Consider the following 57,671-nt stretch of genomic DNA (forward strand, 5'->3'; position numbering starts at 1 on the left):
CACTTAGTAAAACTCAGTCAAAATTTCAAGGTTCAGCAAATTCCTGTAAGTGACATTCAAGAGTTGAACGAAGCTTATTGGTTTCCAAAATCTGCTCCGACCACACAGCAAATTATTGAACATCTGGAATTGGTAAATGCTGCGGACTTAAGTTATCCCATTATTTTATGTGCTAGTGGTCGAGTGATGGATGGTATGCATCGAGTCGCAAAAGCATGCATAACCAGTCAGTCGCATATATTAGCCGTTCAATTTGAACAAATCCCAAAGCCTGACTTTATCAATATCGATGCAGATCTTTTAAATTATCGTGAAGAATAAAAGTTAACCTATCTTATCTAATACTGTTATCTTGAAGTAGGTTCACTTGACTCAAGTAGATCATCATGACAATGAAAAAAATAAACGTAGTCGGTACATCTGCTACAGGAAAATCAACATTTTCTAGGGCATTGGCAACAAAGCTTGGTTTGCATTACATTGAATTAGATAACTTGTTTTGGCTAGATGATTGGCAAGAATGTCCTGATGAGATCTTTTTTGCACGTATTGAAGCTGAAACTGCTAAAGCGAAAAATGGTTATGTTATTGATGGCAATTATACTCGGGCGATTCCTGTTAAATGGTCTGAAATAGATACGGTGATATGGTTAGACCTTCCGTTTCCAGTCAATTTATACCGCTCTGTAAAGCGCGCAATTTCTCGGGCTAAGTCCAAACAAGATCTTTGGCCAGATTCAAATAATCAGGAAAGTTTGTGGCGGATGTTTGGTCGAGATTCCATTGTCTGGTCGATGATTAAGACCCATAAAAAGAATCGTGAAAAATATCTACAGATGATGAATGCACCTGAATATCAACATATTCAATGGATTCGTTTAAAGTCTGCAAATGCAGTTGATGCATTTTTAGAACAATTGGACTCTTATGTTTTTGATGTTTAAGTTTTGATGTTTTATCAATAAAAAGTGCAGTTAAGTTACAGAAATAATCTTTATACCGCGCTTTGCGACATGCCTAATGTATGGATAGAAAAGAACAAAAGGAAAATAAAATGTTGGCTGAAATAGTTGGTATGGGTCAAGGTAGCATTACTGTAGAGCTCGAAATGCTTCCCCGCAAAGGTGAGGCAGTCAAAATCATGTATGGTGCAGACGCAGAGCTTGAGGGGGAAGTAGTCTCTGTCAGTCATTATATTAATCAACATGCCGATCAGCATCGCGTTCGATTAGAAATTCGTCCGTTTAATTATTTAACGACCTCATAATTTTGAAATCTTTCATACAGAAGTATGTTTATAAAAAAGCCCTTCTATGAGAAGGGCTTTTTAGTGTTGATCATATTTATACAGTTAAAGTCCGAAGTAATAAGCCAATAAGCAAATCACTACCGTAATAATAATTAAAGTAATCACTCCACCTGCACCGGGTTTATTGGTTGGATTTGGCGTGTGTGCATGTTGAGGATATGATTTTCTTTGCTCCGTTTTAAATCCATCCAGAGGAGAGCTTTCAACCACAGGAGTTAAACGTGCAGTTTTATAGTGATTGGCGACTTTTACAATAAATTTAGCCGTTAAATCTTCAGTTTTTTGAGCAAAATGGCGCAAATTTAACTGCTCTTCAGGTGTATAGATGCTGCCATCTGCATGATAGGGATGCTGAATTTTAGACTGAATATGGCGGTTTAATGCATCTAAGCGATGTAAGCTATCATGTGCAAAATCCGCTTGTGCATCCGTTGGCAAGAGTGCAAGTTTTGTAGATTCATTCGATTCGCTGCTCGGATCAGGCTGCGTACCATAATAAGGTGTGCCTAACACCTCCGGCTCAATAAAACCTTCCGCAGGTTTTTGTAAAAATAATTCTGCTTCAGTGAAGTTATGAATATCATCCCATTTTGGTAACTGCATATCTGCTTCGATGCGTTTAATGAGTTTATGGTTCAGCTCATAGCGCCAAAAGGTTTCTCGACGAATTTGCGGTTGTTGGGATGCCGGTGCTTCATAGTCATTTTCTGCGTTATACCACTCGGCAAGTTCTTTACCAAAAATCCATGCCTGCTTTTTATTTTTTTCGTGGCTTACAATAAAATGGGCAAAGGGAAGAAGTTCAACGTTAGCATTCGGATTTTGTTCATCATTCAGCAAGCTGGAGCTATGTAAACTTAAGCGTTGTACCCCTTGTTTTTTTAAGCCTTCTAGCCAAATTTGGAAATGTTGAGCCAATAAATGCTGTGATAGCAAATCACGAAAATGGAAACTGTGCTGATCAAAAATGTGGTGATTCAACCAACGTTGAAAACTCAAACCTTGGTTGAGAAATTCATTGCCATAAGTGACGAGTGTGAGCTGCTGTTTCCAGATTGGATCGAGTGCCATAAAGATTGGATCCCATTGATATTGTGTTTATCTTATACTTTTTTTAAAACTTGATACTAATGCAATTTTAACTTGTGAATGCGCTTCATCATAACGGCTAAAAACTGTTAGAATAAGGGGTTTATATTATTTTTTTTAAATTGTTGCTTTGAGAGTTACTATGTCACTGGAAGCCCTGACCACTGAAGCGCTCGCTGCGATTGCAGCAGCAGAGGACCTTGCTACACTCGACCAAGTGCGAGTGCAATTTACAGGGAAGAAAAGCCAGCTCGCGGAACAATCGAAGTCGCTCGGTAAAATGGACCCAGAAGAACGTAAAGTTTTTGGTGCTCAAATTCATGCCGTTCGTGAATCGATTACTGGCGCACTGACTGCTCGTCAAGCTGAATTACAAAAAGCTGCATTAGAACAAAAGCTTGCTAGCGAAACGATTGATATTACTTTACCCGGCCGTGGTCAAACGGTGGGTAGTATTCACCCTGTGACTCAAGTTCAAGAACGTATTTGCCAATTCTTTACCAAAGCTGGCTTTACTGTTGCGACTGGTCCAGAAGTTGAAGATGATTATCACAACTTTGAAGCATTGAACATTCCGGGTCATCACCCTGCACGTGCGATGCACGACACTTTCTATTTTGATGCGAATCATTTACTTCGTACGCATACCTCAGGCGTGCAAATTCGTACGATGGAAACTCAGCAGCCTCCAATCCGTATTGTGTGCCCTGGTCGTGTTTACCGCTGTGACTCAGATCAAACGCATTCTCCAATGTTCCATCAAATCGAAGGTTTGTATGTGGCTGAAAATACCAGCTTTGCAGAACTTAAAGGTTTGTTAGTGAACTTGCTAAATGAATTTTTTGAAAAAGATTTGAAAGTACGTTTCCGTCCATCTTATTTCCCATTCACAGAGCCAAGTGCGGAAGTGGATATCATGGATGAACGTGGTAAATGGTTGGAAGTTTTGGGCTGCGGTATGGTGCATCCAAACGTTTTACAAGCCGCTGGCATTGACCCAGAAAAATACAAAGGCTTTGCTTTCGGTTTAGGTGTAGAACGTTTTGCAATGTTGCGTTATGGCATTAATGACCTGCGTATGTTCTACCAAAATGATGTGCGTTTCTTACGCCAATTTGCTTAAACAGTTTTATACCTCTCCCTAACCTCTCCTAAAAGGAGAGGGGTTGTCCATCATGACTTAGGGTTCGTCCTTTTTCTTTAAAGGGGCGCTAGAGGGGATTAGAAATTTAGAATTAATAGGTTTTTATACAATGAAAATTAGCGAAAATTGGTTGCGTACATGGGTTAACCCAGCCATTGATAGCGATACACTTTCTGACCAACTGACCATGTTAGGTTTAGAAGTTGATGATTTATCTCCTGCTGCAAAACCATTTACTGGTGTAGTAGTCGGTGAAGTTTTAACAGTGGTTCAACATCCCGATGCTGACCGTTTACGTGTCACTACTGTAAACATCGGTTCAGGCGAGCCGTTACAAATCGTTTGTGGTGCTCCAAACGTACGTGTAGGCATGAAAGCTCCTGTAGCAACCATTGGTGCAGTACTTCCGGGCGATTTCAAAATTAAAAAAGGCAAGCTTCGTGGTGTTGAATCACAAGGCATGCTGTGCGGTGCGTCTGAAATTGATCTTGAAGACAAAATCGACGGTCTATTGGAGCTTCCTGCAGATGCTCCTGTAGGCACAAATATTCGTGAATACTTAGATCTTGATGACAATGTGATTGATATCAGCATCACGCCAAACCGTGGTGACTGCTTCAGTATTCGTGGTATTGCACGTGAAATTGGTGTGATTAACCAACTCCCTGTGACTGCACCATTGATTACAGAAGTTGCTGCAACAATTACTGATGAGAAGAAAGTTGTTGTTGAAACTGATGGTTGCCCACGCTATTTAGGTCGAGTGATCAAAAACGTTAATACCAAAGCACCAACTCCTGAGTGGATGGAGCGTGCATTAGCTCGTGCAGGCATTCGTCAGCACAGTATTTTGGTCGATATTACCAACTACGTTTTAATGGAATTGGGTCAACCTTTACATGCATTCGATGGCGGTAAAGTTGAAGGTTCTGTTCGTGTACGCCAAGCAACAGCAGCAGAAAAATTAACGTTATTGAATGAACAAGAAGTTGAATTATCTGAAAACGTGATGGTGATTGCGGATGATCAAAAAGCTTTGGCGATTGCAGGAATCATGGGTGGCCTAAGTTCAGCGGTTTCTGATGATACCACTGAAATTTTCCTTGAGTCGGCGTTCTTTGATCAACTCTATATCGCAGGTCGTGCACGTAGTTTTGGTTTGCATACTGATGCATCTCAGCGTTATGAACGCGGTGTAGACTTTGAATTGCCGATGACGGCAATGCACCGTGCTTCTCAGCTTATCGCTGATTTAGCTGGTGGTGAGTTTGGTCCAATTACTGTTGCTGAAAAAGTTGAATTATTACCAAAACGTGAAGCCATTGAACTGAACCAAGCGCAAGTCGATCAACTCCTCGGTTATAAAGTTGAATCTGCATTTATTACCGATGCTTTAACACGTTTGGGTTGCAATGTCACTGTGAAAGCAGAAGGTGAGTGGACAGTTGTACCGCCATCACACCGTTTTGACATGGCGATTTATCAAGACCTCATCGAAGAAGTGGCACGTATTCACGGTTACGACAATATTCAAATTAGCTTGCCGGTGATTGATGTCAAACTGGCGAAATACCAAGACCAATTTGAACTGGTTCAGTTACGTCAAACTGCAGTGGCTTTGGGTTATCAAGAAGCAATTAGCTTTAGCTTTGCAGATGCGAAACTAGAGAAACAATTGAATCCACAGGTTCAACCACTAGCGCTTGCAAACCCGATTTCTAGCGACCTTGCAGTGATGCGTTCAACCTTATTATCAAGTTTGATCCCATGTGTGCAATACAACGTGAACCGTCAGCAAAATCGTGTTCGTTTCTATGAGCTTGGTCTACGTTTTGATTATCAAGGTGCGAACAGCATTCATGATCTTAAACAGATCCCAACCTTTGCACTAGTTGCAACAGGTTCACGTACGACTGAATCTTGGCATGGTAAAGCACAGCCTATGGATTTCTTTGACTTTAAAGGCGATGTAGAGGAGATTTTAAATTCTGCACGTTTAAATGTTGAATATGTACGTTCAGAGCGTACGTGGTTACATCCGGGTCAATCTGCTGAAATCTTAGTCAATGGTCAATCAATTGGTTACTTTGGTCGTTTACACCCATCTTTAGAAGATGAGTTGGATTTGGCGACTACTTGGGTTGCTGAATTAGATCAATCGGCTGTTTTGCAAACTTATGTATCTAATTTTACAGAATTATCACGTTTTCCGTCGGTTCGACGTGATATTGCGCTTTTAATTAGTGATAAGATTAATGTTAGTGAAATTCAGCAACTTATCGAAAAAACCGGCGGTGAGCTTTTAGACGCAGTTTGGTTATTCGATGTGTACACTGGTCAAGGTGTCGAAGAAGGCAAGCGCTCATTGGCGTTTGCAATTCAATGGCAACATCCAACACGTACATTAGAAGATGCTGAAATCAAAACCGGTATGGATAACATACTTCAGGTGTTGGAAAACACTTACCAGGCGACATTGAGGGCTTCATGACAGCATTAACAAAAGCAGAAATGGCTGATCATTTAAGTGAGCTCACGAGTTTAAACCGTCGTGAAGCAAAACAAATGGTCGAGTTATTCTTCGATGAGATTAGCCAAGCGCTAATCTCTGGGGAACAAGTTAAACTCTCAGGTTTCGGTAACTTCGAGTTGCGTGATAAACGTCAACGCCCAGGCCGTAACCCGAAAACGGGTGAAGAAATTCCGATTTCTGCCCGTCGTGTAGTGACCTTCCGTGCGGGACAAAAATTCCGTCAACGTGTTGGAAATGAGCAGATCAATTGATCTGCTTTTTTTTTCCTTTGATTTAGGAGGTCCAGTTTTAATCATCTATCACACAAGTCATGTTGAAGAATATTCGTTTTAAAGTGAGACGATATACTTGAGTTGAGTTGAGTTGAGTTGAGTTGAGTTGAGTTGTCGTAAAGATTGATTGTGGCTTTCTTTGAGCTAAATCTTCAGTTTTTATTTTTCAATAAGCATGGGTTTAGTATTTTGAATTTTAGCTATTTTTATTAACAAAGGTTTAAAGTTTGAGGCAATAAAAAAGAGAACCAAAGGGCTCTCTTTTTGTGCTGAATAATCGGTTAGATTATTGAGCAGCAGCTTCAGAAGCAGCAGTAGTAGCTTCAGAAGCAGCAGCAGTAGCTTCAGAAGCAGCAGCAGTAGCTTCAGATGCAGCAGCAGAAGCTTCAACAGCAGCAGCGTCAGACGCAGCAACTACTTCAGAAGCAGCAGCTTCAGATGCAGCAGCAGGAGCAGCTTCTTCAGTTTTTTTAGCACAACCAACGAAAGCTAAAGTAGTAGCAACTGCAGCAGCAATAGCGATTTTTTTGAATAACATGGCATCACTCTCTAAAATATGAGATTAAAAAATAACCTGCGTTAGTCTGTTGTGTGCTTTTATTATGCCTAATTTGAATAGGTATTAAAAATGCATAGAGCAGTCTAACTGGTCTGCGTGTATGCTATCACTGAGTATTTTGAAATGCTACTAGTGACTTTGAAAAAACCGTTAAAAATAGGTGAAAAACGGCCATTTTTTAACAGAAAATAACAATTAAGAGAAAGTTTTATATTGGCTAAATAGCAAATAAACTACTAAAAAGAATAGGGTTTTTTAAAATATATTTTTTATAATCATAAACTTGAAAATAAGTTTACATGGAGATCTATCAAATGTTTCTTTGTGTAACTAAAGTCAACCAAATAAAAAGGCCATCGTTACAGATGGCCTTTTCAGTCAAACATTCAACTTAGTTGGATGCTTTACGTTTCATTTGATCGAAGAAATCATCATTGGTTTTGGTTTCTTTCATGCGATCAAGCAAGAATTCCATCGCTGCAAGTTCGTCTTGTGTATGAAGCAATTTACGTAAAATCCAAACTTTACGTAGGTTATCTTCAGACATCAAACGCTCTTCACGACGTGTACCTGATTTTTTGATGTTCATCGCAGGGAACACGCGTTTTTCAGCAATACGACGGTCTAGGGTAATTTCTTGGTTACCTGTACCTTTGAATTCTTCGTAGATCACTTCATCCATCTTACTGCCAGTTTCAATCAAGGCAGTTGAGATAATTGTCAGTGAACCACCTTCTTCGATATTACGTGCTGCACCGAAGAAACGTTTTGGACGTTCTAAAGCATGGGCATCCACACCACCAGTAAGAACTTTACCAGATGAAGGGATTACGGTGTTGTAAGCACGTGCTAAACGAGTAATTGAGTCTAGCAAAATCACCACGTCTTTTTTGTGTTCTACAAGACGTTTCGCTTTTTCGATCACCATCTCTGCAACTTGTACGTGACGAGCTGGTGATTCATCGAATGTTGAAGCAACTACTTCACCACGAACAGTACGTTCCATTTCTGTTACTTCTTCAGGACGTTCGTCAATCAGAAGGACAATCAAGAAACATTCAGGATTGTTACGAACAATCGACTGTGCGATGTTTTGTAACAACATGGTTTTACCCGCTTTTGGTGGTGCAACGATAATTGAACGTTGACCTTTACCAATCGGAGCAACCAAGTCAACCACACGCGCAGTTAAGTCTTCTGTTGTACCATTACCTAATTCCATTACCAATTGTTCGGTTGGAAATAAAGGTGTTAAGTTTTCGAAAAGAATCTTATTACGTGAGTTTTCTGGTGTGTCGTAGTTAATTTGATTAACTTTTAATAATGCAAAGTAACGTTCGCCTTCTTTAGGTGGACGAATCGTACCTGTAATAGTGTCACCAGTACGAAGGTTGAAGCGACGGATTTGTGATGGGCTCACATAGATATCGTCAGGGCCGGCTAGGTAAGAACCCGCTGCAGAGCGTAAGAAACCAAAGCCGTCCGACAGAATTTCTAGAACGCCATCACCAAAAATCTCTTCGCCGTTCATTGCGTGGCGCTTTAAGATGGCAAAAATAATATCTTGCTTACGGTTACGAGCCATTCCTTCGAGGCCCATAAACTCGGCAATCTTGATGAGTTCGCCAATCGGTTTTTTCTTGAGTTCGGTTAAGTTCATAGGTGGTCAGATAGAATCTAAAATTCTGAGGTACAGGTTGGAAAAGGGAGCAACAAATGTGCCGCGATCATGCAAGAAACGATAGCAATTGGTTTGCACAAAACAATTCAGAGATCTGATTCGTTATATGAAGAGAGATGTGAAAAACAATTCTGTTGCCGAGCGGCATTTTATGTGTTGTGTTGTAAGAAAATGACAGGATTTGAGATCCTTAATTTCTTGAGTAAACAATATAAGAGAGAACACAGCATTTGTCAATTTATCAACCAAAAAAATACGCTGTGTAAAACAGCGTATTTTCGAGTGTTTTTATCGAAAAAATATTAGATGTTTTCTTCGATGAAAGCTGTCAATTTAGATTTTGGTGCTGCACCGACTTGGGTTGCTACAACTTCGCCGTTTTTAAACATTAATAATGCAGGAATGTTACGGATGTTGTAGTTTACAGCTGTTTGTTCGCAAGAAGTTACGTCTACTTTAACGATTTTAACTTTGCCTTCAAACTCAGTTGAAAGTACTTCAAGTACAGGTGCAATGGCTTTACAAGGAGCACACCAACCTGCCCAGAAATCTACAAGTACAGGAGTATCAGACTCTAGTACATCGGCTTGGAAGTTTTCATCAGTTGTATTTACGATATTGCCAGACATGGATTTTGCTCCGGAATTAATTTTTAAGTTGACTCTATGTTTATAAGTATTACATAGCCAACTATAACAATGTAGGGGGTTATGTAAATTTTCGACCTGAATGGCGAGTTTGTCTAATGGATGATCACGATGCCGATGATCGTGTATGACTATCATTGCTTCAGATAAAAAATCGATAAGTTCCGCCCGAACTACTCATAAATGGCTTTTAAATTACATGTATGTGAATTAATCTAAGCACAATTCTGAACAGGTTTTTTTGAATAATGTCTGATTTTTTGATTGATGAAGAATTACTTGCTGCTATCGATATGGGATCGAACAGCTTCCACTTGGCTATCGCACGCGTAGACCATGGTGAAGTGAAAAAAGTTGCATCAATGTCAGAAAAAGTACAGCTTGCCGCAGGTCTAGACGAAAATAAAAATTTGACTGAAGCCGCACAGCAACGAGGATTAGCCTGCCTAGCACGTTTTGTGGGGCGTTTAAATCCTGTACAAGCTAACCGTTTACGTATTGTGGCAACTAATGCCTTGCGTCAAGCAAAAAATGGTCATGAATTTATCCAAAAAGCCGCTGAAATTTTACCAAAACCAATTGAAATCATTGCTGGTCGTGAAGAAGCCCGTCTCATTTATTTAGGGGTTTCACATACTATGGCAAATAGTGGTCGCCGCCTTGTGATTGATATCGGTGGGGGGTCAACAGAGTTGATTATTGGTGAAGAGTTTGAACCGATTCATACAGAATCTGTGCAAATGGGCTGTGTCGCTTTTACCAAAGCGTTTTTTGCTGATGGTGAAATTAACCTGAAAAGTTTTGATAAAGCGGTAAATGCTGCTCGCAAGGAAATCGCAGGCATTGCCAACACTTATAAAGCTGCGGGCTGGGATACTGTTGTCGGTTCAAGTGGCACGATCAAAGCATGTCGTCAGATTTGTGTCAATATGGGCTGGAGCAACGATCAGGAAGAACTGACACGTGACGGTTTATTTAAACTCAAAGATAAATTGCTTAAATATAAGCATGTCTATGAAATGGAATTTGATGGTCTAAAAGAAGACCGTCGAGCAGTTTTGCCAGCCGGCATTGCCATTTTGTATGCCGTCTTTGATGTGCTGAATATCGATAAATTGGTTTATTCTGATGGCGCGTTACGTGAAGGCGTGATGTACGACCTATTGGGACGTTTCCAACATGAAGATGTTCGTGACCGTTCTGTACATGCGTTGATGGGGCGCTACAACGCAGATATGAAACAAGCTGAGCGTGTGGTAAATACTGCGCAACAGCTGTTTAATGGTGTGGCGACCGCACTGAATTTGACCAGTGATGACAGTGATTTACTGCGTCGTGCAGCGTATTTGCATGAAATTGGCTTAGCGATCAGTCATAGTGGTTACCATCGTCATGGTGCCTATTTACTGCAACATTCGGATATTCCGGGTTTCTCACAAATTGATCAAAACCATTTGTCGCATTTAGTGGCGCATCATCGTCGTAAGTTACGCAGTGATGCGCGCATTGATGTGATGAAAGTCGGTGGTAACAAACTTGTTTACTTATGTCTATTGCTTCGTTTAGCAGTTTTATTAAATCATAGTCGCAGCGATGAGATGCTTCCTGCCATTGAATTAAGCGTGGACAATGCGCAACAATGGCAACTTAGTGTTTCTGGTGATGCCAAACAGTGGCCTTTGTTGGTTGCAGACTTGCATGATGAGCAAGTGCAATTTAAGCATTGGGATATTGAACTGAATATCCAGTCGGAACAATTTATCAATTAACAGACCAGTTAAGTTAGGGATAATGATCGACCTATGAAAAATAAAGCAGCTCAATCTAAAGCCTGGACTACGGTTCAGATCGCACGTCATCCTGAACGTCCGCAGTTTTTGGATTATGTTGGCGAAATTTTTACAGAGTTCGATGCTTTGCATGGTGACCGCCTATTTGGTGATGACGGCGCGATGATTGGTGGTTTGGCTCGTTTAGATGGTCAGCCTGTGATGATTGTGGGTCAGCACCGTGGTCGTAGTACACGTGAAAAATTACAACATAATTTTGGTATGAGTAACCCCGAAGGTTACCGTAAAGCACAGCGTTTATTGGATATGGCCGAGCGTTTTAATCTGCCAGTCTTTACCTTTATTGATACCATGGGTGCGTACCCAGGTGTGGGTGCAGAAGAGCGTGGTCAGGCCGAAGCGATTGCAACTAGTTTGGCTCAGCTGTCTTCACTTAAAGTGCCTGTAGTGGCAACGGTATTGGGTGAAGGTGGTTCGGGTGGTGCGCTCGGTATCGGCGTAGCTGACCGTGTGATTATGCTATCTCACAGTATTTATTCAGTGATTTCACCTGAAGGTTGTGCATCTATTTTGTGGAAAACTGCAGAAAAAGCAGAACAAGCAAGTGAAGCATTAGCATTGACGGCAGATAAATTGCAGAAGATGGGCATTGTAGAATACGTGGTGGACGAATCGGAAGGCGCACATTTAAACCCTGAAAAAGTCATGCAGGATTTGAAAGTGGTCTTGAAGCAAGCTCTAGAAGAACTGCAACCAATGGATGCAAACGAACGATGCGAAGCGCGTTATCAGCGTTTAATGAAGTTTGGCAGCGACAATTTAGGGCTGACTGCTTAAGTCAAATTCAGGCGCTGCCTGAACAAAGCCGATTTTTAATAGGATGTAGTGGTGGCATGGATTCCATGTTGCTGCTGCATCTTATGTCGTTTTTGTGCCCTGAAAAAATACGGGTGATTTATATTGATCACCAACTACAAGCGTGTAGTCACGCTTGGGGCGAATTTGTACGTGCTCAATGTAAAGCGCTGAATTTGCCATTCATCATACAAAAAGTTCAGGTTGCGCAAGGTAACCTTGAAAACCAAGCCCGCTCAGCCCGCTATCAAGCCTTTGCCCAACATTTACAAGCAGATGAAATATTGCTACTTGCGCATCATCAGCAAGATCAAGCCGAGACATTGATGTTGCGGCTACTTTCAGGTGCTGGTGTCCATGGCCTTGCTGCGATGAAAAAATTCGATGTACGTGAAGATTTTACTTTATGGCGTCCGCTATTAGATCTTTCACGTGAGCAAATTTGCCAATGGGCAGCACAGCTGCATGTGCAAAATATTCAAGACCTCACCAATTTTGATACCGACTATGACCGTGCGTGGAGTCGTGAAATTTTGTGGCCGCTACTCAGTGAGCGATTTCCTAAAATGCAGCAAGCTCTGAGTCGAACCAGTTACTTGATGCAAGATGCCGATGAAATTTTAAACGAGGTATTACAACAAGATTTAGCGGCCTGTGGTTCATCGCAAGTGTTATCTTTGGAGGCTTTACAACAGCTCAGTCTGGCACGTCAGCGTCAGTTGTTATCGCACTGGATGAAAGGTGAGGGGCAATATCGTCCAAGCTTTGAAATGGTACAGCGTTTAGTTTCAGAAGTGATTAACTCACGCGAAGACTCGCAAGCGGCACTACACTGGAATGGATTTTATTATCTGCGCTTTCAACAGCAACTTCATCGGATTGCCAAAGCGGATTATCTTCAAACTGAACCCATTCAAGAGGTTGAGGTTGTAACTTGTGTTGTAGGTCAGTGCCTCAAGTTGCCTGCCGGCCATTTTGTGATTCAACCCTCAGAGGTTGGCTTATCACCTGATTTATTGGGGCAGCAACTGCAGATTCGCCCACGTCTTGGCGGCGAAAAAATTCATTTGTATGGTCGTGTCGGAAGTTGGCCGTTGAAAAAAGCTATTCAGCAGGCGCAAATTTTTCCATGGCAGCGTCATACTATTCAAATATTAAGCCGAGATAATGTTATGCTAGGCGTCTTTACGCCTCAGGGCTTTTGGTTGGCGCAGTCTGAATTTTGTACTCAAGCTGGCTGGCAACCAACATTATCTCTTAACGCTAAATCTGCAATATCGGATCTTCAATCATGAGCGCAATTCTAAATTGTAATATCAGTTTCATTGGTGGCGGCAACATGGCACAGGCTTTAATTGGTGGCCTAATTGCACGTGGTGTCCCGACTACACGTATTACAGTTTCAGATCCCGTAGAAAAAGTACGTGAGCTTTTGGCTGAAAAAGATTTGCATGTGACCGATGATAATGTTGCGGCAATTCGAGATGCTGACATTGTTCTTTTTGCAGTTAAACCTCAGGTGTTGGCAAAAGTTTTGGCACCATTACAAGGGCTGCTAGAAGGGAAGTTGGTGATTTCAATTGTTGCAGGTGCAGAAATTGCAACGATTTCAAAATTATTAGGCACAGAGCGCATTGTTCGTGTCATGCCAAATACGCCGGCTTTAGTTCAAACCGGTGCGCATGGTTTATATGCAGGTGAAGCGGTTTCAGCTGAAGATCGTGATCTTGCAAGTCAAGTTTTGGCTTCAACTGGTTTAACACTTTGGGTAAACTCGGAAGCGCAAATTGATGCGGTAACAGCTGTTTCTGGCTCAGGTCCTGCATACTTTTTCTATATGATGGAAAGTATGATTCGTGCAGGTAAAAACATGGGCTTGGATGAAAAAGTGGCTACAGCACTAACCTTGCAAACTGCATTAGGTGCTGCACAAATGGCGATTACCAGTGCCAACAGTCCTGCGGAGTTACGTAAAAATGTAACTTCTCCAAACGGTACAACACAAGCCGCGATTGAAGTATTTGATCGTGCTCAAATTTCACAAAATATTCAGGCTGCTTTAGCCGCAGCGCAAAAGCGTAGCCAAGAGTTGGCACAAGAGTTAAGCGAAAGCACCAAATAATTCGATTTGATTTAGGAAAGTTCAAGTATGGGCTCTGCTCAAATTTTTGGAATCATTATTAACGTTGCAATTTTGCTCGTATTTTTCCGTTTTTTAATGCAGCTTGCTGCCGTGAGTCCATATAACCCTGTGGTTTTGGCAACAGCAAAAGCAACAAAAATTGTCGATATCTTTAGCCGAATTTTCCCAACTTTGGCCAAAGGTCGAGTGAATACTGCAGCATTGGTGTTGGTGGTGATTCTGTATTTGTTAAAAATGTTTGGTTTGATGTATTTGTCTGGCGTGGCGGTGAATAGTCCATTCCATTTGATCATTATGACCTTTGTGACCATGATTCAGGATTTAATCCGTTTCTGTCGTTACTTAATTTTTGCATCGATTATTTTGAGTTGGGTCGTGATGTTTAGTCAGTCACGTTCGCCTTATATTGAAGTGGTTCAAGAATTGGCAGAACCGCTACTTGCGCCATTCCGCCGTATTCTTCCAAATATGGGGATGATTGACTTGTCACCAATTTTTGCGATTTTGGCATTGTTGGTTGCGGAAACCATTATGAAGCAAGTCGCAATTGCATTATTGACTGGTCTTTAATCTGAGCTAAGACGAGTTAAATTAAAAAGGACGCCGAGGCGTCCTTTTTTGTGGCTTTAAAATGAGGTGTAAAACAAGATATTTTTACTAATTAGAAACATCTCACCTCCATCCCAACTTTCCTCCTAGAAGGAGAAAGGCGTGAATGAACGTGAATGAATTAGTGTGCTTCGTCCCAGTTATTGCCTTGACCCACTTCCACAATCAGTGGAACGGAAATTTTCAACACAGATTGCATCACTTCAGTCAGTTGGGCAGAGAGTTCATCGGCAATTGCAGCATCGACTTCAAACACTAATTCATCGTGTACTTGCAGTAACATTTTGGCTTGATCTTTCGGTAAGATTTTATCGACTGCAATCATAGCCAATTTAATAATATCTGCCGCAGAACCTTGTAGCGGCGCATTAATCGCTGCACGTTCAGCGCCTTGTTTCACCATTTTGTTGCTCGCCATAATGTCCGGTGTATACAGACGACGACCTAAAATGGTTTCCACAAAACCTTGTTCACGTGCGACTTGGCGAGTACGTTCCATATATTCCAAAACACCAGGGTAGCGTTGGAAGTATTTACCAATATAGTTACGCGACTCTTCACGAGTGAAACCCAGCTGACGAGTCAAACCAAATTCAGACATGCCATAGAGCAGACCGAAGTTCACCGCTTTTGCTTGACGACGTTGGTTGCTGGTCACTTCGTCGAGTGGAATACCCAAAACTTCTGCCGCAGTACGTTTATGTACATCTTGCCCATGATTGAAGGCATCGACCAATGCATGATCTTGCGAGAAATGCGCCATTAAACGTAATTCGATTTGCGAATAATCGGCTGCCAATAAAATGCGACCTTCAGGTGCAATAAAGGCTTTACGGATTTGACGTCCAATATCTTCACGGACAGGAATGTTTTGCAAGTTTGGATCTGTGGATGACAAACGACCTGTAGCCGTTAACGCTTGGTGGTAACTGGTATGCACACGATGTGTGTCATTATTCACTTGCTTTAACAAACCGTCGGTATAGGTGCTTTTCAGTTTAGAGAGACCACGATATTCCAAAATTAAATCAGTAATCGGATGGTCGATTTTTTCTAACACACTTTCACTGGTACTGTACTGACCTGTAGAAGTTTTCTTACCGCCTTTTAAACCTAATTTATCAAACAGAATCTCACCAACTTGTTTTGGTGAGCTGACATTGAAGCTTTGACCCGCAAGATCGGTAATTTCTGTTTCTAAATTTTGAATGGTATTGGCAAATTCCACACCGAGTTGGTCGAGGAAGTTCATATCCAATTCAATGCCGTTTTCTTCCATAGAGGTTAGAACACGAGCAACAGGCATTTCAATATTGTGCAAAATATTGATCAGCTCCGGGTGAGCTTGTAACTTCTTATCGAGTACTTCATATAGACGATAGGTCACATGGGCATCTTCTGCGGCATAATGGGCTGCCGTTTCAAGCTCAATTTGGTTAAAGGTTTTTTGTTTTGCACCTTTGCCCGCCACTTGTTCGAACGTCGTTGTGAGATGACTTAAATACAAACGTGCGACGTCATCCATCCCATGACGTGTAGCCACAGAGTTAAGGACATAAGAGGCCAACATGGTATCGAAATACCAACCTGCCAAATGAATGCCATGATTTTCTAAGACATGTGCATCATATTTGAGATGATGACCAATTTTTTGTACGTCATTATTTTCAAGTAAAGGTTTGAGTTGATTCAGGATCGTGTCGCGATCAAGTTGTTGCGGCGCACCTTCATAATCATGCGCAAGCGGCACGTAATAGGCATCCTGTGCATCTAAAGCTACTGAGAAACCCACAATCTGTGCCACGCGGTAATCGAGGCTAGTGGTTTCAGTATCAAAGGCAAAACGCTTTTCAGTACTTAGACGTTTAAATAACACATCCCAATCTTCTTGAGTCAATACCGTGTGATAACGAGCTTCACCGAGTAAATCATCAACACTGGTTTTGTCCGCTTGATCTTCAACTTCAGGTGCATTGGCAACAGTCGCCGTGGTGTTGATGGCTTTGGCTGCTTGTTTGTAAGTTGCACCATTTGGGTTGTTCGGATGATCTAATGACTGCAGTTGGTTGCGGAATTCTAGTTCAGTATATAAATCACGCAGTGCTGGAATATTTGGATCGGCAAGTTTCAGATCTTCGTATTTAAGGCCCATGTCGAGGTCACAAACAATACTCGCCAGTTGGTGATCAAGAGCAATCCCTTCGACATTGTCTTTAATGTTTTGACCGACTTTACCTTTAATACTGTCGACATTTTCTAAAATGCCGCCAATCGAGCCGTACTCGGTTAAAAGTTTCGCTGCCGTTTTTGCGCCAACACCGGGTACACCACGGATACCATCAGAGGCATCGCCCATCAGCGTGAGGTAGTCAATGATTTGATTCGGCCACACCCCAAATTTTTCAAAAACACCTTGAACGTCCATAGGTTTGTCTTTGAAGCTGTCTTCTAAAGTGACACGCTCAGTAACGAGCTGTGCCATGTCCTTGTCACCGGTGGAGATTAAAACTTGATGACCGGCTGCTTCAGCGCGTTTGGCTAAAGTTCCGATAATGTCATCGGCTTCAGCACCCGGCAACATATGCAGCGGAATCCCTAGAGCACGAATTAATGCATGAAGATATGGAATTTGTTGTGATAATTCTTCAGGCATGCTTGGACGGTCACCTTTATAAATCGGGGACAATTCATGACGGAAGGTTGGTTCAGGTGTATCGAAAATAACAGCCATATGCGTCGGTTGGATACGACGCATTAATTTTTGGATGGCAGAAATGGCACCTCGGATTGCATTGGTATGCAAACCGGTTGAAGTGGTTAATGGTGGCAGTGCATGGTAGGCACGAAATAAAAAGTATGAGCCATCGACCAAGACAAATGGTGGCATTGATAATTTCCTAATCCTAAAAACGGTTTTATTGTACGTGATTTTTTGCCCGCACGCAGAGTCTAGATTGTATATGTAACTTACCGAATCACTGATGAATAGTTTTAATCCATCCGTCAGGCTCATGTATCATCAAAACATTCAAGAAAATAACGAAGCAGGTATGCTGAAACAGAATAATGAAATCAAGATGATTTGGTTGATGACGCTGATTATGGTTGGGATCGGGGCATGGTACTTAGACCTCCGTATCCTGAGTTATATCACCGGCATTGGTTTTATGCTCAGTGTGATGAATTATGTCGATGATTTACAGCACGGCGCTGATGCACTGAGCTCATCAAAACAATCATTTCAAGTGGCATCAAAGGTTCCGTTATATATTGCATCGTTATTAACGGTCGTTGGACTGTTAACAGAATTGGGTTATTTGGTTGCGATCGGGATTAGCCTGTGGGTCTATTTTTTTCTGCGTTGGCTGAAACGATTAGAACGTCAGCTGCATCTATTGCAAGGACGTGCGCTTCAGTCGCAATCGGGTCATGTGGCTACTTCAATGTCAGCGTCGACAATAGACCGTCCTGAAAATTTTGATTCTGACAATACACCATCTGTACATCCCGCGACAGCAATTGGTACAGTTATACATCAGGCATTAGTCAATTCATCGTCTACTGATAAACCATCCAAGTCTGCGCCAAATCTATCTAGTCAAATTCAGCAATGGCTTTTCCAAGGCAATCCCGTGTTAAAAGTGGCGGTACTGGTCTTGGTGATTGGCGTGGTGCTTTTACTTAGATTTGCCACAGAGCATTGGCAACTAAGCTTGGTCATGAAACTGCTGATCGTGAGTTTGAGCAGTGCATGTGTTGTCGGACTGGGTTTTTGGCTGCAAACCAAAAATCGCAGTTTTGCCTTGGCTCTAGAAGGTCTAGGTCTTGCAGCGCTGTTGTTGACTTTATTTTTTGCCTATTATAATGCCGTCATTCCGGGCTTTGGCATAGCTTGTCTATTATATGCTGCACTTATGGCATTGACGATTTGGCTCAGTCTGAAACAACAGTCGGTAGAACTGGCAATTATGGCAATGCTGATCGCCTATCTTGCTCCATTTACCTTGCCTGTTCGTGATGCAACTGCAACGGAATTTATTGCCTATTATCTTGTGATTAATATTGCTGTTGCAGTCATGAGTACTTTAAGACCGTGGAAATATCTGAATCAAATCGCATTTTTGATGACGGTGATTATGGGGGGTGGATATGCTTTTTACCACGGATACACCACCGAACGTCAGATGATGAGCGTGCTGGTTTTAGCCCACGCTGCGATTTTTATCTGGCTCGGTTTTCGTTTTAGCCAGTTATTGGCGAAACAGGATCTTGCGCATTTTCAACTCAAACCTGCCTTGGATATTGCACTGATATTTGCTGCACCAGTGCTTGCTTATCTGGCATTGTATTTGATGTATTTTGAGGAAATGGTATGGCAGGCGGGGTATAGCCTGTTATTCGCAGCGCTTTTTGCCGCACTGTATAGCATCAGTAAACGTAGTGCTGTGATCCCACTGATTGCACAAAGTTATTTGAGTTTGACCTTAATATTCTTGGCATTGATTCCACCGATAGTATTGAAAGAGCAGTGGAGTGTGGTCGGTTGGGCAGTTGAAGGTGCGTTGATATTTATATATGCCTTATACAAGCAGTCCAATATCAGCCGTTATTTAGGCATGGCGCTCTTGGTGATGGCGGGGTGTTCAAGTCTGTACTATTTGGTTCAACTGCCACATTTCCCTGCACAGATGTATTGGGGCGTGTGTTTAAGCTATTTGGCAGCCATTATTATGACGCATGCTGTTCCTGCATTTCATAAACAGCTTTCAAGTTCGAGTATTGCCTTTCAATGTGTGCAAATGCTCTCAGCAACCACCATGTTCATCATGTTGCTCTTAGATTGGTTGCAGACTAGCTATCAATTGGCCTTGAGTCTATTGATCGTCAGTGTGGCCTATCTGTTGGTAAATGAAGGCTTGTTAAAGCGAAAAGCTTCGTGGAGTTGGTCCATCATTAAGTGGACGGGTCTAGTGCCTGTTTATGTGATGGGGCTGTACCAAGTCATTTCAGTGAGTGAGAACGGTCAGTTAATTTGGCATTCAACGATGGAGCAGATTTATTTTGCATTCGCTGGGCTGAGCTTGACGCTGCTTTGGCTACGACCATTACTCGGTGTGCGTGAAGAAAAAGAATGGGTCAGTCTCGGAATTTTGAGTAGCTTGGCGTGGACCAGTCTGACGCTGATACCCAGTATGCCGTATATCAGTGTGGTAATTTTGCCGCTGATATTTTGTGCATGGTGTTATTGGCAAGCGCAGCAACCGGCCTGGAAAATGTTTTGGCAAGCACGTAGCAGCTTGTTTTTGGCTCTAAGTTGGATCATTAGTTCGCAATTATATAGTCAGCAGGCCTTTGTGGGATATATCTTGCCGATACTGAATCCTTTTGATGCTGTGAGTTTGCTGTTGTTAGCGGCTTTTTTATGGATGTTGAATCAACAGTTAAAAGCCGGTTTAGATCGTAGCTTGGCTGCCGTGTTGAGTGTTCTAGGGCTACTTTGGTTAAGTAGTTATGTTGTGCTTCGTGCCTTACATATGTATCTGGATACACCTTATAACAGTTTAGACATTTGGAGCGATGCGACCGTTCAACTAAGTTTTACCGTGCTGTGGGTGTTATTGGCTTTGGTGAGTATGCGCTTTGCTACTCAGCGCCAATTACGTTCAGTTTGGCTACTCGGTGGCAGTATTTTGGTCTTGGTCACTTTGAAATTGGTCTTGCTGGATTTATCTCATGTCGGCACTCTCATGCGAGTGATTTCCTTTATGGCCGCAGGTTTTGCCATGCTTTTAATTGCTTATATTGCGCCCATGCCGAATGACAAGATTGAACCATGATGAAGTTCTTAAAGGTACGAGATCACGAACCCGCATAGGTCGATTCGACGGCTATAAAAAGTGGATGATAAAAAAGCCCTGCACATTTGAAGATATGCAGGGCTTTTCATATCAAGTCTATAAACTATTATTTGAGTTGAGGCTCTCGTTGAATCTCTTGTGCATTGGCATATTGATCGACGTCGGCATCGCTTGCTTGCGTAGAAAGCGGGTGGTCAACAAAACCCATTTTCGGTACAGGAATTTCAATTTTATTTTCGACAAAAGCATTTCGAATTCGTTCCTGCATTTCATCACGGACTTTCAGGAAATTCTCTCTTTGACACCAAATAGCAAAAAGCAGCTCAATGGAAGATTCACGAAAGGCAGTGACGGTCACGGCAGGTTTAGGGTCGGCCAAGACCAGTGGATATTTACTGACGGCATCTAATAGAACTTCGCGAACTTTGATGATGTCTTCATGAAAGTTAATCGCAAGAGTAATTGGAATGCGCCGTATTGGAAACTTAGACAAGTTATGTACAGGTGCCCGAATCAGTTGTTCATTCGGCAAACGGACATAGACATTGTCCTGCGTAAGTAATTTGACCGACAGTAAATCAATCGAGATCACTTCACCTTCAATAGTATGCCCACGAATCAGTGTCAATTGAATGGTATCACCAACTTCAAAAGAACCTTCACCGATCAAGAACATCCCGCTGATCAGGTTGGATGCGGACGTTTGCGATGCAAAACCCAGTGCGACCGTTAAAATACCCGCTGCACCCAAGAACACGCTGAGTTTAAAGCCGGCTTCTTTTAAACTGGCCATCACAAAGATTAAAAAGATGAAATAGAAAATCCCGCGACGCCAAACCAACTGCTGATGGGCATTGAAACGCATACCTACAGTGCGGATAAAGGCGTTTGAGATAAAACGTGCAATCAGAAAGCCGATGACTGCCAGTAAAACAGCCACCAATAATTCTGTCAGCCGATCGGTATTGAGATTGGCGACCATTCCTTTTAGGCTGCTGGTGATTTCTGTCGAAATATTTAAATCTGCCATGGCTTGCCCTTAGAAAAATGAATCAAACATATTGAACAGCACATTGGCTGACTCGCGTGGCGGATGCAGATAAATCACGTCACCTGCTTGTGGCGGTGTACGGTTTTCAATTTTAACCCGCGGCGGTTTGTCATGACCCTCATGCACGACTCGAATTTGTGAAGTCCATAAACGTCCTGTACTTTCACTATAAAATAATGGCAAAGCCGGTACAGGGACATTCATACGGTCAAAGCGAATCTGTTGATTACTCACGTTATGAAACTCAATAGGGGTTACTGCACGAAAAGCGCGAGGTTTGAGTTGTTTGAGTTCTGTACGACCATCAACTGCTGTGGCATAGCAAATTTCACCCATTCGATGGTTCGGACCAAACCAGGTATCTTTTGGTAGAATCACAGGTATATCAAACAAAGGTTCTCTAAGACCTTCGACAAAACCAGCAATCCAAAGCGGTGTGCTGATATATAGCGTTCCGCGCTGTCCGGCTGGAATATAAATCGGATCGACCGGTTTAATCACCACAGACCGATCTGCCAAACGTGGCATGATTTGAATTTTGTCATGCGTCTGGCGGAACATATAACGTTCCATTTTAATGGGTTGTGGAAAACCAAATTCGGGGTCTTGTATCGGATGCCATTGCTGCTCATAGTCAAACTGAAAGGTCGGGCGATGATATTCCATACGCCACTCTTGCATACCGCGCGTCACACGAAACAATAAAGACCCAAACTGCCAACTGCGCGGGTGATTCAGTTCAAATTGATATTCCCCCCACCATTTACGTTTTGGGGATTCCTTTTCAGTCAAATCATTTTCTAATGGCAATGCGTATATCCCTTGTCCTGATAAATCCTAAAAACAGACTTCACGCTGTCAGATGCTTAGAGTACACTCAAAACAACTTTTTTCATCATTATAATGCGTGATGCAAGTACTTAAACAATTACAAATACCATATAGTTTTGCCAAACGTCATGGCGTATTGCTTCGATATGAGGGTGATCAAGCTTTTATTGTGCGTCGTGAAAGCACGCCACTGTTGGCTTTACAAGAAGCACGTCGCTTTTTAGGGCATCCTGCACAATATCAATTATGTAGTGAGCAAGAGTTTAATCAATTACTCAGTGCAAGCTTTGCCGGAGACACCGGTGAGTCTCAACAAGTGGCAGCGGGTCTGGAAGATCATCCTGATTTACTTAGCCTTGCGGACTCTGTACCAGAAGCTGAAGATTTGATGGATCAGGAGGATGATGCGCCGATTGTACGCTTAATCAATGCCTTATTGTCGGAAGCGATCCGTGTCGGTGCTTCAGATATTCATATCGAATCTTTTGAAAAAAAGCTGTCTGTCCGCTTACGTGTCGATGGTCAGTTACGGGAAATTGTACAGCCACGTCGAGAACTTGCGCCATTGTTGGTGTCACGGATCAAAGTCATGGCCAAACTCGATATTGCAGAAAAGCGAATTCCACAAGATGGTCGTATTTCACTGCGTTTGGCGGGCCGTGAAGTCGATGTTCGTGTATCAACCTTACCTTCTTCGTATGGTGAGCGTGTAGTGATGCGTTTACTCGATAAACAAGCTGGGCGTTTAAACATGACCCATTTGGGCTTGATGCAGCATGACTATGATCGATTGAAACAACTGGTACATCGTCCGCATGGTATTATTTTGGTTACGGGACCAACGGGTTCGGGTAAAACCACAACCTTATATGCGGCATTGTCTGATCTAAATGATGGTTCAAAAAATATATTGACTGCGGAAGATCCAATTGAGTATCAACTTGAAGGGATCGGGCAGACGCAGGTCAATACCAAAGTGGATATGACCTTTGCTCGTGCATTAAAAGCCATGCTTCGACAAGACCCAGATGTGGTGATGGTCGGGGAGATTCGTGATTTAGAAACTGCTGAAATTGCAGTACAAGCGTCATTAACAGGCCATTTGGTACTTTCAACGCTGCATACCAATACAGCAATCGGTGCAGTGACCCGTCTTAAAGACATGGGGATTGAACCCTTTCTACTGTCAAGCTCATTGATCGGTGTGGTGGCGCAGCGTTTGGTTCGAACCTTGTGCCGTCACTGTGCGACTTGGCATGATGCAGATGATTTTGAAAAAGACTTATTTAAGCATCTCGATGCATCGGCCGAATTAAAATTGCCACAACCTAAAGGCTGCGAACAATGCTCGCATACTGGATTTACAGGGCGTACCGCAATTTATGAAATCGTCCCGATTGATGAGCAAACACGTCGCCTCATCCATGGTAATGCTGCTGAGTTTGAGTTAGAAAATCATGTACGTGCAAATGCGGGTTCAATTCGTGATGATGGATTGCGTAAAGTTTTGGCAGGTAAAACCACCATTGAAGAAGTGCTCAGAGTGACGAATGAAGCGGCTGAATAGTCGGTGTGAATTATAAAAAAAGCCCCGAAGCCTGTGCAAGGACTCGAGGCTTTGCTTTAGTTAATCTTTTCAAAATGAATAACAGCATCGTATGCTTTATCTGTCAGAGTGAGGTGAGTTGCATCACTGAGTTTCATTTCAATGCTATTGCTCTCTTTATATTTCAAAACATCATTATTCACTTCGGCCATACCGGATGAAGCACTAGAAGTGCGCTCAGTATTATTTTTATCGAGCCAAAATTCGTCTTTAATTTGATAGTCATCGCCTTGTTTGCTAATGGAAAGTTTGCGTAGGCTCTCCGTGTCAGGTGTTTGTTTCCATTCCCCTGAAAAATCAGGCGCAGGTGTTTGGCTACATGCGGCTAAGGCCAAGCTTAGAAAAAGCATCGAAGAGTATGTTTTCATTGTAAAGTCCTGAAAATGATTTTAATTTTTTTATGGATGTATAGTTAATTATAGTTTGAATATTAAACAATTTTTTAATTTTATTCATTAATCTTTCTATCGAATGTCTCATGATTTTTTATTTCTAATTTGAACTAAAAACAGCCCAAAAATATGGGCTGTACAGTCTTTCACTTACCACAAACTGACAATTTTCTTCATCAATTCAGCACGAATAGGCGCGGTTGGGTTACCTGCATTGCGCTGCGTTTCATTTTCATAAAACTTTTGCCAAGTTTGAACCATCTCTAAAGTGACATCTTGAGTTTTAAGCTTTTCAACGTCGGCTTTGTTGATATTGGCTAAGCGTGCTGCAGCACCTTCTGGGCCTGTACCCCAACCAATGATGCTTTGACCATAGGCAGGTAAAGACATGTTGTTTGGTGTTGGTGGTAGCGCAAGACGTTGAATATCTGGATTGACCAAGGATTTAATCTGAGGACGGACTTTTTCAGACAGGGTTAATTCGGCAAAACTCAGTGTGGATGCGCTGATTAGCAATGTACTGATAAGGAGAGGTTTAAGCATCATAGATCAACAAATAATGTAAATAAGAATCGTTATATATTTTAGCAAGGTTTTGGTAGCTGAATATGAATATTTAAATGTATTGGAAATGGATAAGATTTTATTTTGAGCTCAGCTGTAGATGTGTAGAGGTCAAAAAACTCAAAGCACTATTTTATAAGGAATTAAAACAGTGCTTTGTATAGATAGGTACAAATGGATTTAAGTCAAAACATTTAAAGTAACATTAATATTGTTTCGGGTCGCATTTGAATAGGGGCACACAATGTGCGCGGCATCGACCAATTTCTGCGCCTCGCTTGCATCCATACCTTCAAGATGAATATTAAGTGTCACTTCGATACCAAATCCTGTTGGAATAGGGCCGATACCAACATCACCCTCGACGTAGGCAGTAGGGGTAATCGAAATTTTATCTCGGTTAGACACAAATTTCATTGCACCTAAAAAACAGGCTGAATAACCAGCGGCGAAGAGTTGTTCAGGATTCGTACCATTACCTGTACCCCCCATAATTTTAGGCACAGCCAATTGAACATCTAAATGACCATCGGATGTCGTTGCACGACCATCACGACCACCAGTGGCTTTTGCATGGGCTGTATAAACTGCTTTTTCTAAAGTCATTTTTCTAATCCCTCAGATGATGGTTCAAAATCATATCGTGGGGGATTTTGTTTAAATAATATTCAGTTTTTTTGTAATTTTATACAGAGTGAAAATCAATATTGAACCAAAACACGGTGCTGCATCAGTGGCATTGATGCGCGAATCTGTTGCTGCTCGTCTAAGTCAAAAGGAACTGTGAGTAGTTGAGCGCCTTCTTCCGCGGTGATTGCTAAAATTTGACCACGGCTGTTGCTTGCTCCAGCATGACCCCAAGTTTGACGCTTTTCACCATGCCAGCCTTGTTGTGCTGCACCCAGTACAGCACATTGACTATCCATGGCACGAGCTTGCAGTAACAACTGCCAGTGCATTTCACCCGTGGTATAAGTAAAAGCTGCAGGCGCCGTTAAAATGTTTGCACCTTGGCTACGAAGTTTCAAAGCCAGTTCAGGAAAGCGCAAGTCGTAGCACACCATCAGGCCAATATTGCCAAAAGGTGTTGTTGCAACTACGGTTTCAGTACCAGGTTCAAAAAATTTTGATTCTTGATAGCCACCGACAGCGTCACCAACTTGCACATCAAATAAATGAATTTTGTCATAACGTGCTTCGGTACGTTCAGGGCTGATACACAGGCTGACAGTACGGACACGGCCATCTTGAATGATTGAACCATCTGGACGATAAGGGCATGGGAGTGTGCCCGCAACAATCCAAAGTTGATAACGATGTGCGAGTTGTTCTAGTCGCTGCTGAATACTTTCAAATTGCGCCGCGGTTTCGCGTTGTTTACCAGCGGCAAAGCAGACAAAATTTTCAGGAAATACAATGAGACTCGCACCTTGAGCCTGACTTTGTTGCATCAATGACTCGATCACTTTGAAGTTATCTTCAATGTCATTTTGAGAATTCATTTGTGCAACGGAAAGTAAAGTCATGCGAAGAGTGTCTCTGCTGTGATTAACCTAAATTAGACATTTTGCTGCTTGGGTTGCTCTAGATTGTCCTGCTCTTTTTGCAGTTGTTTGACCAAAGGCTCAAACATATTTTGGTTGCTATCATTTAGTTTCATCAGCGTTTTGTGTGCATCTAAAACCGTATTCAGCATATTGCTATGGGTAATGTGTTCTTCCATAAGTGCGCGAGTGCATACACTTGGATCACCACAATAATTCAAAATAACAAACACTTGACCTAAACCCATGCTATTGGCAAGCGTTGTGATATCAGAGTTTGTAGACAACATTACCGCTTGGATATGGTGAACTTGTTTGAGCTTCAAACCCAGTTTCGCCAAAATGCCAAGAACAGTACTATCGATAAATGTCGTTTGGGTTAAATCAACGATTGCACCGACGACATTTTGTTGCTGTTCAATTTTGTTTAATAACTTGTCTAGACTAATACAAGATTGGGCACGCACTTCGCCAATAAGCTTAAAAATATGCGTTCCGTTCAAGCTTGCATATTCAACATGACCTGTTGACATATAAATGCCATTTGCAGAGAAGGATAGTAAATTATCCCATAGGGGCACAGCTTACTCAAGTAGCCGAGTATGATCAGAAAGTCTTATTCGGTTTAAGTAGTTGATTTCGTGATTAATTGATTCGACGTAAACTTAGGATGGCAATATCATCAGCAACATGGTCTGGTGCTTGAAATGATTGATTTTGCAAGTGATAGACCAATTGACCTAGCTGTTCATTCAATCCACCGTCAAAAGGTTCAAGTGCGCCATCCGAGCAAATTACAAAGCGTGAATAACGATTTAAGGTAAATTCAAACTCTTCAACTTCTAGGTCTTCAGTTAAGCCAAGTGGAAAGCTACTGGTATTTAAAATTCGTGCGGGAAGACCGGGTTCAAATAAAATGGCCGGCGGATAATGGCCTGCACTAGACCATTTCAAGACATGCGTATCGAGATTAAGTATTCCCGCAATCATGGTAATGTGCTTTTCAATATTTTCTTGAACCAACATGCCATTGAGCTTTTTGATGAGTTCTCTCGGGGTTTTTGAACGACCGTGGAAAGCAGCCATCCAAGAGGTCAGTAAACTACTCGTCACCCCATGACCAGATACATCTGCAAGATAAAACATGATTTCTTTATCGCTGATTTTCCAGTAATCGTACCAATCACCGGATAAATAGGCTGAAGGCTGGAAGAATGTTTCAATTTTATAGTTGTGGAGTTCAATCGGGTTGGGCAGTAAACGTTTTTGCAAATCTGCAGCAGAAGGGAGATCACGGCTGTCTTGATTGCGTTTGTATTGCGCATCAATTTTAGTGAGTGCCACCTGAAGGTTGGTTGGAATATGGTCCCACACCCATCCTGCTAAAGCACCTTGTTGCCACGCTTGAGCCAATGCAGCGCCCTCATGCTCAAAAGCGAGCACAATGGTAGGAAGTGTCCATTGGTGATTTAAAAAGTCGGCAACATCAGCAATTGCAATGATCGTTGGATCATACAAGTCTAGATCTTCAATGTTAATCATTTGTACGCTAGGAAGCGCATCAAGTACCTGATCTAAATATGGAATATCACGAGTAGGTTGAATGAAATACATAAAGAATTAGATGAATCCTTCGATAGACAATAAGTGTACTATAGCAAGCTAATGATGGCTGGAGGGAAAAACCACACCAGCCAATTGAAAAATTTTATTTATTCAGTTGTTACCGTGTCGGTATCATCTGAAATGCTATCATCAATGAAATCGGTAGAATCATCAGATGAAACGTCTACTGAATTATCTTCAGATTCATCAATATCGTCATCTTCTTCATCAATAAATAGGTTTTCTTCAGCGATACCTTTTTTCTCAGAAATTGAATAATTCAGGCGTTGTAAATAGATGTCGCGAATTTGAGCATATTTATCGCCTTGTAATACACCTTCAATATCCAGTAATTGAGCGCGAGTATCGATTCCACGTAAAGTTTGCTCAGACCAATACGCCATATCATGACCATCAAGCATATATTTCTGTGGACGTCCTTGACTATCTACAGCAAGCCCCACCGTTTGGCGCAATGTGCTTGGACCAAGCACTGGTAGAACAATATAAGGACCAGAAGGAATACCGTAATAACCTAAAGTCGCGCCAAAGTTTTCATCTTCTGTTTCTAGACCTAGACGGCTTGCAGGGTCAGCAAAGCCTAAAGTTGTCAGTGTATTAACAGTAAAACGCCCCAGACTTTTTGCGGCACGTGTCGGTCGTCCTTGAATGAGTTGGTTAAATGCATTCCAAGGTTCGCCCAAATTTTTACGGAATAAACGATAAGATTCACGAATATCCTTAGGAGTTTTTGCTACATATTGCACAGCAGCAGGGCGGGCAATATGGACATCTAAATAATCATTAAATGCGTAAACTTTCCGGTTGATCGGTTGGAAAGGGTCTTTATCTTCTTCTGATTGTGCTGCATTTGCATTTACAGATAATTTTTTTGCAACTTCAGATGACTTGACCATCGCAGCATGCGCAAGTTGTTGCGTTTTTGATTTATTGGCAGCTTCTGAGTCTTGAGCAACAGGTGCTGAAGCCTCGTCATTTGCAAATACAGGTGTTGTTACGACAAGTGACAATAATCCTGCATATAAAAAAGAAGTTTGGCGCATATATAGTCCTGACGCTTTTAGCGCGGCAAAATGTTTGCCGTATAATAAGTAAAAACGTTCAAATAATCCTGATTTATTACTATTAAACCAAATTTGATCAAAATATGAATGAAAAAATGTAATTTGAGTGAAAAATGTGCGCTCAAAATAATTATTTAAAAAAAGGTGTTGCGTTGGATCAGAAATGCTGTAGAATGCACATCCATCGGCGGTGATGAAGATTAAAACTTCTGATAAAACAATGACTTGGTTGAATTGATTAAGTTGGGTTTTGTTTTTTAAGTTTAAAAATAATTTGAATTACTAGTTGACTCTTTAGAAATAAAGAGTAATATAGCCGACCTAGCTTGATGGTGACGAACCAACAAGAAGATCATTAAGAGATTATGAAGAACAACTTGTGTGGATTTTTACTGATTGATTGATCGAAATTATTTTCATTGATTAATGGTAGAAATTACTCGAAGTTTATTTGAGCAAATTTTTGTCAGTAATTGATGAGCCAAGATTGGTACACTATATGTACTATTGATTTTAAACTGAAGAGTTTGATCATGGCTCAGATTGAACGCTGGCGGCAGGCTTAACACATGCAAGTCGAGCGGGAATAGGTAGCTTGCTACCGATTTCTAGCGGCGGACGGGTGAGTAATGCTTAGGAATCTGCCTATTAGTGGGGGACAACATTTCGAAAGGGATGCTAATACCGCATACGTCCTACGGGAGAAAGCAGGGGATCTTCGGACCTTGCGCTAATAGATGAGCCTAAGTCGGATTAGCTAGTTGGTGGGGTAAAGGCCTACCAAGGCGACGATCTGTAGCGGGTCTGAGAGGATGATCCGCCACACTGGGACTGAGACACGGCCCAGACTCCTACGGGAGGCAGCAGTGGGGAATATTGGACAATGGGGGGAACCCTGATCCAGCCATGCCGCGTGTGTGAAGAAGGCCTTTTGGTTGTAAAGCACTTTAAGCGAGGAGGAGGCTACTTTGGTTAATACCTAGAGATAGTGGACGTTACTCGCAGAATAAGCACCGGCTAACTCTGTGCCAGCAGCCGCGGTAATACAGAGGGTGCGAGCGTTAATCGGATTTACTGGGCGTAAAGCGTGCGTAGGCGGCTTTTTAAGTCGGATGTGAAATCCCCGAGCTTAACTTGGGAATTGCATTCGATACTGGGAAGCTAGAGTATGGGAGAGGATGGTAGAATTCCAGGTGTAGCGGTGAAATGCGTAGAGATCTGGAGGAATACCGATGGCGAAGGCAGCCATCTGGCCTAATACTGACGCTGAGGCACGAAAGCATGGGGAGCAAACAGGATTAGATACCCTGGTAGTCCATGCCGTAAACGATGTCTACTAGCCGTTGGGGCCTTTGAGGCTTTAGTGGCGCAGCTAACGCGATAAGTAGACCGCCTGGGGAGTACGGTCGCAAGACTAAAACTCAAATGAATTGACGGGGGCCCGCACAAGCGGTGGAGCATGTGGTTTAATTCGATGCAACGCGAAGAACCTTACCTGGTCTTGACATAGTAAGAACTTTCCAGAGATGGATTGGTGCCTTCGGGAACTTACATACAGGTGCTGCATGGCTGTCGTCAGCTCGTGTCGTGAGATGTTGGGTTAAGTCCCGCAACGAGCGCAACCCTTTTCCTTATTTGCCATCGGGTTAAGCCGGGAACTTTAAGGATACTGCCAGTGACAAACTGGAGGAAGGCGGGGACGACGTCAAGTCATCATGGCCCTTACGACCAGGGCTACACACGTGCTACAATGGTCGGTACAAAGGGTTGCTACTCCGCGAGGAGATGCTAATCTCAAAAAGCCGATCGTAGTCCGGATTGGAGTCTGCAACTCGACTCCATGAAGTCGGAATCGCTAGTAATCGCGGATCAGAATGCCGCGGTGAATACGTTCCCGGGCCTTGTACACACCGCCCGTCACACCATGGGAGTTTGTTGCACCAGAAGTAGGTAGTCTAACCGTAAGGAGGACGCTTACCACGGTGTGGCCGATGACTGGGGTGAAGTCGTAACAAGGTAGCCGTAGGGGAACCTGCGGCTGGATCACCTCCTTAACGAAAGATTGACGATTGGTAAGAATCCACAACAAGTTGTTCTTCATGACGATGTATCTGAGGGTCTGTAGCTCAGTTGGTTAGAGCACACGCTTGATAAGCGTGGGGTCACAAGTTCAAGTCTTGTCAGACCCACCACTACTGACAAAGTACGGAAAATCAGAACATTGACTTATTGATAAGCTGGGGACTTAGCTTAGTTGGTAGAGCGCCTGCTTTGCACGCAGGAGGTCAGGAGTTCGACTCTCCTAGTCTCCACCATACATTCCTTCGGAATGTATAAAGAACGAAGCTAAAATAAACAATCAAACGATTGTTAGCTTAGTCCTTAAGCGATCAAGTGTTTAGGTTATAGAGCTTAGCAACAAAGTGGCGTATGATTCGCTCCATTGTTATTAAGCTCTGTGATTTATCACAGTTTCCTGACCTGACGAAGGCTGGAAAAAATCATTAACAGAATATATTTGAGTTGAAATAATTTGTTCATACTCGTTTGATTTAACCTAACAAGCAATTGTGAAAGTTGAATGAAATGAGTTACTAGCGAAATTAACTGAATCAAGCGTTTTGGTATATGAATCTAATTGAAGCTGTACAGTGCTTAAGTGCACGGAACAACGAACTGTGAGAGAAGCCAGTTTACTGGTGGATCTTGTTGCTACACTGACTTGTAGGTGTAACGACTGTTTGGGGTTGTATAGTCAAGTAATTAAGTGCATGTGGTGGATGCCTTGGCAGTCAGAGGCGATGAAAGACGTAATAGCCTGCGATAAGCTCCGGGGAGGCGGCAAATATCCTGTGATCCGGAGATTTCTGAATGGGGAAACCCACCCGCTATAAGGCGGGTATCATAAACTGAATACATAGGTTTATGAGGCGAACGAGGGGAAGTGAAACATCTCAGTACCCTTAGGAAAAGAAATCAATTGAGATTCCCTCAGTAGCGGCGAGCGAACGGGGAAAAGCCCATTAAGTTATCTAAGCTTTAGTGGAACGCTCTGGGAAGTGCGACCATAGTAGGTGATAGTCCTGTACACGAAAGGGCTTAGATAATGATGTCGAGTAGGGCGAGGCACGTGAAACCTTGTCTGAATATGGGGGGACCATCCTCCAAGGCTAAATACTCCTGACTGACCGATAGTGAACCAGTACCGTGAGGGAAAGGCGAAAAGAACCCCTGTGAGGGGAGTGAAATAGATCCTGAAACCGCATGCATACAAGCAGTGGGAGCCAACTTGTTTGGTGACTGCGTACCTTTTGTATAATGGGTCAGCGACTTACATTCAGTAGCAAGGTTAACCGATTAGGGGAGCCGTAGAGAAATCGAGTCTTAATAGGGCGTTTAGTTGCTGGGTGTAGACCCGAAACCGGGTGATCTATCCATGAGCAGGTTGAAGGTTGGGTAACACTAACTGGAGGACCGAACCCACTGTCGTTGAAAAGCCAGGGGATGACTTGTGGATAGGGGTGAAAGGCTAATCAAACTCGGTGATAGCTGGTTCTCCCCGAAAGCTATTTAGGTAGCGCCTCGGACGAATACCATTGGGGGTAGAGCACTGTTTCGGCTAGGGGGTCATCCCGACTTACCAAACCGATGCAAACTCCGAATACCAATGAGTACTATCCGGGAGACAGACTGCGGGTGCTAACGTCCGTAGTCAAGAGGAAAACAATCCAGACCGCCAGCTAAGGCCCCAAAATTATAGTTAAGTGGGAAACGATGTGGGAAGGCATAGACAGCTAGGAGGTTGGCTTAGAAGCAGCCACCCTTTAAAGAAAGCGTAATAGCTCACTAGTCGAGTCGGCCTGCGCGGAAGATGTAACGGGGCTAAAACTATATGCCGAAGCTGCGGATTTACACATTAGTGTAAGTGGTAGGGGAGCGTTCTGTAAGCCGATGAAGGTGGATTGAGAAGTCTGCTGGAGGTATCAGAAGTGCGAATGCTGACGTGAGTAACGACAAAACGGGTGAAAAACCCGTTCGCTGAAAGACCAAGGGTTCCAGTCCAACGTTAATCGGGGCTGGGTGAGTCGACCCCTAAGGCGAGGCCGAGAGGCGTAGTCGATGGGAAATTGGTTAATATTCCAATACTTCAGTGTAATGCGATGAGAGGACGGAGAAGGTTAAGTCAGCCTGGCGTTGGTTGTCCAGGTGAAAGGAAGTAGGCATGTATCTTAGGCAAATCCGGGGTACTCTATGCTGAGATCTGACAGCAAGCTGTACTTGTACAGTGAAGTGGCTGATACCATACTTCCAGGAAAAGTCTCTAAGCTTCAGTTACACTGGAATCGTACCCGAAACCGACACAGGTGGTCAGGTCGAGTAGACCAAAGCGCTTGAGAGAACTCTGCTGAAGGAACTAGGCAAAATGGTACCGTAACTTCGGGAGAAGGTACGCTGCTTTTGGTGATGGAACTTGCTTCCTGAGCTGAGAGCAGCCACAGAAACCAGGCCCCTGCAACTGTTTATTAAAAACATAGCACTCTGCAAACACGAAAGTGGACGTATAGGGTGTGATGCCTGCCCGGTGCTGGAAGGTTAATTGATGGGGTTAGCGTAAGCGAAGCTCTTGATCGAAGCCCCAGTAAACGGCGGCCGTAACTATAACGGTCCTAAGGTAGCGAAATTCCTTGTCGGGTAAGTTCCGACCTGCACGAATGGCATAATGATGGGGGCGCTGTCTCCAGCAGAGGCTCAGTGAAATCGAAATCGCCGTGAAGATGCGGTGTACCCGCGGCTAGACGGAAAGACCCCGTGAACCTTTACTGCAGCTTGACATTGAACTTTGATCTTACTTGTGTAGGATAGGTGGGAGGCTTTGAAACCGAGACGCTAGTTTCGGTGGAGCCAATCTTGAAATACCACCCTGGTAATATTGAGGTTCTAACTCTGTCCCGTTATCCGGGACGAGGACCATGTCTGGTGGGTAGTTTGACTGGGGCGGTCTCCTCCTAAAGAGTAACGGAGGAGTACGAAGGTGCGCTCAGCGTGGTCGGAAATCACGCGTAGAGTATAAAGGCAAAAGCGCGCTTAACTGCGAGACCCACAAGTCGAGCAGGTACGAAAGTAGGTCTTAGTGATCCGGTGGTTCTGTATGGAAGGGCCATCGCTCAACGGATAAAAGGTACTCTGGGGATAACAGGCTGATACCGCCCAAGAGTTCATATCGACGGCGGTGTTTGGCACCTCGATGTCGGCTCATCTCATCCTGGGGCTGAAGCAGGTCCCAAGGGTATGGCTGTTCGCCATTTAAAGAGGTACGCGAGCTGGGTTTAGAACGTCGTGAGACAGTTCGGTCCCTATCTACCGTGGGCGCTGGAAATTTGAGAGGATCTGCTCCTAGTACGAGAGGACCAGAGTGGACGAACCTCTGGTGTACCGGTTGTGACGCCAGTCGCATCGCCGGGTAGCTATGTTCGGAAGGGATAACCGCTGAAAGCATCTAAGCGGGAAGCCTACCTCAAGATAAGATTTCCCTTGGACTTTATGTCCACTAAAGAGCCGTTGAAGACTACGACGTTGATAGGTTGGATGTGGAAGTGCGGTGACGCATGAAGCTGACCAATACTAATTGCTCGTGAGGCTTGACTATACAACACCCAAACAGTTGTATAAATAGCATCAATTGATTCACATATAATCAATCAAACTTGATTTAGTTGAAAAGCTAGATAAAATGAACACCTTAAATTAACTCAAGTACTTCTGTTAATAACTCATTTGGTAGAAAACTTAGCACGAAGAGCACTGCTCTGAGATTAGACTAAGCAAGTATCCATAACAGTTGTGCTGGCGACAATAGCAAGAGTGAACCACCTGATCCCTTCCCGAACTCAGAAGTGAAACCTCTTAGCGCTGATGGTAGTGTGGGGTTACCCATGTGAGAGTAAGTCATCGCCAGCTCATTATTCTAAACACCCCCTTCAAAGCGAAGGGGGTGTTTTTTTATGCGTGAAGAAAAAGGGAAAGAAAATGGAGAGGGAAATAGAATGAAATTAATAATATATCTAATTAAATAATTCATTTCTAAGGTGAATTGTTCCTAATAAAAGAATAAATTAGCTGAATAATGAGTCTAAAAAAGACAAAAAATCGGGCGTTCTGTTCAAAATTATGCTATAAAAAATAAAACGGCATAAAAATTGCTTATAAAGTGCGGTTAATTATAGGGGGAGTTATTAATGAAATTAGCGATGGGGTTAAAGGTTGCCAATTCCTTATCATTAACACCTCAATTACAACAAGCCATTCGTTTATTACAGCTTTCAAGTTTGGAGTTGGAACAAGAAATTCAAATCCAACTTGACAGTAATCCTCTATTAGAGAAAGTAGAAGAACAAAATACCGTTGAAAGTTTGAATAGCTTACAAGAGCAAGAAAGGGACAATAAAGACTTAACCAATGAATTAAATGCCGATCATTTACCTGATGAGTTACCGGTAGATACGGAGTGGGATGATGTTTATACCCATCAACCCACAAGTTTAGGTGCCGCTGAGTTTGAAGAGCGCGAAGATAATCGTCAGGGTCATCAAAGTTTACAAGCGCATATGCTTGAGCAAGTTAATCTTTTACACTTTTCTATGATCGATAAATTAATTGCACACTGTATTATCGATGCATTAGATAACAAAGGTTTTTTAGATTGTGAATTAAATGAAATTACCCAATCGGTTCAGCATCTTTTAGACTCTATGGATTATGAAGAAGAAGTCGAAGATGACGAAGTTTTGGTGGTTTTAAAGCATATTCAGCGTCTAGATCCTGTGGGGGTAGGCTCACGCAATCTTGCTGAATGTCTAATGGTACAAGTTGAAAATCTTCCTGAGCATATCGAATATCGATATGAAGCTATTTTATTATTGAAAAATTATGAATTGCTGATTAGTAATGAATTACCCAAGTTGATTAAGCAAACCGGTTTAAATACGGAACAGCTTAAACTAGCCATTTCTTTGTTAAAAACATTAAAGGCACATCCAGGGCAAGAATTTGAAGATAAAGATTCAGACTATCAAATTCCAGATGTTGTGGTCTTAAAAAAGAATGAACATTGGTTGGTTCAATTAAATCCTGATGTAATGCCAAAACTACGGGTAAATTCTTTTTATGCCAATATGATCAAGCGTGCTGATCAAAGCGATGACAATCAATATTTACGTAATCAAATGCTTGAAGCTAAGAATTTCATTAAAAGCATTGATGAACGACATAAAACTTTATTAAAAGTGGCAACTTGTATTGTTGAGCATCAACGAGCATTCTTTGAACAAGGGCCTGAGGCAATGAAGCCTTTGGTACTGCGTGATATTGCGGAAGAAGTTGAACTCCATGAATCCACAGTTTCCCGTGTAACTACAAATAAATATATGCTCACACCACGTGGATTATTTGAGTTGAAATACTTCTTCTCAAGTCATGTTGGAACGTCATCGGGTGGGGAAGCGTCTTCGACTGCAATCCGTGCAAAAATTAAAAAGTTGATTGCAGAAGAAAATACACGTAAACCTTTGTCTGATAATGCAATTGCAGTGTTGCTTAATGCAGAAGGTATTGATGTTGCTCGTCGTACGGTTGCGAAGTATCGTGAATCGTTACATATTCCATCATCTTCAGAGCGAAAAGTGTTGATCTAAATTTGAAAATCTGACTATTCTAGAGGTTCATTATGACGAAATAATGAATCTCTTTTTTTTATAAGGAATAGCCGAAATGATCTGATCGTGTAAATGTATGCTTCGCATATTGAGTTGGATAATTCGGCTTGAACTTTTCAGGTCCTGAAAGAAGGTGAGGGATAGAATTATGCAGATTACAATTCGTGGCCACCATTTAACAATTACGCCAGCAATAGAAGAAAATATTCGTCTTAAATTTGCGGAAATGACCAAACATTTAGATCAGGTCAATAGTATGCAAGTTAAGTTGACTAAAGATCATCAAGTTGATAAACGTTCAAAAAAAGGCAGTGATAATCATATTGCAGAAGCGATTATACGATTACCCGGGACCGAACTTTTTGCGCAAGCTTGCGCTGATGATATGTATACCTCGATCAAAAAATTGTCTGAAAAATTAAAAAAACAATTGCATAAACATCGAAAAATGCAGCTCATTTATATGCCTTTAACGGTTTAGATTGTACATTGTACAAAAAGAGGTTTTTTATAACCTCTTTTTTTATATATATAATGTATGTGACTAATGAATTATTTTTTAGATTTATAGTAAAATGACGGGTTTTACACCGTTAGTCCTATATGGGGTCTTGTGATGAATAGTGAACAGCTCACTGAAATTTTAAAAGCTGCTTTTCCAGAAGCTGAGGTTGCAGTTAGTGGGCAAGGCGGCAAATATGATCTACGCATCGTCGATGATCAATTTGAAGGCAAACGTCCTGTTGCTCGTCAACAATCTGTTTATGCACCTTTGAACTCCTACATTGCCAGCGGTGAAGTACATGCAGTAACAATTCGTGCAATGACCAAAGAAGAATGGCGCAAAGCAAGCTTATTCGGAGCTTAATAATTAATGGATAAATTTCTGATTCAGGGCGGTACTAAGCTCGAAGGTGAAGTTCGTATTTCTGGTGCGAAAAATGCTGCATTGCCATTACTCGCTGCAACTATCCTTGCGGATACACCTATTACATTAACCAATGTTCCAAATCTAAAAGATGTGAACACCTTAGTGAAATTGATCGCAGGTTTAGGTGTTCAAATCAGTTATGAAGGTGATACGGTTAAGGCAGATACTTCTAGCTTAGATAACCAATTTGCACCATATGAACTCGTGAAAACCATGCGTGCATCTATTTTGGTGCTTGGGCCGTTATTGGCGCGCTATGGTAGTGCAAAAGTGTCTTTGCCGGGTGGATGTGCAATTGGTTCACGCCCTGTAGATCAACATTTAAAAGCTTTAGAAGCACTTGGTGCTGAGATCGAAGTTGAAGCAGGTTATGTGCATGCCAAAGTGGATGGTCGTCTAAAAGGTGGCGAAGTTGTCTTTGATATGGTCACAGTTGGTGGTACTGAAAATATTCTAACTGCTGCGGTTCTTGCAGACGGTGTCACCACGATTCGTAACGCGGCTCGTGAACCTGAAATTACCGATCTTGCTAATATGTTGATTAAGATGGGTGCAAAAATCGAAGGTTTAGACACAGATACTTTGGTTGTTACAGGTGTTGAAAGCTTACATGGCTGTGAATATGCCGTTGTTGCAGATCGTATCGAGACAGGTTCTTATCTTGCTGCTGCGGCAATAACTGGCGGTAAAATCAAAACCACGCATACAGATCCAAACTTGTTGGAGTCTGTACTGGATAAATTTGAAGAAATGGGCGCGGAAGTTACGCGCGGCGAAGATTGGATTGAACTGGATATGATGGGTAAGCGCCCGAAAGCAGTAAGTTTCCAGACTTTACCACATCCAGAATTTCCTACCGATATGCAAGCACAGCTGATGGCGGTGAATGCAATTGGTCGTGGTTTTGCCACAATTTCAGAAACGATTTTTGAAAACCGTTTCATGCATGTACCTGAATTAGCACGTATGGGTGCCAATATTCAGGTTGAAGGTAATGATGCTGTTGTTACAGGTGTAGAGAAATTATCTGCTGCACCGGTGATGGCAACTGATTTACGAGCTTCTTTCTCATTGGTTTTAGCAGCACTTGCCGCTGATGGGGAAACGTTGATTGACCGTATCTATCATATTGACCGTGGTTATGAAGATGTTGAAGCGAAGTTACAAGGTTTAGGTGCCCAAATTAAGCGAGTAAGTTAATGAGCGATATGAGAAACGATGATCCCAATTTTGACGTAATGGGCAATTTTGATCATGGTTTAACTTTAGCATTAAGTAAGGGACGTATCTTAAAAGAAACTTTGCCATTGTTGGAGACAGCTGGCATTAACTTATTGGAAGATCCGGATAAATCTCGTAAGTTAATTTTTCCAACGACCCATAAGCACGTACGTATTTTAATTTTACGTGCTTCTGATGTACCAACTTATGTTGAAAATGGTGCTGCAGATATTGGGGTGGCAGGTAAAGATGTGCTGATGGAACATGGTGCACAAAATGTGTATGAACCATTGGACTTAAAAATTGCCAACTGTAAGTTAATGACGGCTGGTAAAGTCGGCATGGTTCGTCCGAAAGGTCGTTTAAAGATTGCAACTAAGTACGTCAATTTAACCCGTCAATATTATGCAAGCTTAGGCGAGCAAGTTGATGTGATCAAACTGTATGGTTCTATGGAACTTGCACCTTTGGTTGGTTTAGGTGATTACATCGTCGATGTTGTGGATACAGGGAACACTTTACGTGCCAATGGTTTAGAGCCTTTGGAAGAAATCTGTAAAGTGTCTTCACGTTTAATCGTGAACAAAGCAAGCTTTAAACGTAAACAAATTTTGTTGAATCCAATTCTTGCACAGCTAGAAAAAGCCGTGGAAGAACGCGAGCAAGCAAAAAAAGCATAAGTTGTTAAGTTTCTAGCTATGCTGATCAAACCGCTCAAATTTGGGCGGTTTTTTTATGAAAACTGAAAAATAATGATAAAACTGTATTTTCATCAATTTTAACGAAAGTTATTTTCAATAAAACTCCACATGAACACATGCGATAGATGTCCACAAGCTGCTGTAAAACAGGTAAACTAATCTTTTCCAATAGATTACCTTGTGGGTAAATTGATGCGACGTTTATCGACTCAAGATCAAAACTTCAAGCAAGCTTTTGCTGACTTGTTGGCTTTTGAAACTGTGAATGATCCAGAACTTTTAAAAACCGTTGACCAAATCATTGCTGATGTTCGTCAGCATGGTGATGCTCATGTTCTTAAATTGACACAGCAGTTCGATCGACATCCAGCGCATCAATTCTCAGAATTAGAGCTGACACAAGAACAGCTGAAAGCAGCATTTGATGGTTTAAGTTCAGAAGTGCGTGAAGCCTTAGAACTTGCTGCGAACCGTGTTCGTGAATTTCACCAAGCACAAAAGCAAGACGGCTGGACCTATGTTGATGCTTTAGGAAATACCCTTGGTCAAAAGGTCACACCGCTGGACCGTGTAGGTATCTATGTACCAGGCGGTTTAGCTTCTTATCCGTCTTCTGTATTGATGAATGCTGTACCTGCGCATGTTGCTGGCGTGCCTGAAATTATTATGGTGGTGCCTGCGCCGAATGGTGATTTGAATCCATTGGTTTTGGCAGCAGCTTACTTAGCCGGCGTACACCGTGTATTTACCATTGGCGGCGCGCAAGCGGTTGCAGCATTGGCTTATGGTACAGAAACTATTCCATCTGTGGACAAAATTACTGGCCCGGGCAACCGTTTTGTTGCTGCAGCAAAACGTGCAGTATTTGGTCAAGTCGGTATTGATATGATTGCAGGGCCATCCGAAATTTTGGTCTATGCAGAAGGTCAAAACAACGCTGAATGGCTGGCGATGGATTTATTGTCGCAGGCGGAACATGACACAGTGGCTCAAGCGGTGTTCATTACGCCAGATGCGGATCTTTTAAATCAAGTAGAACAATGGATTGAAAAGCATTTAGAAGCTTTGCCTAAAGCAGATATCGCGCGCACTTCAATTGAAAATCGCGGCGCATTAGTTTTAGTCGAAGACCGTGCTGAAGGTGCTGAACTGATTAACCAAGTTGCACCTGAACATTTGATGCTGTGTTTAGACGAAGCGCAGGAAATGGCTGAAGATATCCGCCATGCCGGCGCGATTTTCATGGGTCGATATACACCAGAAGCGATTGGTGATTACTGTGCAGGTCCAAACCACGTGTTGCCTACTTCTGGCACAGCGCGTTTCTCATCACCGCTTGGTGTATATGATTTCCAAAAGCGCTCAAGTTTAATCATGTGTTCTGAAGCTGGCGTGAAAACTTTAGCGAAAACGGCTGATACATTAGCGCAGCAGGAAAACTTAGATGCGCATGCGCGATCAGCACGCTATCGTTATCAGTAATAAAATATAGACTAGGTGAAAAACTTAGTTTTCCAAAACTATAAACCTCTCCCTAACCCTCTCCTGAAAGGAGAGGGGAAATCTCATAAAATGAATATTCCTCTCCCTGAACGAGCTTTAAGTATTCCTTTAAAGCGAAGTGCAAGAGAGGTTAGGAGAGGGTGAAAAAGAGCAAAATAAAATGCCAAATATTACCTCTGAACAAATGCGTTTTTGGAGCCCTGATGTACGTGAATTAGAACCGTACACACCGGGTGAACAGCCTAAAATCCAAAATATTTTAAAACTCAATACCAATGAAAACCCATATCCGCCATCGCCAAAAGTGGTGGATGCAGTACAAAAAGTATTGGCAAATTCTGCTGATGTTTTACGTTTATATCCAGATCCAGATGCGTCTGAGTTAAAGCAAGCGATTGCAAAACAGCAGCATGTACCTGTTGAGCAGGTCTTTGTCGGCAATGGCTCGGACGAAGTGCTGGCGCACATTTTTAAAGCCTTTTTTGTGCAAGAGCTGCCGGTTTTGTATCCAGATATTACCTACAGTTTTTATCCGGTTTATAGCCAATTTTTTGGCATTGCGGCCAATACTAAAATTATACCGCTCAATGATGCCTTTGAAATTGTGGTGGATGACTATAAACAGCCGAATGGCGGCATCATCATTACCAATCCGAATGCACCAACCAGCATTGCTTTAGGTTTGTCTGCAATTGAGGAAGTGCTGCAAGCTAACCCGAATTCAGTGGTTGTGATTGATGAGGCGTATGTCGATTTCGGTGCGGAATCTGCTGTAGCTTTGGTTGCCAAATATGAAAACCTTGTGGTCTGTCAAACCACGTCTAAGTCGCGTTCATTGGCCGGTTTGCGTGTCGGTTTCGCGATTGCGCAGCCGCATTTAATCGCAGCGCTTGAGGCGGTCAAAAACAGCTTTAACTCTTATCCGATGGACCGTTTTGCGATTGCAGCAGCAGTGGCATCATTTGAGGATCAAGCCTATTTTGAAGCGCAAAATGCCAAGGTGATTGCGAGCCGTGAAAAACTTGTAGAGCAGCTGTCTGAGCTAGGCTTTAAAGTATTACCGTCTGCGGCAAACTTTATTTTTGCATCATTGCCAAATAAAGATGCAGGTGAGTTGGCTGCTGAATTACGCGAACGCGGGATTATTGTGCGTTACTTCAATAAGCCGCGGATTAATCAATTCCTACGTATCACTATTGGTACAGATGAACAAAATCAGCGCCTTATGGATACGCTTAAAAACGATATTTTGGCTTGATTGCTGCAAGCTACTATAAAATTTAAATCTACCCTAATCTTCCTTTCGAAAAGGTGAGAAGCACTGCTTCGCAAGGAGAGGGTTATAAAAAAGCGATTCAATTGAATCGCTTTTTTGTTTAATCTGGCGTATACCACGTATTTAACAAATCCAGCATCGCTTCGACTTTATCAAAGCATTCTTGATATTCAGCATCGCAATCAGATGCGATGGTGATTCCGCCGCCTGCCCACAGCGAAACCTGATCTTGGTATTTTTGAATAGAGCGAATCAAAATATTCCAAGAACCCATGCCGTCGTGATTAAAATAACCCATTGAGCCGCAATAGGCACCGCGTGGAGCACCTTCAAGTTCATTAATAATTTGCATCGCACGGATTTTAGGCGCGCCGGTAATCGAACCGCCCGGCAGTGCTGACATCAGAACCTCAAAAGGGTTTACATCGGTTTTCAGCACGGCCTCTACTTCACTGACCATGTGATGCACCTGATTAAAGCTTTCAATATCAAAAAGTTTTGGTGTTTTTACAGAGCCTGTTTCAGCATAAACACTCAAATCATTACGCAGTAAATCGACAATCATGACATTCTCGGCCATATCTTTTTCAGATGATTTTAATCGTTGTTTTGAGTGCGCATCTAAAACTGGATCTTCATAGCGAGGCATCGTGCCTTTGATTGGTTTAGTAATAATCTTGCGTTTAGGCTTAAAATCTATAAAAAGTTCAGGCGAACAACTTAAAATTTCAAAATCATTAATACGTAAGTAGCCTGAATATGGTGCATCAGTCAGTGACCAAAATTCTTGAGCGGTATCTAAGAGTGAACCGTTTGCTTGAGCTGTGAATTCTTGTGTTAAATTAATTTGATAGCAATCACCCGCTTTAATATATTCCTGCACTTGATCAAAGGCTTTCGTGTAGTCTGACTTAGACCATCTTGCAGTACATTTTTGTCTTAATTTAAATTGATTCTGAGTGATCTCTGTTTGAATGAACTGATCAATGTAGTCGTAAATCTTAGCTGCAGAATGATCTGAACTATAAAAATACCAACCATCATTCTCTAATTTTAAAAAACTGGAAAATTGTCCTAAAAACAAGCGAGGTTGCGCTTTGGCGTGCAAGGAAATCTGTTGCTGCGCTGCATAATCATAGCTAATAAAACCAGCCCAGCCCCCAGAAAACCCGCTGCCTAAGTTTGAATATAAATCTTGGAAGGCAATATTTTGCAAGGGCTGAGTATCAGATTCCTCATATTGATCTAAATTGGTACGGACATAAGCTTTAAGTTCATCATTCTTCAATTGTTGATATTGATTTGCCAAAAAGCAAATAACAGGTTGGTTTTGATCTTCTAAAAAAATCACATGTGACAAGGGTACAAGCGCTTGCAAAATATTTTGAGCACTAACATTTTGTTTGAGAATAAATTTTTTAAAAGAAATTGGTTTTTGCATCAACAGAAAAATTAACTTTAAAGACTAAAATGGATTTTATACCATTCCTAATTCATTTGGTTTGCAAATACCGTTTATCGGTAAGAATTAGATTGCGACCAACAACAGTTGAACAAATTTCAGCTTGGATATAATTTAATCGAGCGAGCAAACAACTCAAGGAAAGATTTAGCAGTTGTCACAAAATAATATTACAGCTGAATAAATCGAGTGGTTGAAAATCAAAAAAAATAAATACTCTTGGGAGAGTACCGTATGAAAAATTTCACTAAATTAGCTCTAGTTTCTTCAATCGCATTTAGTGCGAATGCTATGGCTATGCAAGCAATGGACGATGCTGCACTTAGTTCAACCACTGGTCAAGATGGTATTAACATCGGGATTGGTATCTCTAAAATTGAAATTGAAAAACTTTTCATTCATGATAACGACGGTTTAACGGATACAGCTAAGGGCGGTACAAGTACTGCTGGTGCGATCGTTATTCAAGGTAACAAGAAAGCTGGTGATCCTTTAGAAAATAAAGGTATCGTTATTGGTGCAAACTATGATAACGGTGGAGCTTATCTTCTCGCTTCTCGCAATTTAGCTGATTTACGTATTGATACTGATGCTGGTACTGGTGCAAATGGTGCATTTATTAACATCGCAGCTGATGTTTCTGGTTTAGATATCAAAATCGGTGAAATTGGCGTAACAGCATCTGGTACAGCGGGTACTACAGGCATTCGCCGTGGTGGTGACGATAACAACTACAATGCAATTTTATCTGGCCTTTCTCTAAAAACGGGTCCAATGACTGCAAATGTTCAGTTGGGTGCTGCTCCACAAGGTGCAATGATTAAACTGAGTACGACAATGGTTGGTGGCTTAGAAATTAAAGATCTGGGTATCCTAGATGCATCAACTAAAACGGCTACACGCGAAGCAGGTGAAATCTTTATCGAAAGCATCAAAGTTGCTGATGCTAATAAAACCGACTTAACGATTAACCAAGATGTTCGTGTTTATGGTAAAGAAGGCACAAACAATGGTTATATTCAAATGGTAAGCAACTCTGGTCCAATTGATAACTATGTGAAAGGTATTCATTTAGGAAGTAAAGACGCTGGTTCAATTGGTGATATCGAAGTTCAAGGCTTACAAACGTTCTACAGCCCAGCAATGGGTGTATATAACCAAGGTTCTGTAATTACAATTTCTAGTAAGTAATTTAGAATAAAAATAAGGCGCGTGTTGATCACGCGCTTTTTTTTACAAAAAAGTGCGGAATGACCCAATAAAGCATAAAAAAATGCTGTTTTTTTATAAAAAAAAAGGTATCTTGCATTATACATGGATGTAGAGCAATAGCTCTAAAAAATAATGAAAAAAGGCACATCATTGCCGATAACTAAAAGTTAGAAGATATGTTAGAGATAGCAGTAGGCTCGGCATTGATGTATTACTTTGCCAAAGAGTCCTTTGATTTAAAAGAAAAGCCAGTCGGAACAGTTCACTATACCGAAACATTGGATTCACGAAATGATTCCTTTACTCGGATGCACCGTGAATCTGTAAAAATTAAACCTGCCATAGAAGATCAATTTCGAGGTATCGTTCGGCAAGCATACGACTACAGTTGTGGTTCAGCGGCCTTAACCACTTTATTAAATGGTTATGTCGGGACACAGCTAACTGAGCAACAGACCATGAATGGTTTGCTGAAATTTGGTGAAACTGAAAAAATTATCGAACGCCGAAGTTTCTCCTTATTAGACATGAAACGTTTTGTCGCTGCTGTCGGGCTAGACAGTGGGGGGTACAAAGGTGAGTTTTCAGATCTAGTTAAGCAAGGTCAGCCTGCGATTGTTCCTATTTCATATGCTGGTTTTAAACATTTTGTGGTTTTTAAAGCCTATAAAGATGGGCGTGTTTATGTTGCAGATCCAGCTCTGGGCAATATCAGTTTCGATGAAGTTAGATTCCAAGAAATATGGGAAAACAACACATTATTCTTAATCAACGTTGCGCCTGAGCAGCGTAAAAATTTATTAGCTTTGCAAGATTCAGACTTGCGACATGTTGAAGATGCAACCGTGAACCGTTATGCATTGGTTGATATTCAATATCCGCAGTTTTACATGGAAAAAATTGCAGACAAGGCATCTACGATACGACTTGATAAAAACATGAATGAAGAGTCGGAGTCTTATGGTAAATCGAATTACAACTTTCTAAGGCTTTACTACAAAAGTAAATAGTTAGATGAAAGCGTATAACAAAGTGTCAGGATTAAAAAAATAACAACGGTGGGAAGGAACATGAATCGTAAATGGATGAACAAAACACTACTAGCCATGAGTATTCAGGTGGTGATGGGGGTTGCCTATGCAGCTGAAGAGCCAAGCCTTGGAGAATATGATCCAGTTGAACAAGAGACAGTCGTAGAAGAGTCTGTATCTCCTGCTACTGTAAACCAAGCTGATAATGCACAAGAAGCTGCTGCCGAGCCTGAAATTGGACAGTATGAATCTGTTGAAGAGCCAGTACAATCTGAGGCACCACAAGTCGAAAGTGCTACTGCCACTGAAAAGGCATCGACAGCACTTCAACAGCAAGAGGGTGATGCGAGTCAAGAAGCTAACTTACAGGAAGTATTTAGCTCGAATGAACGTCAGTATTCATTGATTAAAAAAGGTGAAATATCATCTTTTTACGATATCGATTATACCTATTACCGTGATACTCAACTTGATATGGAAATGGCACAAGGCCAACTTTATCAACTCCGTGTACAAGAGAATGCAACACACTCAATGACCAATACATTTACCGTGCAATACGGTGTAATGGACAATTTGACATTCTCTGCATCTGTGCCTTTAGTAGCGAAAACTGACTTATTAAAAGATACTTCAACCGCGGGTTTAGGGGATATTTCTTTAGGCGCACGTTGGGAACCCTTCCCATTGAAGCAAGGTCGTTTGCCACTGATTTTATTTGGTAATTTATCTACGAAAACAGGTGATAGTCCATACGAAGTCAATGCAGTAAATGATCTAGCAACAGGTAAAGGTTACTATTCGGCAGGTATCGGTGCGAGTACGCGTAAATATATTGACCCTGTTGTGTTGTTTGCATCTGTTTCAGCTAACTATGGTTTCAAAGAAACGGGTTTAAACCAACGTCGTGGTACACGTGTCATTGAAGAGTTTGAACCGGGAATTAGTGGTGGTTTTGCATTCGGTTTTGCATACTCGTTTAACTACGATGTTTCCCTCACCATGTCATATCAACAAAGTTTCAACACTGGCGCAGAATTTACGTATAGCAGTGGCGAATCCTATTCACCTGCAGACCAAACCAGTTCAACTCTAGCAATTTCTTTAGGTGTACGTGTATCTCCAGATACGATTGTGAATGGTACGGTGGGGCTAGGTTTAACTGAAGATGCACCAGATGTGTCATTAGGACTTTCTTTCCCGTTAGATATTCTAGGTTTTGGAAAAAAACTTCGTTAAGAGGGCTGTCGTATGCGTAAAATTCGACTCAGCCCACTTGTTAGTGCGATCGTTTTAACGGGCTGTTCTAGTGCTGCTTTTGCACAATTGGGTACCAATCTTTCAGTTGATGTACGGTCACTTGCATTAGGGAATGCAGTAACTGCTGATCCTCCGGGGATTAGTGCCGTGCATTTTAACCCTGCAGCATTAACTAAAATTGAAGGTTTGCAAACCGATATGCAGGGGATTATTGCAAACTTTGATATTCAACGTGAATTTACCGTCCCTGCGGGTTATAACGTCTTTGGTTATTCTGATGACCCAATGGTCTGTAATGATGGGCCTGAAGTAACGGCAGATATATGTACGGACTTTAAAGATAAGGTTTCTGGTGATGTTGAATATGCATCCCTATATGTACCTGTCTTAAAAAAGATGGTGGATTTTGGTGCTGGACAACCCATTGCCGCGCCAACGATGGGTATTGCCTACAATCCACCAGGTTCTAAAGCAACATTTGCATCAGCCGTTTATGCGCCTTTGATTGCGGGTTTTGGTGCTGAAAATGGCAACCCCGGTAATTTTATGGGGCAACAAGTTGCTCTAGAGCGTATTACTTATCTATCGCCAACTGTAGGTTATCAAGTTAGTGATGAGTTATCGATTGGTGGTGGTGTAGGGATGTCCTATCAAGCCATTGGATTGAAATCAGATTTACGATTTCCTAATGAGTTGATCGGCATGTTAAGGATGATTGATGAAGTCGTCTGTACGCCATTCAAGGAAAATTCGGACATTATTACCGACATCTTGCTATTGGGGATGTGTAATACCGAAGAAGGAATGAATCCATTTGGCAAATTTGGTCAGATGGAATTGGCTTTAGAGCAGTCACTGAGCCCAAGTTATAACTTAGGGGTTTTGTGGGAGCCACGCGAAGATTTTAGTTTTGGTATGGTGTACCAAAGCGCTGCGAAAATGCGCATGAAAGGTCGTTATCGCATTCATAATGCAAAAGCGCCTCAGGAGATGATTAAGGGATTAATGTCATCACCAACAGGTCAAATTTTAGCTGCAATTTTGGGTTTCCCAAATGCCGTGCCTAACTCGGAGTCGGGTTTGGTTTCGATGGATTTTGAATATCCACAGCACGTACAGGCCGGGATCAAATATAAGGTTATGCCTGATTTACAAATTAATTTTGATGTGGGCTGGACCGATTATCGTGCTTGGGACAAATTCCGTTTTGAATTCGACCGTCAAATTTCAGCGCTGAAAATTGCAAAATTATTATCTGAAAATGTGACCGATAATTCTTTGGCCTTACCTTTGAAATTTACATCGCCTTGGAACTGGGGTATTGGTATTGAATATTCTGCAACAGATCGTTTGAAATTACGTGCAGGTTATGAACCAAGGAGTACGTCTATTCCTGATGGTAAGCGAAATACCATGGTCCCGATTAATGGTGCGCAGCTCTTTGGTATGGGGATTGGATATCGTTTTGATGCAGATACGGATTTAGATTTATCAATCGGCTTTTTACGCAGTAAAGATAACATTCCAGCGAATACTAGTAGTCTTGCAAACTTAACCGGTGTGAATAACTTACTTTTAAACCCATATGCTGGACTGAATGTAAAAACCGATACGAAAATCACCATCCTAGGATTAAATTACAGAACTCGTTGGTAGGATAAGCAGACAGAATGAAAAGGATTTTATTCATAAAAACGTTACTTGCACTGTCTGTGGTGCAAGTGTCGTATACCAACGCTGGGGCGTTTCATACCATTATTGGGCCAGATGGGCGCCCAATGGTGGTACAAGTGCAAGAAAAACCAGCAAAGAAACCTAAAGAAAGTCCAACTGCTAAAACGATAGACTCTCAACCTGTACAACAAATTACTCAACCATCTGTAAGCATTAGCCCGTCTCAAACCAAGACACCGATGACACGTCAAACGAGTCCAACAGCACAGGCTGTTGGACCGGTGAATTCTCAACATTTAAGTATACGCGAGCCGGAAAAACGGGATGAAATTAAAGCTGTCACAGTAGATAAGATTAAAGACGTCTCAGGGGATAAAGTTCGCAAATCTGAAAAGTCAGCACAAGCGGCAGATACGACAGCAAAAGTGGTACCTTCAACCGCATGGACAGAAAAGTTACAGCAATCAGAGCTAACCCAACCTCGTGAAGCGTATCAGTCCACAGTTCTAGCTGAAAAAGATAAATCTATCGTCGACAAAAAGCTCCTTGCTGAGAAAGTAGTTAGCACTGATCAATCCGTACAAACTTCAGGTGAAAACTTAGAAAATAATCCTTCAAAACAATCAGCTAAGGCAAAACAAGAGCAAGGCTTTTCGACCATGGCTGGTGAAAAGTATGTTAATAATGAATATCTTGAAGATAAAGAGTTTAACTTAGAAGGCAAAAAGCGCTTTTACACCATGCCCGAAGGCGTTATTGATAGCAAGATGGGGCAAACGCGGATGCAAACCATTGAACGTGAAAAAGGTGTCAGTCGCTCCGTCATTGATAATTTATTTAAACGTAATCAACCCGAAGATACAGGCCCAATCACTTTAGCCACATCATATTATCGGGTGTCACAAGCTGACACCATTCAAGGTTTAGGTCAGCAATGTTTTTCGAATAAAAAAATGAAGAAAGCCAAAGAGCTCGACTTAGCTCAAGATATTAACTTATGGCCTCGAGCACCATTGTCTGACGAATTTGACTATGAAGTCGTAAAACTAAAATCACCATTACAAAATATTCGTATACATTCATTTGCATCCAAAGTACAAAATCCTACATTTTATTGGCCATTTGCGGTATTTTTAGACAAAAATGGATGTGTCATGGAAGGCGCAGGTGGATTCAAAAATAACCAAGGTGAAGCGGATCATCTTTACCATGAAAAAATTGAAGGCGTGATTCAAGTGCCTAAAGGTAGCCAGTATTTATTCTTAACGCCTTTAGCAACAGCAATTGACGTCGATGGCCGCGTATTAACCAATCAAGGCCAACTTAAATTAACAGCAATCCGTTAAGGACATAAGAAAGAGAATTAGGATGAAAAATAAAATTTTATTACCGTTTGCTTTAACGGCATTGGTTGCAGCGCTCAGTGGCTGTGGCGGTGAAAGTGCAAATGTGAATCCTGAAATTTATGATACCAGTACGACCAATGGTACTTGTAAAAGTAATACCGAAGGCTGTGTTGAGTTCGTTTTAGATTATCCAATTGAAGGTCTGAATTTTAATTGTTCGAGCGACGTTAAAAATACCTACATTACTTTATTTGATCTAAAAGAAGGTGTTTCGACAGGTGCTTGTAAGATTGGCGATACCGTAACTTTCTTTGTCCAAGGTGAAAAATCACGTCGAATTGATTTGGGTAAAGTAGATTTGAAGCAAATTTCCAATGTAGCCAGTGGTACGACACCTCCACGCTTGACCTTATTGGATTTGGCAGCTGGCATCTCGGGTAAACCTGCTGCAACGATTTCAAATACCGACGCAACGGTTAAAGTGGCCATGCGTTTAGCTAAAATTATTCAAGCCTTGGCTTTGAAAAATAACAGCGCAGTTACAGCTACAGATATCCAAGCGGTTTATATCAACAATGCAGATAAAGTATTGATTGATCAAATCACTCGAAATGTCGCGACAGCAGATTTCAGTATCAGTTCAGATACGGAATTTAATGACCTGTTTACACCTTGGCTAGACCTGTCCGAAGTCAGCAATGAAAATGCATTTACCTTAGTTTCAAAACTCATGAATATCTCAACGGCTGCGGTTTACCAGCCAGAGTTTGCGTTGTTTTCAACTGATGGCGTGATTACCAATGCCAGTGGTTCAAATGGACTGGTCGGCTGTGACAAAAATGAATGTTTGCCGACCGATAGTTCAAAAGTCAATTTATTTGGTCATTTCATGTTAATGACGGACCGCCAAGGTATGACGTTTGGTAGTGGTTTACAGTGGAAGGGCAAAGTTGATCAACAGTTGAGTACCATTGGTGGTGTGAATGTCTTGCTCTTGACGCAGGTTCGACCAACACGTTTAACAGCAACGCCACAGGATAATTGGATCGATCCGCTTACCAAGCAAATTGATAAACCTGGCATTCTGGGTTTCCGTTTTGATGCAGAAGAAGCCAACTCTGGCCCTTTGATTATTAAACAAGGGACGCTACTTGCCGACAAAATGGTGGTCGGTACAGGTGGAAGTTTATATAAAACGTTAATGGCTAAAAAAGATGATTATGTTCTGACGGCCGATGATAAGAAAAAATTAGGTCTTTGGGAGCAAAACATTAACCAAGTGCAATTTAAAGGCACGATGGATTTATACAAGCTTTATCCGCTGTCGTATTTAGACAAAAAAGTCTTTAAGTCTGTTGAAAATGTTGCTGCTGGACAAAATTATATCTTCCCGTTGTATGCAGATTTAACCTTTAAATTTACCGATACTTCGATTAAAACAGTGAAATTGGGTGTGGTGATTGACCGTAATGGTGATATTCGCACAAATATAAAATCTGGCGTGCCAGACGATGTATTTACTCGTCAAGATAGCCAAATTGTCGACTTGTCTACACACGCGACGGAAGGCTGTAGCGGAAAAGATGTGCTTGACCCACTGTTAATGAAAGATGACAAAGGTGTACAGCAATATCGTATCGGAACGACAACCCGTACCTTTACGCCTGAAGGAAATATCAATCCAAATACCATTTCGATTCGTATGATTTTAGCTGACCCATATTTCCATACGCTTGATGGCGCGCTGATTGGAATGAACTCAAGTGTGAAAACTTCAGCGGATACATCAATGGTTGTAGGCGGTGCTTTAGTGCAGTTACACAATATGATTAATGCCAATGCAGGCACACGTCCTTCTGGCGTTGCTTTGACAGATTCGGATAATAAAGTGGTGAAGTGGGGGAATAGTTTGGCCAGCTTTAGTTATATTTATAGCTTAAAAAATCCAAATGATACTGCTGCTGCTCAAACGGCAAAGTTAAGCGGTGGTGATATTTCTTTAGAATTGGCCCCTTGTTACACCATCAAGGCTAAATAGTAGTTAAATCTTAGAAAAATAAAAAAGCCCATCAAAGATGGGCTTTTTTAATCATGCGGCCAGCAAATTAACCTGTGTGATCGAGTCGCGTACCGAGGGTTTCGAGATGCATTTCAAACTGACCTGTTTTGCGGTCAGCAAAATAATGCCGCAGCGTTCTTTCCACACTAGGAAAGGCTAAATCATCCCAAGGAATATCTTCTTCACTAAATAATCGTGATTCAATGGTTTCATCACCCGCACCAAACTCTCCATTGATTAGTTCAGATTTGAACAAGGCATAAATTTGCCCAATACGGGGAATGTTATACATGCAATACAGTTGCTCAATATTGACTTCTGCTTCGGCTTCTTCGCGAGTTTCACGCGCTGCTCCTTGCTCCATCGTCTCATAGAGTTCCATATAGCCAGCGGGTAGTGTCCACAGCCCATAACGTGGCTCAATCGCACGACGGCAAAGTAAAACTTGATTGTCCCAAACGGCTAAAGCACCACAAATGACTTTAGGATTCACATAATGAATAAACCCACATGCGGTACAAATACGGCGTATCTGATGATCTCCAAGCGGGATCGCTTCTTTTGTTTTTTGTCCGCAGTTTGAGCAAAAGTTCATATTCATCGTCATGGATTGTGTGAACCGTCAGAATAACTTAAAAATAAAACTTTGGCATCATTTCTAACCAGCTTGGCCGAAATTCAGCTATGATGACAACAAGATAATTATAAGGATGTAATGTGGATGGATGAGGGTTTATTGACTCAGCGATTGCAGCAAAGTTTACGTTTTTCTAAGCGTATTCAACCTGCGCATGCTGCTGTATTGATTGCGATTACCCAAGAAGATAATCCACGCATTTTATTGACCCGCCGCTCACTCTATATGAATAATCATGCCGGTGAGGTGTCCTTTCCCGGTGGCAAACGTGATGCCCAAGACACCAGTAATATCGTGGTGGCGTTAAGAGAAGCTCAAGAAGAAACCGCTCTAAATCCATTTGATGTGCAACTTTTGGGTGATTTACCAATGCAAAAAGCACGGAATGGAATGTTAGTTAAACCGATCGTGGGATTGATCCCGCCTGACGTAAATTTGATACCTCAACCCACTGAAATTGACCGTATTTTTTTTGCATCATTAAGACAGCTTTTAGAAACACCGCCAACGCCATATGAAGTTCGTTTTGCCCAGCAATCGCTTTATTTTCCCAGTTTAAGAGTCGAAAACGAAATCGTATGGGGGTTGACTGCACGGATGCTGATTTCCTTATTTCAATATGGTCTGAATTATCAAAAAGAATGGCCTTTTTTATTAAATTCTCCTTCATTTCATTTGGGCCGTGAGCCATAAACCTTTATTTAGAAAGTCAAAATAGGATGTTTGATCATGTTGTACAAATTTCAAGGATATAGTCCGAAAGCCACGCATCAACCTTGGGATGGTTGGGTTGCAGAAAATGCAACGGTCATTGGGCAAGTTGAATTAGGCCGAGAAGTGAGTGTCTGGTTCGGAGCCGTCATCCGAGGTGACAATAGTCGTATCAAACTGGGTGATTTTACCAATGTACAAGAAAATGCGGTGCTGCATACCGATGCCGGCATTGAAATGACCATTGGCGATTATGTCACGATTGGGCATCAAGCCATGCTACATGGATGTACCGTAGGAGATAATAGTCTGATTGGAATCAATGCCGTGGTTCTAAATCATGCTGTAATTGGTAAAAATTGCATCATTGGTGCGAATGCTTTAATTCCAGAAGGGAAGGTGATTCCGGATAATTCTGTTGTGATGGGTTCACCGGGTAAAGTCGTCAAGACTTTAGATGAACAAGCCGAAGCACGTCTAAAAATGAGTGCCATGCAATATGCCGCTCATTTTAAACATTTTACTCAACTCGAAGTCGCTGAACTTTAGAACGCTATACATGGTAAGCAAAAAAGCCTCGACGTTTGTCGAGGCTTTTTTATAGATTAAATACAGAAAGCGCTGAGTCTGTGGTGGAAAATCTCGCGAACTGCGATGGAGTGGAGTATCATATTCAACGTTTTTTAAGATTAAATTTAATTAAGGTTGCGCATGAAATTACTGGCATTGGAAACTGCCAATGAGCAGTGTTCCGTCTCGATTGTAGATGAAACTCAAGAGCTTTATTTTCAACTCGATTTACGGGCAAAAGCGCAGACACAAACCATTCTCCCAATGATTGAGCAAGGGCTTAATCAAACTGCTATTGAGTTAGCGGGTTTAACTGCGATTGCATTTAGTCGTGGGCCTGGCTCATTTAGTGGTGTTCGTATTAATGCAGCGGTAACACAAGCCTTGGCATGGGCCAATGACGTACCTGTTGTTCCAGTATCGACTTTGCAAGCTTTGGCTCAAGCGGCGCATCGTGTACATGGTTTGACTGAAGTAACTGCAGTCCTTGATGCACGCATGCAAGAAGTGTACATCGCCAGCTATCAACTCGATGCCAATGGCATTATGCAGGCTGTTGATGAAGAACAATTATTAACCTACGCCGATGCCACACCACAGATCAAATTTACTGTCGTGGGTTCTGGTAGTGAGCTCATTCAATCAGAACAAACACAATACAAAGACTTAAGTGCAACAGCACAAGATATTGCTACTATTGCCCGCGAAGCGGCGCAAAGAAAAGCATGGGTGAGTGCTGAACTTGCATTGCCCGTATATTTACGAGATAACGCCTGGAAGAAAATTTCAGAACAAGGCAAGCCATAATTAGGGTTATATATGGATCTTCTACTGCTGCTCAAAGCGGCAATCATGGGTATTGTTGAAGGTATTACCGAATTTTTACCGATTTCAAGTACAGGGCATTTAATTCTGGCTTCAGAATTAATGAACTTTTGGACCAAAGAAAAAAGTGATGTTTTCGTGATCGCAATTCAAATGGGTGCGATTGCGGCGGTGATTTATGAATACTGGGGCCGCCTGTGGGGCGCAGCAGCCGGTATGGTGACGGGTGAAGAAAAAGGTCGCCGTTTAGGTTTTGGCTTAATTCTCGCTTCGATTCCAATCGTGTTGATTGGTTTGACGTTTGGTCAGACGGTGAAAGAGCTGCTGTTCAATAACATTGCGATTGCTATGGGGTTGATTATCGGTGGTTTGATCATTATTTGGATCGAAAAAAATCCACCGCAGGTGCGTGCCAAAGAAGTAGAAGATTTAACCATTAAAGATGCGATTTGGATTGGTTTAATTCAAGTTTTATCTTTAATTCCAGGGACTTCACGTTCAGGTGCAACCATTATTGGTGCCATGTTCTTAGGGGTTTCTCGTAAAGCAGCCACTGAGTTTTCATTCTTTTTGGGTATTCCTGTTATTGTCGGTGCAGGTTTACTGGATTTATATCAAAGCTATGATGTATTTCAAGGCACTCAAGATTGGACTGTGATTGCAGTCGGTTTGATTATTTCGTTTGTCTCGGCATTACTTTTGATTCGTGCGCTTGTCGCTTACGTGGCAAAACGTGATTTCATGATTTTTGCGTGGTATCGAATTGTTTCGGGATTATTGATTTTATTGTTCGCATTTACAGGCTGGAAATTATGGTAAGCGAAATCCGCTTATACACAGAACAAGAATTTCATGAGAAAGCACAGCAGTATTCTGCTGTGCTTTCTTCACGTGGTGTATCTGTAAATATTGAATTGATTGAAAAATTAAACGCGCGTTTTTTACGTTTAAACCCTGAACTCAGTTTGTGTGTCGACGCAGATGGTTTGTGGTTAGCGGCCAATGGCATGAAGATGCAACCCGATTGGAAAGCAGAAGTGGGGCGTTTAAAGCGAGCATCCTTAAAGTCTGAGATGATTGCACGTGCGTGTAATTTGGCTGAAAAACCACAGCTTGTAGATGCAACCGCAGGGCTAGGGCATGATAGTTTATTGATGGCCCATTTGGGTGCGCATGTGACTCTTGTGGAACGTCATCCAATTTTATTTACCCTATTGGAAGACTCACATCAACGTGCGCAGCAAGATGCGTTTTTAAGTTCGGTTGTGGCTCGAATTGAATTGGTCTTTTCAGATTCGGCAGACTATTTGAAAAATTTATCGACGACCAATCAAATCTTTGATGTGGTTTATCTCGATCCGATGTTTCCGCAGCGAGACCAAAACCAGCAAGCCGTCAAAAAGCAAGCTCAGGTCAAAAAACAAATGCAATTGTTGCATTTGCTGTTACCTGAAGATGGCGAAATGGATTTAGGTGATAATTTACTGGATTTAGCACAAAAAATTGCTAAACGTGTTGTGGTTAAACGTCCACGATTGGCGGTTTTTTTAGCGAATCAAGAGCCACAACACCAGTGGCAAGGTGATGCTTGTCGCTTTGATGCATATTTCCAACATGATCTTGTGACTTAAAATGATATTTGCTTCAATATTGTTCAAAGATTTGTTATATAGTTAAAAAATAGCATTGCTAAAAACGACATCAGGCATAAAATTATTTGTGCAATTAAGCGAGCCAAGGCCACCATTAGAACTCTATGATTGATTTCAAACCCTCCATCAATTTTTGGCATGATTTTAAAAGCAACCAAACTGCGGGGATGTGGTTATTTTTTGGGTCTCGTCGTTCTTTACAAATCGTTCGTCCATCGATTTTACAATTGGTGTTTTGGGGGATTTTAGGTGGTTGTGCTAACAGTTTATTTAGTTGGCTGAGCACGGGGCGTATTGGTGAATTTAACGCTCAAGGTCTTATAAGTTATGCATTGTGGCCATTTATTGCTTTAATTGTGGGGATTTTCCTATCACAACGTGTAAATAATCCACGGCTAATGTTGGTCCCTGCATTGCTTTGGTTGGTGCTTGATACGCACATCATGTTGTTTCAATGTTTGATTCAATATTTGGGAGATCTCGATTTTCTTCCATACTTTCTGTATGACTACATTCCAACGTTATTCATTATTCTATTTGTTTGGCAAAGTCTGGCTGTCGTTTGGGTGTTTTCACGTGAGCTGAAATGGCCATGGTGGGAGCGTGCACTGATTATGGGTGCGACGCTATTTACTTTGGTCGTGTGGCAAGTCTCAGTCAAAGATCAGCCGATTTGGAAAGTTGAAGAAGTTCCTCCAAGCTTTGCTGAAGATGCCTTCTA

At 41.9% G+C, this 57,671-nt stretch carries 48 protein-coding genes, 2 tRNA genes and 3 rRNA genes (2 of these 53 only partly in view); 37 read left to right on the forward strand and 16 right to left on the reverse strand.

Annotation, left to right across the window (positions count from 1 at the left end; all coding sequences use genetic code 11):
- From G0029_RS02725 to G0029_RS02735, 3 genes are all read left to right on the forward strand, one after another.
- Positions 1-321: the 3' portion of a hypothetical protein gene (locus tag G0029_RS02725; RefSeq protein ID WP_111884723.1), read on the forward strand. Its footprint begins 60 nt before the window's first position; only the last 321 of its 381 coding nucleotides appear in the window; its start codon lies beyond the left edge, outside the window; it ends in the stop codon at positions 319-321.
- A 71-nt stretch (positions 322-392) separates the two neighbouring features.
- On the forward strand, positions 393-944 hold the full coding sequence (locus G0029_RS02730) for an adenylate kinase (RefSeq protein ID WP_180106375.1): 552 nt from the start codon (positions 393-395) through the stop codon (positions 942-944).
- Positions 945-1,054: 110 nt separating this feature from the next.
- The gene (locus tag G0029_RS02735) at positions 1,055-1,267 is read left to right on the forward strand and encodes a hypothetical protein (RefSeq protein ID WP_180106377.1); all 213 of its coding nucleotides are present in this window, start codon (positions 1,055-1,057) and stop codon (positions 1,265-1,267) included.
- 84 nt (positions 1,268-1,351) lie between these two features.
- Here the strand turns inward: G0029_RS02735 and G0029_RS02740 are convergent, their stop codons facing one another.
- A complete protein-coding gene (locus G0029_RS02740) occupies positions 1,352-2,380 on the reverse strand; it encodes a hypothetical protein (RefSeq protein WP_180106378.1) in 1,029 nt (342 codons plus the stop codon).
- A 160-nt stretch (positions 2,381-2,540) separates the two neighbouring features.
- On the opposite strand from G0029_RS02740, the gene pheS reads away from it, so the two are divergent.
- The 3 genes from pheS (at position 2,541) to G0029_RS02755 (ending at position 6,326) form a co-directional block, all read left to right on the forward strand.
- Positions 2,541-3,521 carry a phenylalanine--tRNA ligase subunit alpha gene (gene pheS / locus G0029_RS02745; protein WP_180024390.1) on the forward strand — a complete coding sequence of 327 codons (981 nt, stop codon included), beginning with the start codon at positions 2,541-2,543 and terminating at the stop codon, positions 3,519-3,521.
- Between the two features lie 130 nt (positions 3,522-3,651).
- Positions 3,652-6,033 carry a phenylalanine--tRNA ligase subunit beta gene (gene pheT, locus G0029_RS02750; protein ID WP_180106379.1) on the forward strand — a complete coding sequence of 794 codons (2,382 nt, stop codon included), beginning with the start codon at positions 3,652-3,654 and terminating at the stop codon, positions 6,031-6,033.
- Positions 6,030-6,326: an integration host factor subunit alpha gene (locus G0029_RS02755; RefSeq protein WP_004783565.1), complete on the forward strand. Its 297-nt coding sequence runs from the start codon at positions 6,030-6,032 to the stop codon at positions 6,324-6,326. The genes pheT and G0029_RS02755 overlap by 4 nt, the downstream gene beginning before the upstream one ends.
- A gap of 307 nt (positions 6,327-6,633) precedes the next feature.
- On the opposite strand, the gene G0029_RS02760 is transcribed toward G0029_RS02755, so the two are convergent.
- From G0029_RS02760 to trxA, 3 genes are all read right to left on the reverse strand, one after another.
- Positions 6,634-6,885, reverse strand: coding sequence for a hypothetical protein (locus G0029_RS02760; RefSeq protein ID WP_111884718.1), 252 nt, complete (start codon positions 6,883-6,885; stop codon positions 6,634-6,636).
- 412 nt (positions 6,886-7,297) lie between these two features.
- Positions 7,298-8,566, reverse strand: coding sequence for a transcription termination factor Rho (gene rho / locus G0029_RS02765; protein ID WP_067731074.1), 1,269 nt, complete (start codon positions 8,564-8,566; stop codon positions 7,298-7,300).
- Positions 8,567-8,889: 323 nt separating this feature from the next.
- The gene (trxA, locus tag G0029_RS02770; RefSeq protein WP_078192629.1) at positions 8,890-9,216 is read right to left on the reverse strand and encodes a thioredoxin; all 327 of its coding nucleotides are present in this window, start codon (positions 9,214-9,216) and stop codon (positions 8,890-8,892) included.
- 266 nt (positions 9,217-9,482) lie between these two features.
- Here trxA and ppx point away from each other — a divergent pair, with 266 nt between their 5' ends.
- Genes ppx through G0029_RS02795 form a run of 5 tightly spaced genes read left to right on the forward strand, consistent with a single transcriptional unit; the run spans position 9,483 to position 14,592 of the window.
- Positions 9,483-11,003, forward strand: coding sequence for an exopolyphosphatase (ppx, locus tag G0029_RS02775; RefSeq protein ID WP_180106380.1), 1,521 nt, complete (start codon positions 9,483-9,485; stop codon positions 11,001-11,003).
- 33 nt (positions 11,004-11,036) lie between these two features.
- The gene (locus tag G0029_RS02780) at positions 11,037-11,861 is read left to right on the forward strand and encodes an acetyl-CoA carboxylase carboxyltransferase subunit alpha (protein ID WP_180109691.1); all 825 of its coding nucleotides are present in this window, start codon (positions 11,037-11,039) and stop codon (positions 11,859-11,861) included.
- Positions 11,798-13,174, forward strand: coding sequence for a tRNA lysidine(34) synthetase TilS (tilS, locus tag G0029_RS02785; protein WP_180106381.1), 1,377 nt, complete (start codon positions 11,798-11,800; stop codon positions 13,172-13,174). The genes G0029_RS02780 and tilS overlap by 64 nt, the downstream gene beginning before the upstream one ends.
- Positions 13,171-14,001: a pyrroline-5-carboxylate reductase gene (proC, locus tag G0029_RS02790; RefSeq protein WP_168378486.1), complete on the forward strand. Its 831-nt coding sequence runs from the start codon at positions 13,171-13,173 to the stop codon at positions 13,999-14,001. The genes tilS and proC overlap by 4 nt, the downstream gene beginning before the upstream one ends.
- Before the next feature lie 27 nt (positions 14,002-14,028).
- Entirely contained in the window at positions 14,029-14,592 is a 564-nt protein-coding gene (locus G0029_RS02795) for a YggT family protein (RefSeq protein WP_078189567.1), read from the forward strand.
- A gap of 160 nt (positions 14,593-14,752) precedes the next feature.
- On the opposite strand, the gene polA is transcribed toward G0029_RS02795, so the two are convergent.
- A complete protein-coding gene (polA, locus tag G0029_RS02800) occupies positions 14,753-17,518 on the reverse strand; it encodes a DNA polymerase I (protein WP_180106383.1) in 2,766 nt (921 codons plus the stop codon).
- Between the two features lie 163 nt (positions 17,519-17,681).
- On the opposite strand from polA, the gene G0029_RS02805 reads away from it, so the two are divergent.
- On the forward strand, positions 17,682-20,468 hold the full coding sequence (locus G0029_RS02805) for a DUF2339 domain-containing protein (protein ID WP_180106427.1): 2,787 nt from the start codon (positions 17,682-17,684) through the stop codon (positions 20,466-20,468).
- Between the two features lie 127 nt (positions 20,469-20,595).
- Here G0029_RS02805 and G0029_RS02810 read toward each other — a convergent pair whose 3' ends face one another.
- Positions 20,596-21,519: a mechanosensitive ion channel family protein gene (locus tag G0029_RS02810; RefSeq protein WP_180106385.1), complete on the reverse strand. Its 924-nt coding sequence runs from the start codon at positions 21,517-21,519 to the stop codon at positions 20,596-20,598.
- A gap of 9 nt (positions 21,520-21,528) precedes the next feature.
- A complete protein-coding gene (locus G0029_RS02815; RefSeq protein ID WP_078192622.1) occupies positions 21,529-22,350 on the reverse strand; it encodes a hypothetical protein in 822 nt (273 codons plus the stop codon).
- Positions 22,351-22,450: 100 nt separating this feature from the next.
- Between G0029_RS02815 and gspE the strand changes: the two genes are divergently transcribed.
- Entirely contained in the window at positions 22,451-23,938 is a 1,488-nt protein-coding gene (gene gspE / locus G0029_RS02820) for a type II secretion system ATPase GspE (RefSeq protein ID WP_078192621.1), read from the forward strand.
- A 56-nt stretch (positions 23,939-23,994) separates the two neighbouring features.
- Here the strand turns inward: gspE and G0029_RS02825 are convergent, their stop codons facing one another.
- The 7 genes from G0029_RS02825 to G0029_RS02855 all read right to left on the reverse strand — a co-directional run bounded on the left by G0029_RS02825 (position 23,995) and on the right by G0029_RS02855 (position 29,146).
- Positions 23,995-24,345 carry a hypothetical protein gene (locus G0029_RS02825; RefSeq protein WP_180106387.1) on the reverse strand — a complete coding sequence of 117 codons (351 nt, stop codon included), beginning with the start codon at positions 24,343-24,345 and terminating at the stop codon, positions 23,995-23,997.
- 174 nt (positions 24,346-24,519) lie between these two features.
- Positions 24,520-24,912, reverse strand: coding sequence for a DUF4951 domain-containing protein (locus tag G0029_RS02830; RefSeq protein WP_180106429.1), 393 nt, complete (start codon positions 24,910-24,912; stop codon positions 24,520-24,522).
- Positions 24,913-25,113: 201 nt separating this feature from the next.
- Positions 25,114-25,539: an organic hydroperoxide resistance protein gene (locus G0029_RS02835; RefSeq protein WP_078192618.1), complete on the reverse strand. Its 426-nt coding sequence runs from the start codon at positions 25,537-25,539 to the stop codon at positions 25,114-25,116.
- A 95-nt stretch (positions 25,540-25,634) separates the two neighbouring features.
- Positions 25,635-26,459 (reverse strand): carbon-nitrogen hydrolase family protein, encoded by an 825-nt coding sequence (locus G0029_RS02840; protein WP_180011795.1) that lies wholly within the window; start codon positions 26,457-26,459, stop codon positions 25,635-25,637.
- A 32-nt stretch (positions 26,460-26,491) separates the two neighbouring features.
- Positions 26,492-27,010 carry an anti-anti-sigma factor GigB gene (gene gigB, locus G0029_RS02845; protein WP_078189558.1) on the reverse strand — a complete coding sequence of 173 codons (519 nt, stop codon included), beginning with the start codon at positions 27,008-27,010 and terminating at the stop codon, positions 26,492-26,494.
- A 112-nt stretch (positions 27,011-27,122) separates the two neighbouring features.
- Positions 27,123-28,091 carry an RsbU family protein phosphatase GigA gene (gene gigA, locus G0029_RS02850; protein ID WP_078192616.1) on the reverse strand — a complete coding sequence of 323 codons (969 nt, stop codon included), beginning with the start codon at positions 28,089-28,091 and terminating at the stop codon, positions 27,123-27,125.
- A gap of 98 nt (positions 28,092-28,189) precedes the next feature.
- On the reverse strand, positions 28,190-29,146 hold the full coding sequence (locus tag G0029_RS02855; protein ID WP_180106389.1) for a VacJ family lipoprotein: 957 nt from the start codon (positions 29,144-29,146) through the stop codon (positions 28,190-28,192).
- 536 nt (positions 29,147-29,682) lie between these two features.
- On the opposite strand from G0029_RS02855, the gene G0029_RS02860 reads away from it, so the two are divergent.
- The 12 genes from G0029_RS02860 to hisC all read left to right on the forward strand — a co-directional run bounded on the left by G0029_RS02860 (position 29,683) and on the right by hisC (position 42,493).
- Positions 29,683-31,221: ribosomal RNA gene (locus tag G0029_RS02860) — 16S ribosomal RNA — on the forward strand.
- Between the two features lie 61 nt (positions 31,222-31,282).
- A tRNA-Ile gene (locus G0029_RS02865) sits at positions 31,283-31,359 on the forward strand.
- Between the two features lie 47 nt (positions 31,360-31,406).
- Positions 31,407-31,482: transfer RNA gene (locus G0029_RS02870), tRNA-Ala, on the forward strand.
- Positions 31,483-31,920: 438 nt separating this feature from the next.
- Positions 31,921-34,814 (forward strand): 23S ribosomal RNA (locus tag G0029_RS02875).
- Positions 34,815-35,010: 196 nt separating this feature from the next.
- Positions 35,011-35,125 (forward strand): 5S ribosomal RNA (rrf, locus tag G0029_RS02880).
- Together the 16S, 23S and 5S rRNA genes with 2 tRNA genes alongside form the textbook arrangement of a ribosomal RNA operon.
- Positions 35,126-35,403: 278 nt before the next feature.
- Positions 35,404-36,858, forward strand: a complete 1,455-nt coding sequence (locus G0029_RS02885) for an RNA polymerase factor sigma-54 (RefSeq protein ID WP_180107232.1) — start codon at positions 35,404-35,406, stop codon at positions 36,856-36,858.
- 169 nt (positions 36,859-37,027) lie between these two features.
- Positions 37,028-37,360, forward strand: coding sequence for a ribosome hibernation-promoting factor, HPF/YfiA family (gene hpf, locus G0029_RS02890; RefSeq protein WP_078191195.1), 333 nt, complete (start codon positions 37,028-37,030; stop codon positions 37,358-37,360).
- A gap of 135 nt (positions 37,361-37,495) precedes the next feature.
- Entirely contained in the window at positions 37,496-37,747 is a 252-nt protein-coding gene (ibaG, locus tag G0029_RS02895; RefSeq protein WP_180034593.1) for a BolA family iron metabolism protein IbaG, read from the forward strand.
- A gap of 6 nt (positions 37,748-37,753) precedes the next feature.
- Positions 37,754-39,010, forward strand: coding sequence for a UDP-N-acetylglucosamine 1-carboxyvinyltransferase (gene murA / locus G0029_RS02900; protein ID WP_078191193.1), 1,257 nt, complete (start codon positions 37,754-37,756; stop codon positions 39,008-39,010).
- A complete protein-coding gene (gene hisG / locus G0029_RS02905) occupies positions 39,010-39,711 on the forward strand; it encodes an ATP phosphoribosyltransferase (protein ID WP_180103104.1) in 702 nt (233 codons plus the stop codon). Before murA ends, hisG begins: the two co-directional genes overlap by 1 nt.
- A gap of 201 nt (positions 39,712-39,912) precedes the next feature.
- Entirely contained in the window at positions 39,913-41,214 is a 1,302-nt protein-coding gene (gene hisD / locus G0029_RS02910) for a histidinol dehydrogenase (RefSeq protein WP_180109749.1), read from the forward strand.
- Positions 41,215-41,395: 181 nt separating this feature from the next.
- Positions 41,396-42,493, forward strand: a complete 1,098-nt coding sequence (hisC, locus tag G0029_RS02915) for a histidinol-phosphate transaminase (protein ID WP_180107237.1) — start codon at positions 41,396-41,398, stop codon at positions 42,491-42,493.
- A gap of 118 nt (positions 42,494-42,611) precedes the next feature.
- Here hisC and G0029_RS02920 read toward each other — a convergent pair whose 3' ends face one another.
- Entirely contained in the window at positions 42,612-43,952 is a 1,341-nt protein-coding gene (locus G0029_RS02920; protein ID WP_180109750.1) for an anthranilate synthase component I family protein, read from the reverse strand.
- Between the two features lie 255 nt (positions 43,953-44,207).
- Here G0029_RS02920 and G0029_RS02925 point away from each other — a divergent pair, with 255 nt between their 5' ends.
- The 6 genes from G0029_RS02925 to G0029_RS02950 all read left to right on the forward strand — a co-directional run bounded on the left by G0029_RS02925 (position 44,208) and on the right by G0029_RS02950 (position 52,534).
- The gene (locus G0029_RS02925) at positions 44,208-45,164 is read left to right on the forward strand and encodes a DUF6160 family protein (RefSeq protein ID WP_078192372.1); all 957 of its coding nucleotides are present in this window, start codon (positions 44,208-44,210) and stop codon (positions 45,162-45,164) included.
- Between the two features lie 197 nt (positions 45,165-45,361).
- On the forward strand, positions 45,362-46,195 hold the full coding sequence (locus G0029_RS02930) for a C39 family peptidase (protein ID WP_111884773.1): 834 nt from the start codon (positions 45,362-45,364) through the stop codon (positions 46,193-46,195).
- Between the two features lie 60 nt (positions 46,196-46,255).
- Positions 46,256-47,455: a hypothetical protein gene (locus G0029_RS02935; protein WP_180107241.1), complete on the forward strand. Its 1,200-nt coding sequence runs from the start codon at positions 46,256-46,258 to the stop codon at positions 47,453-47,455.
- 12 nt (positions 47,456-47,467) lie between these two features.
- A complete protein-coding gene (locus G0029_RS02940) occupies positions 47,468-49,132 on the forward strand; it encodes an OmpP1/FadL family transporter (RefSeq protein ID WP_078192369.1) in 1,665 nt (554 codons plus the stop codon).
- Positions 49,133-49,146: 14 nt separating this feature from the next.
- Positions 49,147-50,496: a putative pilus assembly protein FilE gene (gene filE / locus G0029_RS02945; protein ID WP_180107243.1), complete on the forward strand. Its 1,350-nt coding sequence runs from the start codon at positions 49,147-49,149 to the stop codon at positions 50,494-50,496.
- A 22-nt stretch (positions 50,497-50,518) separates the two neighbouring features.
- Positions 50,519-52,534 (forward strand): hypothetical protein, encoded by a 2,016-nt coding sequence (locus G0029_RS02950; protein WP_180107245.1) that lies wholly within the window; start codon positions 50,519-50,521, stop codon positions 52,532-52,534.
- A gap of 67 nt (positions 52,535-52,601) precedes the next feature.
- Here G0029_RS02950 and G0029_RS02955 read toward each other — a convergent pair whose 3' ends face one another.
- Complete coding sequence (locus G0029_RS02955; RefSeq protein WP_078192366.1) at positions 52,602-53,150, reverse strand: NUDIX hydrolase; 549 nt, start codon at positions 53,148-53,150, stop codon at positions 52,602-52,604.
- A gap of 126 nt (positions 53,151-53,276) precedes the next feature.
- Between G0029_RS02955 and G0029_RS02960 the strand changes: the two genes are divergently transcribed.
- The 6 genes from G0029_RS02960 to G0029_RS02985 form a co-directional block, all read left to right on the forward strand.
- Positions 53,277-53,885, forward strand: a complete 609-nt coding sequence (locus tag G0029_RS02960) for an NUDIX hydrolase (protein ID WP_078191182.1) — start codon at positions 53,277-53,279, stop codon at positions 53,883-53,885.
- Positions 53,886-53,921: 36 nt separating this feature from the next.
- Complete coding sequence (locus tag G0029_RS02965; protein WP_180107247.1) at positions 53,922-54,452, forward strand: gamma carbonic anhydrase family protein; 531 nt, start codon at positions 53,922-53,924, stop codon at positions 54,450-54,452.
- A gap of 162 nt (positions 54,453-54,614) precedes the next feature.
- The gene (gene tsaB / locus G0029_RS02970) at positions 54,615-55,280 is read left to right on the forward strand and encodes a tRNA (adenosine(37)-N6)-threonylcarbamoyltransferase complex dimerization subunit type 1 TsaB (protein WP_180107249.1); all 666 of its coding nucleotides are present in this window, start codon (positions 54,615-54,617) and stop codon (positions 55,278-55,280) included.
- Between the two features lie 12 nt (positions 55,281-55,292).
- Positions 55,293-56,117 carry an undecaprenyl-diphosphate phosphatase gene (locus tag G0029_RS02975; RefSeq protein ID WP_180107252.1) on the forward strand — a complete coding sequence of 275 codons (825 nt, stop codon included), beginning with the start codon at positions 55,293-55,295 and terminating at the stop codon, positions 56,115-56,117.
- On the forward strand, positions 56,111-56,929 hold the full coding sequence (locus G0029_RS02980; RefSeq protein ID WP_218948034.1) for a class I SAM-dependent methyltransferase: 819 nt from the start codon (positions 56,111-56,113) through the stop codon (positions 56,927-56,929). Before G0029_RS02975 ends, G0029_RS02980 begins: the two co-directional genes overlap by 7 nt.
- A 125-nt stretch (positions 56,930-57,054) precedes the next feature.
- Positions 57,055-57,671, forward strand: partial view of a C13 family peptidase gene (locus tag G0029_RS02985; RefSeq protein ID WP_180021433.1) — the 5' end (the start) only. It continues 775 nt past the right edge of the window; 617 of the gene's 1,392 nt are visible here — the first part of the coding sequence; its start codon is at positions 57,055-57,057; its stop codon lies beyond the right edge, outside the window.

The sequence above is a fragment of the Acinetobacter sp. YH12138 genome, assembly GCF_015218525.1.
GTDB lineage: Bacteria > Pseudomonadota > Gammaproteobacteria > Pseudomonadales > Moraxellaceae > Acinetobacter > Acinetobacter amyesii.

Excerpts from the sequence above, each read along its gene's own strand:
- G0029_RS02940 (WP_078192369.1), top strand. The coding sequence starts at position 47,468 with ATGCGTAAAATTCGACTCAGCCCACTTGTTAGTGCGATCGTTTTAACG.
- gigB (WP_078189558.1), bottom strand. The coding sequence starts at position 27,010 with ATGTCAACAGGTCATGTTGAATATGCAAGCTTGAACGGAACGCATATT.
- G0029_RS02960 (WP_078191182.1), top strand. The coding sequence starts at position 53,277 with ATGGATGAGGGTTTATTGACTCAGCGATTGCAGCAAAGTTTACGTTTT.
- hisC (WP_180107237.1), top strand. The coding sequence starts at position 41,396 with ATGCCAAATATTACCTCTGAACAAATGCGTTTTTGGAGCCCTGATGTA.
- tilS (WP_180106381.1), top strand. The coding sequence starts at position 11,798 with ATGCGAAGCGCGTTATCAGCGTTTAATGAAGTTTGGCAGCGACAATTT.
- G0029_RS02855 (WP_180106389.1), bottom strand. The coding sequence starts at position 29,146 with ATGCGCCAAACTTCTTTTTTATATGCAGGATTATTGTCACTTGTCGTA.
- G0029_RS02730 (WP_180106375.1), top strand. The coding sequence starts at position 393 with ATGAAAAAAATAAACGTAGTCGGTACATCTGCTACAGGAAAATCAACA.
- G0029_RS02920 (WP_180109750.1), bottom strand. The coding sequence starts at position 43,952 with ATGCAAAAACCAATTTCTTTTAAAAAATTTATTCTCAAACAAAATGTT.
- polA (WP_180106383.1), bottom strand. The coding sequence starts at position 17,518 with ATGCCACCATTTGTCTTGGTCGATGGCTCATACTTTTTATTTCGTGCC.
- murA (WP_078191193.1), top strand. The coding sequence starts at position 37,754 with ATGGATAAATTTCTGATTCAGGGCGGTACTAAGCTCGAAGGTGAAGTT.
- G0029_RS02735 (WP_180106377.1), top strand. The coding sequence starts at position 1,055 with ATGTTGGCTGAAATAGTTGGTATGGGTCAAGGTAGCATTACTGTAGAG.
- G0029_RS02835 (WP_078192618.1), bottom strand. The coding sequence starts at position 25,539 with ATGACTTTAGAAAAAGCAGTTTATACAGCCCATGCAAAAGCCACTGGT.
- G0029_RS02755 (WP_004783565.1), top strand. The coding sequence starts at position 6,030 with ATGACAGCATTAACAAAAGCAGAAATGGCTGATCATTTAAGTGAGCTC.
- gigA (WP_078192616.1), bottom strand. The coding sequence starts at position 28,091 with ATGTATTTCATTCAACCTACTCGTGATATTCCATATTTAGATCAGGTA.
- G0029_RS02840 (WP_180011795.1), bottom strand. The coding sequence starts at position 26,459 with ATGACTTTACTTTCCGTTGCACAAATGAATTCTCAAAATGACATTGAA.
- G0029_RS02955 (WP_078192366.1), bottom strand. The coding sequence starts at position 53,150 with ATGAACTTTTGCTCAAACTGCGGACAAAAAACAAAAGAAGCGATCCCG.
- pheS (WP_180024390.1), top strand. The coding sequence starts at position 2,541 with ATGTCACTGGAAGCCCTGACCACTGAAGCGCTCGCTGCGATTGCAGCA.
- G0029_RS02885 (WP_180107232.1), top strand. The coding sequence starts at position 35,404 with ATGAAATTAGCGATGGGGTTAAAGGTTGCCAATTCCTTATCATTAACA.
- G0029_RS02935 (WP_180107241.1), top strand. The coding sequence starts at position 46,256 with ATGAATCGTAAATGGATGAACAAAACACTACTAGCCATGAGTATTCAG.
- G0029_RS02805 (WP_180106427.1), top strand. The coding sequence starts at position 17,682 with ATGCTGAAACAGAATAATGAAATCAAGATGATTTGGTTGATGACGCTG.
- gspE (WP_078192621.1), top strand. The coding sequence starts at position 22,451 with ATGCAAGTACTTAAACAATTACAAATACCATATAGTTTTGCCAAACGT.
- G0029_RS02925 (WP_078192372.1), top strand. The coding sequence starts at position 44,208 with ATGAAAAATTTCACTAAATTAGCTCTAGTTTCTTCAATCGCATTTAGT.
- G0029_RS02965 (WP_180107247.1), top strand. The coding sequence starts at position 53,922 with ATGTTGTACAAATTTCAAGGATATAGTCCGAAAGCCACGCATCAACCT.
- G0029_RS02795 (WP_078189567.1), top strand. The coding sequence starts at position 14,029 with ATGGGCTCTGCTCAAATTTTTGGAATCATTATTAACGTTGCAATTTTG.
- G0029_RS02825 (WP_180106387.1), bottom strand. The coding sequence starts at position 24,345 with ATGAAAACATACTCTTCGATGCTTTTTCTAAGCTTGGCCTTAGCCGCA.
- trxA (WP_078192629.1), bottom strand. The coding sequence starts at position 9,216 with ATGTCTGGCAATATCGTAAATACAACTGATGAAAACTTCCAAGCCGAT.
- G0029_RS02930 (WP_111884773.1), top strand. The coding sequence starts at position 45,362 with ATGTTAGAGATAGCAGTAGGCTCGGCATTGATGTATTACTTTGCCAAA.
- proC (WP_168378486.1), top strand. The coding sequence starts at position 13,171 with ATGAGCGCAATTCTAAATTGTAATATCAGTTTCATTGGTGGCGGCAAC.
- hpf (WP_078191195.1), top strand. The coding sequence starts at position 37,028 with ATGCAGATTACAATTCGTGGCCACCATTTAACAATTACGCCAGCAATA.
- G0029_RS02780 (WP_180109691.1), top strand. The coding sequence starts at position 11,037 with ATGAAAAATAAAGCAGCTCAATCTAAAGCCTGGACTACGGTTCAGATC.
- rho (WP_067731074.1), bottom strand. The coding sequence starts at position 8,566 with ATGAACTTAACCGAACTCAAGAAAAAACCGATTGGCGAACTCATCAAG.
- G0029_RS02760 (WP_111884718.1), bottom strand. The coding sequence starts at position 6,885 with ATGTTATTCAAAAAAATCGCTATTGCTGCTGCAGTTGCTACTACTTTA.
- G0029_RS02980 (WP_218948034.1), top strand. The coding sequence starts at position 56,111 with ATGGTAAGCGAAATCCGCTTATACACAGAACAAGAATTTCATGAGAAA.
- G0029_RS02810 (WP_180106385.1), bottom strand. The coding sequence starts at position 21,519 with ATGGCAGATTTAAATATTTCGACAGAAATCACCAGCAGCCTAAAAGGA.
- filE (WP_180107243.1), top strand. The coding sequence starts at position 49,147 with ATGAAAAGGATTTTATTCATAAAAACGTTACTTGCACTGTCTGTGGTG.
- G0029_RS02830 (WP_180106429.1), bottom strand. The coding sequence starts at position 24,912 with ATGCTTAAACCTCTCCTTATCAGTACATTGCTAATCAGCGCATCCACA.
- ibaG (WP_180034593.1), top strand. The coding sequence starts at position 37,496 with ATGAATAGTGAACAGCTCACTGAAATTTTAAAAGCTGCTTTTCCAGAA.
- hisG (WP_180103104.1), top strand. The coding sequence starts at position 39,010 with ATGAGCGATATGAGAAACGATGATCCCAATTTTGACGTAATGGGCAAT.
- ppx (WP_180106380.1), top strand. The coding sequence starts at position 9,483 with ATGTCTGATTTTTTGATTGATGAAGAATTACTTGCTGCTATCGATATG.
- pheT (WP_180106379.1), top strand. The coding sequence starts at position 3,652 with ATGAAAATTAGCGAAAATTGGTTGCGTACATGGGTTAACCCAGCCATT.
- G0029_RS02975 (WP_180107252.1), top strand. The coding sequence starts at position 55,293 with ATGGATCTTCTACTGCTGCTCAAAGCGGCAATCATGGGTATTGTTGAA.
- tsaB (WP_180107249.1), top strand. The coding sequence starts at position 54,615 with ATGAAATTACTGGCATTGGAAACTGCCAATGAGCAGTGTTCCGTCTCG.
- G0029_RS02740 (WP_180106378.1), bottom strand. The coding sequence starts at position 2,380 with ATGGCACTCGATCCAATCTGGAAACAGCAGCTCACACTCGTCACTTAT.
- G0029_RS02950 (WP_180107245.1), top strand. The coding sequence starts at position 50,519 with ATGAAAAATAAAATTTTATTACCGTTTGCTTTAACGGCATTGGTTGCA.